This is a genomic window from Streptomyces sp. NPDC127197 (assembly GCF_042672405.1).
Taxonomy (GTDB): domain Bacteria; phylum Actinomycetota; class Actinomycetes; order Streptomycetales; family Streptomycetaceae; genus Streptomyces; species Streptomyces flavusporus.
The window spans coordinates 1-56302 of the sequence record NZ_JBHXVG010000029.1 but is presented as its reverse complement, the minus strand read 5'-3'; the positions used below and the strand labels follow the sequence as shown (position 1 = coordinate 56302).

Genomic DNA, 56302 nt, shown 5'->3' with positions numbered 1-56302 from the left:
CACCCCGGCCCGGCGCGGTGGCCGAGAGCAGGACGTCATACCCGAGCCGTTCCGCCTCGCCGTAGATGCCCTCCAGCAGGTCCGCGTGGAACGTGTGGTGGGCGGTGAACATCACGCCGAGCGTGCGGCTGCGGCCGCGGGCCAGCAGCCGGGCTGCGTTGTCGGGGCGATAGCCGATCTCGTTGGCGACGCGCAGCACGCGCTCGCGGGTCTCCTGACTGGCCCCCGGCTGATCGCGGAAGACGATCGAGACCAGCGCCCGCGAGACACCCGCCTTCTCGGCGACGTCCGCCATCGTGGGCCGCTGCTTGCCCGATACATCCACTGCTGATCCCACCCTCCGACGCCGACCACCTTACGGGCGGCCGTGAAATCTCCTGGCAACAACCTGTTGACATGACATTTGGACTGGAGTCATCGTACTCGCCTAGAGCGCGCTAGTAGAGCGCGACAGTCGATCAAAGCTCCCCGGAGTCTCCGGTGCGAAGGGAAATCCGCGATGCCGTTCGAAGTGCTGACCATGGGCCGTGTCGGAGTGGATGTGTATCCGCTCCAGACGGGTGTGGGGCTGGTCGAAGTCACCTCGTTCGGCAAGTACCTGGGCGGCAGCCCGACCAACGTCGCCGTCGCCGCCGCCCGGTACGGGCGCTCCTCGGCCGTGATCACCAAGACGGGCCGCGACCCGTTCGGTGACTTCGTCCGTACGGCGCTTGAGGGCTACGGCGTCGACAGCCGTTTCGTCGGTACGTCGGACATCGCGCCGACCCCGGTGACGTTCTGCGAGATCTTCCCGCCGGACGACTTCCCGCTGTACTTCTACCGCCTGCCCAAGGCTCCCGACCTGGACATACGCCCGGAGGAACTGGACCTCCGAGCCGTCCGTGACGCGAGGATCCTCTGGGTCACCGGCACGGGGCTCAGCGAGGAGCCGAGCCGCAGCGCGACCCTTGCGGCCCTCGCCCACCGCGCGACGTCGGGCACGACCGTCTTCGACCTCGACTGGCGGCCGATGTTCTGGCAGGACCCGGCCGAGGCCCGTACGCACTACGCCGAGGCGCTGCGGCACACCACCGTCGCCGTGGGCAACCTCGCCGAGTGCGAGGTGGCCACCGGGGAGCGGGAGCCGTACGCCGCCGCGAAGGCGCTGCTCGCGGCCGGGGTGCAGCTGGCGGTGGTGAAGCAGGGGCCGATGGGCGTGCTGGCCGTGGACCGCGACGGCTCGATTGCCGAGGTCCCGCCGGTGCCGGTGGACGTCGTCAACGGCCTCGGTGCCGGCGACGCCTTCGGCGGCGCGCTCTGTCACGGCCTGCTGTCCGGCTGGGACACCCGCCGGACGGTGACGTTCGCCAACGCCGCCGGCGCCATCGTCGCGAGCCGGCTGGCCTGCTCCGACGCGATGCCGACCGAGGCCGAGGTGGAGGCGCAGCTCCGCGCAGCCACTCCCGTCGAACGAGAGGTGTGAGGACGTGCTGTCCGACAAGGTGAGCCGGATCGTGGATGCCCGGGTCAACGACCCCGGCGCCATCACGGCGGCGGCCGCCCGGCGCGTGAAGGCCACGTCGCTGCTCGGCGAGCACGGCAAGGCGATGATCGTCGCCGCCGACCACCCGGCGCGTGGCGCCAACGCGGTGGGCGGCGATCCGTCCGCCATGGCCGACCGTTTCGAGCTGCTGGACCGCATGTGCGTCGCCCTCGAGCGGCCGGGTGTGACCGGCGTCCTCGCGACCGCCGACATCCTGGAGGACCTGCTCCTGCTCGGCGTCCTCGACGGCAAGAGCGTCTTCGGCTCCATGAACCGGGCCGGCCTCGCGGGCTCGGTCTTCGAGATCGACGACCGCTTCACCGGCTACGACGCCGAGACGATCGCCGCGATGGGCTTCGACGGCGGCAAGATGCTCACCCGTATCGCCCTGGACGACGCGGCGACGCCCTCCGTCCTGGAGAACACCGCCCGTGCCGTGGACGAGCTGAATGACCGTCATCTCGTGGCGATGGTCGAGCCGTTCATCTCCCGCTGGCAGGACGGGAAGATCCGTAACGACCTCTCCCCCGACGCCGTCACCAAGTCGATCACGATCGCCTCGGGCCTGGGCCGCCGTACCGCCTACACCTGGCTGAAGCTGCCGGTCGTCGACGACATGGAGCGCGTGCTCGCCTCCTCCACGCTGCCCGCGCTGCTGCTGGGCGGCGAGGTCAGGGATCCCGACGCTGCCTTCTCCTCCTGGGGCAAGGCCCTCAAGCTGCCCACCGCGCAAGGCCTGGTCGTCGGCCGCTCCCTGCTCTACCCCTCGGACGGCGACGTCGCCGGTGCCGTGGACCGGGCGGTGAGCCTGCTGTGACGTACCCGAGCAAATACCACCTGCCCAAGGGGACTTCGGCCGACGGCCCCTACGACCTCCTGGTCACGCCCGAGTCGGCGGGCTGGGGATACTCCGGCCTCAGGATCCTGACCCTGGGCCCGGGGGAGGCGCACACCCTGTCCACCGGGGAGTCCGAGTTCCTGGTCCTGCCGCTGACGGGCTCGTGCACCGTCACCACGGGCGGCGAGGCCTTCGAACTCGACGGCCGGACGGGCGTGTTCGCTTCGGTCACCGACTTCGCGTACCTGCCGCGCGCGTCGGAGGCCCTGATCAGCAGCGCATCCGGTGGGAGGTTCGCGCTGTCCTCCGCCCGTACCGAGCGCGGCGGACTGCCCGCCCGGTACGGGCGCAAGGAGGATGTCCCGGTCGAACTGCGCGGCGCCGGAGCCTGCTCGCGGCAGGTCAACAACTACTGCCTGCCCGGCACCTTCGACGCCGAGCAGCTGCTGGTGTGCGAGGTCCTCACACCCGGCGGCAACTGGTCCTCCTACCCCCGCACAAGCACGACGAGGCCCGTCCCGGTGAGGAGTCCGAGCTGGAGGAGATCTACTACTTCCAGGTCGCGGACGAGAACGGCTTCGGCTACCAGCGGGTGTACGGCACCGGGGAACGGCCCATCGACGTGCTCGCCGAGATCCGCTCCGGCGACACGGTCCTGATCCCGCACGGCTGGCACGGCCCGTCGATCGCCGCGCCCGGCTACGACCTCTACTACCTCAACGTCATGGCGGGCCCGGGCCAGGACCGCGCCTGGCTGATCTGCGACGACCCGGCACACGGGTGGGTGCGTACGACGTGGGAGTCCCAGGACGTCGACGACCGGCTGCCTTTCGGAGAGGACCGATGAACACCGTACGACTGACCACCGCCCAGGCCCTCGTCCGCTTCCTGGCGAACCAGTACAGCGAGCGCGACGGCCAGGAGCAGCGGCTGATCCCCGGCGTCTGGGGCATCTTCGGGCACGGCAACGTGGCCGGCCTCGGCCAGGCCCTCCTCCAGGCCGCCGTCACTCAGGAGGCGGACCTGCCCTACTACTTGGCCCGCAACGAACAGGGCATGGTGCACGCGTCGGTGGCCTACGCGAAGATGCGTGACCGGCTGGCCACCTTCGCCTGCACCGCGTCGACGGGACCCGGCTCGACCAACATGATCACGGGTGCGGCACTCGCCACCACCAACCGGATCCCGGTCCTGCTGCTGCCGTCCGACATGTTCGCCACCCGCGCCGCCGACCCCGTGCTGCAGCAGCTGGAGGACACCCGCGGCGGGGACGTCACCGTCAACGACGCCTTCCGCGCCGTATCGAAGTACTTCGACCGCATCGCACGCCCCGAACAGCTGATCCCGGCCGCACTCGCGGCGATGCGGGTGCTGACCGACCCGGTGGAGACCGGCGCCGTCACCCTTGCGCTCCCGCAGGACGTGCAGGCCGAGGCGTACGACTGGCCGGTCGCCTTCTTCCGGCGCCGGGTCTGGCACGTGGGCCGCCCCGTGCCGGAGCCGGCCGCCGTCGAACGGGCCGCCGCACTGCTCCGTAACGCGACGAAGCCACTGATCGTGGCGGGCGGTGGCGTCGTGTACTCCGGTGCCGAGACCCAGCTGCGGGCCTTCGCCGAGGCCACCGGCATCCCGGTCGCGGACACGCACGCCGGCAAAGGCGCAGTGCCGTGGGACCACCCCTGCGCGGTCGGCGGCATCGGCTCCACCGGCTCGTGTGCGGCGAACGAACTGGCGAAGGAGGCCGACGTCGTCCTCGGCATCGGCACCCGGTACTCCGACTTCACCACCGCCAGCCACACCGTCTTCGCCAACCCCGACGTCACCTTCGTCAACCTCAACGTCGCCCGCCTGGACGCCGTCAAGCACTCCGCCGAACCGCTGGTGGCCGACGCGCGGCTCGGCCTCCAAGCCCTCGCCGGAGCGCTGACGGACTGGGAGGTCGACCCCGCGTACCGCGAGCACACGCGCCAACTGATCTCCCGCACCCGGGAGATCGAGGACCGCTGCTTCACCGTCGGTCACGGCTCTCTGCCTGCCCAGACCGAGATCCTCGGCGCGCTCAACGACGTCCTCGACGACCGTGCCGTCGTCATCAACGCGGCCGGCTCCATGCCGGGCGACCTCCAGCAGCTGTGGCGGGCGCGGGATCCGAAGGCCTATCACGTCGAGTACGCGTATTCCTGCATGGGCTACGAGGTCGCCGCCGGCGTGGGCGCGAAGATGGCCGACCCGTCGCGCGAGGTCGTCGTCCTCGTCGGCGACGGCTCTTATCTGATGATGGCTCAGGAGATCGTGACCATGGTCTCCGAGGGCCTGAAGGTCGTCATCGTCCTCGTCCAGAACCACGGCTTCGCCTCCATCGGCGCACTGTCAGAGGCGCTCGGCTCGCAGCGCTTCGGCACCAAGTACCGCTATCGCGACGGCGATTCCGGCCTCCTCGACGGCGACGTCCTTCCCGTCGACCTGGCGGCGAATGCATCGAGCCTCGGCGCGGACGTCCTGCACGCCACGTCGGTGGAGGAGTTCCGTACGGCGATGGAGAAGGCCAAGGCCGCCCAGCGCACCACCGTCGTCCACGTCGAGACCGACCTGTACGGGCCCAACCCACCCGCACACGGCTGGTGGGACGTCCCCGTCAGCCAGACCTCCGCCCTCGACACCACCCGCACCGCATACGAGACGTACGCCGCCCACAAGCGCACCCAGCGGCACTACCTGTAAGGAACCCCTCATCGTGAAGACCATCCAGCACTGGATCGACGGGTCGACCGTCCCCGGTACGGACACCGCCCCGGTGTTCAACCCCGCCACCGGCCAGGAACAGGCCCGCGTCGTCCTCGGCGGCACGGCGGACGTCGACACGGCAGTCACCGCCGCCGCGAAGGCCTTCGAGACCTGGTCGGAGTCCTCCCTCACCCAGCGCACCCAGGTCATGTTCGCCTTCCGGCAACTCCTCGTCGAGCACGAGGAGGAGCTCGGCCGGATCATCTCCGCCGAGCACGGCAAGACCGTCGACGACGCCCGCGGCGAGATCACACGCGGCCGGGAAGTCGTCGAGTTCGCCTGCGGCCTCGGTGACGTGCTGAAGGGATCCTTCTCCGACCAGGTCTCCCGCGGCGTCGACGTGCACAACTTCCGCCAACCCCTCGGCGTCGTCGCCGGCATCACGCCGTTCAACTTCCCCGCCATGGTGCCCCTGTGGATGCACCCCATCGCCATCGCCACCGGCAACACGTTCATCCTCAAGCCCAGCGAACGCGACCCCTCCGCCGCCAACTTCGTCGCCGAGCTCTACCAGAAGGCCGGCCTGCCCGACGGCGTCTTCAACGTCGTCCACGGCGGCAAGCCCGCCGTCGACGCCATCCTCATCCACCCCGGCATCCAGGCCGTCTCCTTCGTCGGCTCCACCCCGATCGCCAAGTACGTCCACCAGCAGGCCACCGCGCACGGCAAGCGCGTCCAGGCCCTCGGCGGCGCCAAGAACCACGCCGTCGTCCTCCCGGACGCCGACCTGGAGTTCGCCGCCAACCACATCACCGCCGGCGCCTACGGCTCCGCAGGCGAGCGCTGCATGGCCGTCTCCGTCGCTGTCGCGGTCGGTGACGCGGCCGACGGGCTGGTCGAGGTGCTGGCACGCAAGGCCCGCGAAGTGAAGGTCGGCCCCGGCGACGCCCCTGGCACGGAGATGGGGCCGCTGGTCACCAAGGCCGCCCAGGAACGCGTCGAGAACGCGGTCGGCACCGCTGCCACGCAGGGCGCCACCGTTGTCGTCGACGGCCGCGGACTGAAGATCGACGGCCACGAGGACGGCTTCTTCACCGGCCCCTCCCTCCTGGACCACGTCACCACCGAGATGGACGCCTACAAGGAAGAACTGTTCGGCCCCGTCCTCGCCATCGTCCGCGTCGACACCCTCGACGAGGCCGTCGACCTCATCAACGCCAACCCCTACGGCAACGGAACCGCCCTGTTCACCGCCTCCGGCGAGGCCGCACGCCGCTTCCAGCGCAACGTCAGGGTCGGCATGATCGGCGTCAACGTGCCGGTGCCCGTGCCGATGTCCTACTACTCCTTCGGCGGCTGGAAGGACTCCCTCATCGGCGACTCCCCCATCCACGGCCCCGAAGGCATCCGCTTCTACACCCGCCCCAAGGTCGTCACCACCCGCTGGCCCCAGCCCAAGCAGCAGGTGACCGCAGGCTTCACCTTCCCCACCTCCAGCTGAAACCTCCCTCTCCCCGAAGGACACACACCATGGCAACGGCGCCATCCCCGCTCCGCACCACCGTGGGCAACCTGTGCCTCGGCTCCGCCCCCGACTCCTGGGGGATCTGGTTCCCCGAGGACGAGCACCAGGTCCCGTACACCCGCTTCCTCGACGAACTGGCCGAGGCCGGTTACCAGTGGCTCGAACTGGGGCCGTACGGCTATCTCCCCACCGAACCGCAGCGCCTGAAGGAAGAGCTGGACGCCCGCGGGCTGAAGGTCTCCGGCGGCACCGCGTTCGGTGCACTGCACCGCCCGGAAGCCTGGGACGACATGCTCGCCCACGTCCGGCAGGTCGCCGCGCTGACCGCCGCCGCGGGCGCGCACCACCTGGTCCTCATCCCGCCGATGTACCGGGACGAGAAGACCGGCGCGTTCACCGAGCCGCCCGAGCTGACGGCCGAGCAGTGGGCGGGCTTCGGCCGGGCCGCCGACCGGCTCGGCAAGCTGCTGCTCGACGAGTACGACGTGCGGCTCGTCGTCCACCCGCACGCCGACAGCCACATCCAGACCCAGCCGGAGATCGAGCGGCTGCTGAACGAGTCCGACAGCCGCTACACGAACCTGTGCCTGGACACCGGGCACGTTGCGTACGGTGGCGGCGACAACCTCGACCTGATCCGTCGCTTCGGCGAGCGCGTGGGCTACGTCCACATCAAGCAGATGGACCCGGCCGTCCTCGCCCAGGTCGCCGCCGAGAACCTCTCCTTCGGCGAAGCCGTCAAGCGCGGCGTGTGCGTGTCGCCCCCGGCCGGTGTGCCGAACCCGGCCGACGTGGTGGCCGAACTCGCAGAGCTCGACGCCGAGTTGTTCGTGATCGTCGAGCAGGACCTGTACCCGTGCGCTCCCGACGTACCGCTGCCCATCGCCGTACGCACCCGTGAGCACCTGGCCGGCTGCGGCCTCACCGGAACCCGACGCCCGACCATCAACCGGTAAGGGGGCTGCCATGGACGTCAGGGACGACGCGGTCACGGCACCTGCAGCAGTGGCGGACGACGCTCCGCCGGCGGTCTCCCGGAGACTGCGGCTCATCACTGTCATCGCCACCTTCGGCGGACTCCTCTTCGGCTACGACACCGGCGTCATCAACGGCGCCCTGCCGTACATGACCGACGACCTCGGCCTGACCGCGGTCACCGAGGGCATGGTCACCAGCTCGCTGCTGCTGGGCGCCGCCCTCGGGGCCGTCGTGGGCGGCCGGATGTCGGACCAGCGCGGCAGGCGCCGCACCATCCTCGCCCTTGCGGTGCTGTTCTTCGTCGGCGCCCTCGGATGCACCCTCGCGCCTTCGACGGAAATCATGATCGTCGCACGCTTCGTGCTCGGCCTCGCGGTCGGCGGCGCCTCGGTGACCGTGCCCGTGTACCTCGCGGAGGTCTCCCCCGCCGAGCGGCGCGGCGCGCTGGTCACCCGTAACGAACTCATGATCGTCAGCGGGCAGTTGCTGGCCTTCACGTCCAACGCGATCATCGCTCGGGTCGGCGGCGAGTCCGGCGGTGTCTGGCGCTGGATGCTGGTGGTCGCGACGCTGCCGGCCGTCGTGCTCTGGTTCGGCATGCTGGTCATGCCGGAGAGCCCCCGCTGGCTGGCCTCCAAGAGCCGCTTCGGCGAGGCCTTCGAGGTGCTCAAGCAGGTCAGGTCCGAGGCGCGGGCGCAGGCCGAGCTGAGCGAGGTGTCCGCGCTCGCCGTCAAGGACGAGCGGGAGAAGCTCGGCGGCTGGAAGGACATGAGGGCCGTGCCCTGGGTGCGCAGGCTGATGTTCGTCGGCTTCGGCATCGCGATCGTGCAGCAGATCACCGGCGTCAACACGATCATGTACTACGGCACCCAGATCCTCACCGACGCCGGCTTCGCCTCGGACAGCGCCCTGACCGCCAACATCGCCAACGGTGTGATCTCGGTGCTGGCCACCTTCGTCGGGATCTGGCTGCTGAGCCGCGTCAACCGTCGCCCGATGCTGATGGCCGGTCAGATCGGGACCACCAGCGCCCTGTTGCTCATCGGCATCTTCTCCCTCACTCTCCCCGAGGGCACGGGCCGTGCGTACGCCGTGCTCGCCATGACCGTCACCTTCCTCGCCTTCCAGCAGGGCGCGATCTCGCCGGTGACCTGGCTGATGCTGTCGGAGATCTTCCCGATGCGGATGCGTGGCTTCGGCATGGGCGTCGCGGCCGTGGTGCTGTGGCTGACCAACTTCGTGATCGGCCTGGTCTTCCCGTCGCTGGTCTCCGGGATCGGGATCTCCAACACGTTCTTCCTCTTCGTCGTGGCGGGGCTCTTCTCCCTCACCTTCGTGAAGCTCTACGTCCCCGAGACCAAGGGCCGCAGCCTCGAGAACCTCGAAGCGGAACTCCGGGCCCGTTTCTCCTGAACTCCCCTCAAGGAACTCTCCTCATGACTGTACGTGTAGGTGTCATCGGCACCGGAATGATCGGCCAGGACCACATACGGCGGCTCACCGACGTCATCACGGGGGCTCGCGTCACCGCGGTGACGGACCTCGACGCCGCCCGCGCGGCCGAGGTCGCCGCCCGCATCGGCGCCCCCGCCGTGCCGACCGGCACCGATCTGATCAACTCCCCCGAGGTGGACGCCGTCCTCGTCACCTCCTGGGGTCCCACCCACGCCGAGCACGTCCTGAACGCCATCGCGGCCGGCAAGCCGGTGTTCTGCGAGAAGCCGCTCGCGACGACCGCCGAGGACTGTCTGCGCATCGTCGAGGCCGAGCGGGCGCACGGGCGCCGTCTGGTCCAGGTCGGGTTCATGCGCCGCTTCGACGCGGGGTATCGCCAGATGAAGGAGGTGCTGGCCGCCGGCTCCGTGGGCACGCCGCTGATCGTGCACTGCGCCCACCGCAACCCGACCGTGCCGGACTCCTACACCTCCGCGATGGCCGCCCAGGACACGGCGGTCCACGAGATCGACGTACTGCGCTGGCTGCTCGACGACGAGATCGTCTCCGCCCAGGTGATCACCCCGCGCGCCACGAGCAAGCGGTTCGCGCACCTGAAGGACCCGCAGATCATGCTCTTCGAGACCGCGAACGGCGTCCGCATCGACCTCGAGGTCTTCGTCAACTGCCAGTACGGCTACGACATCCAGTGCGAGACGGTGGGCGAGGACGGCCTGGTCCGCCTGCCCGACCCGGCAGCCGTCGGCATCCGTACCACCGGGCGGCACAGCACCGCCGTACTCCAGGACTGGAAGGGCCGTTTCGTGGACGCCTTCGACACGGAGTTCCGCGAGTGGATCGCCTCGGTCGAGGCCGGCACCGAGCCCACGGGCCCGTCGGCCTGGGACGGCTACGCCGCCACCGTCATCACCGACGCAGCCGTGCGCTCCCTGGAGACGGACGGCCAGGTCGTCACCGTCGACATGAAGCCCCGGCCCGCGCTCTACGGAGGCACGGCATGAAGATCGCCCTCGACCCGTACATGTTCCGCGCACTTCCCATGGACGACATGGTGCGCACGGTCGCCGAACTCGGCTACCAGTACATCGAGTTGTCACCGCGCGACGACTTCATGCCGTTCTTCCTGCACCCCCGGGCGGACGACGCACGCGTCGCGCAGCTGAAGAACTCCCTGCGCACGCACGGCGTGCAACTCTCCTCAGTACTCCCCCTGTACAAGTGGTCCTCGCCGGACGAGACCGAGCGGCAGGCCGCCGTCCGTTACTGGAAGCGGATGATCGAGATCACGGTCGAGCTCGAATGCCCGCTGATGAACTCGGAGTTCAACGGCCGCCCCGAGCGCGCCGCCGAGAGCGAGGCGGCGTTCTGGCGCTCGATGGAGGAGCTGCTGCCGGTCTTCGAGCGGGAGGGCATCGCCCTCAACCTGGAGGCGCACCCGGACGACTTCTGCGAGGAGAACTCCCCCGCGGTCGACCTGGTCCGTGCCATCAACAAACCGTGGGTGAACTACCTCTACTGCGCCCCGCACTCCTTCCACCTGTCCGGGGCAGACCCGAAGGCGGACATCGCGGCGATGATGCGCTACGCGGGCGACAAGCTCCAGCACGTGCACATCGCGGACTCCTTCAACCACAAGGGATCCTCGGGACTGCGCTACATCCTCAACCCGCCGGGCACCACCGCCCGCATCCACCAGCACCTCGACATCGGTCAGGGCGAGGTGGACTGGGACGCCTTCTTCGGCACCCTGCGCGAACTGGACTTCGACGGCGTCGCCACGGCCTGTGTCTTCGCCTGGGAGGAACGGGCCCGCGAATCCTCGGCGTTCATGCTGGACCGCATCCGCAAGGAACTCGTGGCATGAGCCGCTGCGCTCAACGCCACCGCTGACCTTCGCAAATCGACGCCGTGCACCGGCTCCACGACGGGAGCCGGTGCACGGCGTCCCTGCTGCACAGGCACGGATTGCAGCGCGCCCGGTGATCAACCGCCGCACCGAAGCACACGAGGGCGCTCGTCTGCATATATCTGCGCCCTCGGTGCGCTGGCGCTCGCCATATCCGGTGAACAGCGCCCCTGTCATATGGCCGTGCCGTCGTGCGCCCCGTAGCACTTAGGGACACGAACCACCCACCTACGGAAGCAAGGCGCCAACGAGAACACAGACAACCTTTGGTCTGCCGGGCACCGAGGCCCGACACCACGCAGGAGGTTTGTTCATGGCACTGGCACAGTGGACGAACGCGATGGAATGGCTGGCCGCAGCCGCACAGGACCCCCGGGCCTGCAAGAAGGACTGGCAGCACGGCAGTACCGGAGTCCACCTTCTGGCCGCCGGACGCTTCTGGGACGTACTGATCGTCCCCGCATGCCTCGGGCTGCGCGCCGCCGACTGCCTCGACGGCATTCCTCGCCTCGTCCCCGGCCCTGTTCTCCTGGACGAAAGGCGACAGCAAGTCGGTTTCTTCCTGCCACCCGATCCCGTGTCCACCTGGGTCGGCCAGGGCACGCGGTACGTCGCAAGAGGCGGATGGATCGCCGCCCCTGCCCCGCACTGCCGCTGGGGAGACCTGCGCTGGCTTCGCCCGCCCGATGGCAGCGGCACCCTGACTGCGCCCGAGGCCATGGAAATCGTCCTGTTCCGAGCCATGGACGAGGTGGTCCGCTCCCACGGCGTCCGGCATCACAGGCACGAACTCCCCCACCGGAGCGCCGGCACGCAGGCCGTTCCTGTTGACTACCGCTGGGGGATGGCCAGTTCGCGGCCGCGGTAGAAGCCTTCCCGCTCCCCGACGACGTAGGGGGCCATGGCTTCTCGCCGCTGCTTCTCCGGCTCGGAGGCCCGCCAGGCGTCGCATGCCTCCTTGGAGTCCCAGAACGACACCCCGGTGATCTCCTGTCCGTCCTCGGACCAGTACGCGAAGGCGCGGCGCAACCCCTGCGGGGAGGAGGGCGGGCGCCATGCCCGCTCGAACTCCTCCAGGGTGCCCGGCCGGACGCGGCGCGTCGTCACCCAGACGAAGTGCTCCTCCATCGCAGCCTCCTCCACATGACCGGTTCGGCTCACCGGCCCCTCTCGAACCACCGTAGGCGCAAAGCAGCACGCGTGCCTGCGGACGTTTCCGGTCGTGAGGCCGGTGGAGGACCATGAAAAGAGAAACGGTGCGCGAATGGCGAGGTGCGCTATGAGTGGACGAATCAAGGGCAAGACGCTGGTTGCCAGGGATGAGGGTGACAGCACCAACGGTGTCGTCATCAAGCTTTACGGCGAGGAGACCGACGGGGCCATCTCGATCATAGAGCAGCCGTTCGAGCCCGGGCTTCTTCTCCCGCCGCACGTTCACGAGAACGATGTCTGGCTCTACGTGCTCGAAGGGGAAATGCATGTCCGGGTCGACGACGAGGTCGTCAGGGCGACAGACGGGTGCTGGGTGCTGAAGCCTCGCCGAATCCCCCACACCATGTGGAACGCGGGGCACGAGCCGGCGCGCATCATCGAACTGTATACGCCAGGTGGGTTCGAGCTTTTCTTCATCGACTTCGAAGAACGGTTGCGGCAGGGGCCGGTCGGGCTCGACGAACTGAATCGCCTCGGCGAGCCGCACGGAATCCGTTTCTTCGACGACTGGATTCCCGACCTCAAAGCCACTTACAACCTGCGAGTCGTCGGCGAATAGCTCGAACCCTTGACGGCACGGACGATCGCCGAGTGCATTCCGTCCGCGACCTGATGCGTCGACGTGATCTCCACGTCGGTGAACCCTGCGTCCTCGAGCCCCTGCCGGTACTCGGCGAAGGACAGGGCGCCCGCGATGCAGCCGACGTATGCGCCGCGCTCAGCGCGCTGGTCCGGGGTGAGGTGATCCTCGGCCACGACGTCCGTCACGCCGACGCGTCCGCCGAGGCCCAGAACGCGGAACATCTCGGCGAAGACGGCGGGCTTGTCCACCGACAGGTTGATCACGCAGTTGGAGATGACGACGTCGATGCTGTTCGCGGGCAGCGGCACGGACTCGATGGTGCCCTTCAGGAACTCCACGTTCGTCGCGCCGGCCTTCTGCGCGTTCGCCCGGGCGAGGGCGAGCATCTCGTCGGTCATGTCCAGCCCGTACGCCCTGCCGCGCGGCCCGACCCGGCGCGCGGACAGCAGCACGTCGATGCCGCCGCCGGAGCCGAGGTCCAGCACGCGTTCTCCCTCGCGCAGTTCCGCCACCGCGAGCGGGTTGCCGCAGCCCAGGGAGGCCGCGACGGCCTCGGCCGGGAGTCCGTCGCGGTCCTCGGCTCCGTAGAGGCCGGCCCCGAAGCCCTCGTCGATCTCGACCGCCTGCGGACCGCAGCAGTCGCCGCCGCTCTGCGGCCCGCACGACGCGGCACCGCCCTCGAGCACCTTCACGGCGGCAGCGGCATAGCCCACGCGGACGGCTTCCCGTACCTCTTCGGGCGTCTGCTCGGTCATGGCAGCACTCCCCACTGGATCGACATCCATAAAAACAAGACTGCACCTTGAATCGACAGACGTCAACATAGAGATACATCGAATCAAGTCGGCCAGGCGGCGGATCGCACCGGCCACCTCCCCCGGTCCACGTCGGCCATGTCCCGACCGGACGGCACGAGTTGAAACAGCCGGATCAACTCCTCGGCTTGCGGCCCGGCCGACGCGACCCTAGGTTCAGGTCGTCGGACTATTCCGACAAAGCGGACATAACACCTATGTCGGCTTTCCCTCAGTGGCACCCGCAAGGAGAATTCATGTCGGTGATGACCGGTACTCAACCCCTCCAGCAGTTCGGCGCACAGCTCGGCGGTCAGCAGCTGGGCGGTCAGCAGATCGCCCAGGTGGTCCAGCAGTCCATCCAGCAGGCGTGTCAGCAGACGGCCCAGCAGGTCGCGCAGCAGGTGCAGCAGACGTTCCAGCAGATCCAGCAGATCCAGCAGCAGATGCAGCAGCGGCCTGACCTGGCCCAGCAGGCGCATCCGTACCTGGCTCTCGCGCTGCACCGCGCGCTGCACTCGGGCATCCGCCACGCCGTGGAGCAGTCCGTACAGCAGGCACTGCCCACCGCGATCGTGACCCTGCTCCAGCAGAGCCAGCAGGGTCAGCCGGGCCAGCAGGGCATGCAGGGCCAGCCGGGCCAGCAGGGCATGCAGGGCCAGCCGGGCCAGCAGTGGGGCGGTGGGTTCGGCCAGCAGTACCCGCAGTACCAGCAGCAGCCCGGCTTCGGCTTCGGCCAGATGGGTCAGCCGTTCGGTATGAGCTGACACCTGGGCAGCGCACGCGGTGTGCCCGGACTGGTTCCGGGCACACCGCGTCACCGTGGAAGCGGTCACGTGGAAGCGGGCGCTGCCCCAACGGCCGGATCAGGAGCACGAGTTACGACGTAAGCGTGGTGAAGGTGGACGTGATGGTCAAGGAAAGGCCCGGAAACAGCGGGGCGAGCGGGCCGGGGGGTGGTGCGGGGGCTGCTGGAGAAGGACCGGAGGGCAAGCAGACGGAGCCGGCCGGGAAAGGCGCGCAGCCCCTCCCCGTACAGCCGCGCCAGGAGCGGTACCTGGTGACACCGCTGCCGCAGCAACTGCTCCCCCCGGGAGTGCCCGAACTCAGTATGGACGCGGTGTGTGACCAGTTGGAGCGCATGCCCGACGTCAAGGTGACCCGCAGACTCCGGCCGTCGGAGAAGCTGCGATCGGCCGGTCTGCCCCCCGCCTGCCCGGAGATCGCGGTCGTCGAGGCACCCGGGGCTCAGCTGCCGGCGATGCGGACGCTGCACGTACACATCGAGCCGGACCTGCCACTGTCCGCAGCCGTACCCGCCGCCGCGCCGGCCGTGGGGATCGCGCTGCGTGATCCAGGACTGGTCATGCCGCTGGAACAACCGGTGGAGATCTCGCTGCGCGTCTGCGGCCCGGACGGAGAACCGCTGGCCGGCGCGGGCGTGTTCCTGATCGGGTCGTCATGGCCCGGCCAGGGTGTCACCGGGTCCGACGGTACGGTCACCGTCACGCTGCCCACGGAGACGGTGCAGTCCGTCCAGGCGCTGTACGTCCGGCCCGTGGGCGGCTACACCGACCGCTGGATCAGTCGTCCGGACCTGTCGGTGACCGGAGAGAACCTGGTCACCCTCACGCCGCTGGCCAAGGTGTATCCGGGGCTGGAGGACAGGCAGCAGTACGGCTGGGGCCAGCAGGCCATGCGGCTGGACCGGCTGCCTCCCACGTTCCGCGCTTTCGGGATCAAGGTGGGGGTCATCGGGTCGGGTGTCGCCGCCGAGCATCCCGATCTGAAGCAGCGGGTGCGCTCCGGGATCGACCTCGTCCGCGGAACCGAGGAGGGCTGGGCCCACGACACGGCGGGCACCGGTACCCATGCGGCCGGCGTCATCGCCGGGGCGGACACCGGTAAGGGGATCATCGGTACCGCGGTCGATGCCGAGATCGAGGTCTGTCAGGTGCTGCCCGGCGGCTGCTTCAGCGACCTGATCGCCGCCCTCGACCACTGCATCGAACGCGAGGTCGACATCGCGCACGTCGCCGTGGCAACGCCGTACGCGTCGGCGCTCGTCTCACGCAAACTGGCCGACGCAGGCGCGGTGGGCATCGCCTGCGTCGCCCCGGCGGGCGACTCGGGCGGACCGGTATGCTTCCCCGGCTCACTGCCCACCGTGTTCACCGTGGGTGCGCTCGGAGCCTTCGGGACCTTCCCGCCGGACACCTCCCAAGCCACCCATGTGGGCCCCCAGTTGACGCCGGACGGGTTGTTCGCCGCGCCGTTCAGCTGCCACGGACCCGGGGTCGACGCGGCCGCCCCCGGTGTGGCCGTCCTGTCGTGCTCGCCGCAGGGCGGGTACACGGCCCTCGACGGCACCGGCACGGCCTCGGCCCACGTCGTCGGTCTCGCCGCCCTCGTTCTCGCCCACCACGAGGACTTCCACGGCCAACTGCTGCCCCGCGGACCCGGCCGCGTACGGCACCTGTTCGAGATCATCGCCGCCAGCTGCCGCCCGCTGGCCGCCCCGGGCACCCTGGATGCATCCCGCCTCGGACACGGCCTGCCCGACGCGCTCACCGCCCTCGGCCTGGCCCCCGGAGTGCAACTCGCTCCGGCCCTGTCCCCTTACGTCCCCACCCTGGCCGGTTAGGCCCATCCCACAACAAGATCACCTGCAATCACCCGCCCGGCCGTGCAGCTCGAAAATGCCGCACGGTCGGGCGTGGCGCTGGGATCAGGCTGAACGACGTCCGTTCTCCAAGTGGGAGACGAACCAGTGCCGAGCCGCAGTGACTACCTCCTCAAGGGTCCCGGGCTCATGGAACAGATGGCTTGCGCCGCGCACGACACGGATCTCGCTGGGCGCGCTGAGCATTCCGGCCGCTTCCTGGTTGAGCCGCAGATCGGTCTCGTCCTCGCCGCCGACGATGAACAGCACCGAGGCCCGGACGCGCTGCAGCGCCTCGTACGGCAGGTCCGGACGCCCGCCTCGGGTGACCACGGCCAGGACTCGTTGTGGCCGCTCGGCAGCTGCCAGCAGAGCCGCCGCCGCGGCCGTGTCGGCACCGAACAGACCGACCGGGACGTCGACGGTCTCCGGCCGCTGCTCCAGCCAGTCGATGGCAGCCACCAGCCGCCGGGCCAGGAACTGGACGTCGAAGCGATGCCGGGCCGAGCGCGCGTCCTCCCGTTTCTCCAGTTCGGTGAGGAGATCGAGGAGGAGCGTGCCCATGCCTGCCCGGTGAAACGCGTCGGCGAGCGCACGGTCGCGTGTACTGCCCCGGGAGCTGCTGCCGCCCTCGGCGATGACCACCACCGACCGCACCGGGCCGGGGACGACCAGATCGCCTGCGAGCGGCGCCTCGCCTGCGGGCACCAACACCAAGTCGGAGATCATCCGCTGCCTCCCAACGTGATGCTCGTTGGGCTCCTGTGATGCCCGGGTACCCGAGGACGGAATCGGTACGCGCATGACCGGCCCGCCTCGACAGGCGATCTTGACGTGGGTCCCGCAGGATGGTGCCGGTTGCCCAGCCGTGGGGCGCTGAGGGCAGCCGCTTCCCGTGTGCGGCGGACTGCCGCCCCTTCCTCACTCAGGAGCCCGGCATGGCAGTGGTAATGGAGGAACTTGTACCGGCGCTGGAGGATACGCGCCAGGCGCATGCCGCAGTACTGGACCGGTTCCGGGCGGATGTGACCGTCACGCCGCCGGGCCCGCACCGGGAGATGCTCGAACGCCAGAGCGTCGAGGTCCACTACAGCCTCCAGCGCATTCAACGCCAGGTACGCGATCTGCAGCCCAGGGGGTTGATGGGCACCGCGGTCGGTCTGACCCGGTCCGTCTCCCGGGGCGCGGTGCGCGCGGCGATGCTGCCGCTGACGATCGGGTCGGCGGTCGTGCGGGGGTTGCTGCCCGGCGGGGGCCCGGCCGATGCGCGGCGGCTGTTGAGGAATGCGGAGGACGAGTACGCGGTCGCGGCGCGGGCGCTCGCGGCGTGCCGGGCCGGGGAGGTCCTCGCCGAACAGGTGGCCGCCCAGTCCACTGCCGAGCTGCTCGGCTCGCTGCGCCGCCAGGACGAGGAGCTGCTGCAGGAACTGGAGGCAAGCCTCGCCGAGCACGCCCGCGCCGTGGCGGCGTCCACCAACGGCTCGGGCCCGAGCGAGAACCGCATCACCGCTCTGGCCGACACGGCTGCCCATACGATGCGGACCGCTTTCGACCGGGCGCTGTACGTCGCCCAGCACCGTGGCCGACGGCCCTGGGGTGCGGGGAGGGAGATGGCCGAGCCCAGCCCCATTGCCGAAGAAGTCCTGGGATCGGTCAAGCGGGAGGAGGACCTGCCGATTCCCGGGTTCAGCCAGCTCAGCACCGAGCAGATCCAGCAGCGACTGGGCACACTCTCCCAGCTGGATCTGACGGTGATCGAGGGCTACGAGCGCACCCATGCCCACCGCAAGGGCGTCCTCGAAGCCATCGAGCGGCTGCGCGTGGAGGAGCCGTAGGCCGGCTGCGTCAGGCAGGACTCGCCGGCTGTTCGTCCGGGACGGGACGGCGGGCCGTGCACAGCAGCGGGGCCCAGCCGGCGATGTCCGTGAAGCAACCGGCGCCGGCCGGGACGGTGTCCAAGACGATGCGGTCGGGGCGCAGGAGCACGGCGTCCGCCCGGCCGTCGCGCAGCCACGCGGCGAGCGTGCCGTCGTCGCCGAGGCTGTCCGTGGTGACGGCCCGTGCGCCGATGCCCTCCGCCACGGCCCGCACCGAGGGCGGAAGGGGCGCGCCGGCCAGGACGGCGAGGGAGTCCCCGAGTGCGTCGTCGAGGCGGGTCCGCCGGCCGTCGGCGGTCACCCAGGGCTGGGGGCAGAAGGTGCCCGCCAGGTCACGGCCGCCCGGTCGGACACGCCGTCGTACGAGGGGCCCTCGGCCGGCGCGCGGGCTGAGGCGGTGGCCGGCCGCCGCGGGCAGAGCGGGCACACGGCAGGCCGCGGCCAGCAGGCTTCGGCGGATCGCGGCGGCACCGCCCTGGCCACCGGTCATGGCCCAGCCCGTGGCGACCGCGAGCCGGATGACATGCCGGGCGTGCGGCTTGCGTTCGCTCTCGTAGGTGTCCAACAGCCGTTCGTCCGCACCGTCCTGGAGTACTCGCGCGAGTTTCCAGGTGAGGTTGTACGCGTCCCGCATGCCCGTGCACAGTCCCTGCCCGATGAAGGGCGGGGTCAGGTGAGCCGCGTCGCCGAGCAGGAAGACCCGGCCACTGCGCCAGCGGTCGGCGATGCGCGCCCGGAAGGTGTACTGCGCCTGCCGGATGAGCTGGAAGTCGTCGCCGTAGGAGAGGCCCACCCAGGGGGCGACCAGTTCACGAAGCCGCTCGTGGTCGAGCTCCTCGCCGTCGCGCAGCCGGAACTCCCAGCGGTAGCGGTCCTCGCCGATCCGCATGAAGGTGGCCGGACGGTGCGGATCGCAGACCTGGTCGACGCCTTCCCAGGACCGGACGCGGGCGCGGGTGCGGACGTCGATGACCGTCCAGGACTCCTCGAAGCGCAGGTCCTCCCATACGGCGCCGATGGCCTCGCGGGTGAGGCTGCCCGCGCCGTCGCAGCCGAGGACCGCGTCGGCCCGCAGAAGGTGCTCACCTTCGTCGTCCCGGTACGTCACGCGGACCGGCCCGTCGGCGTCCTGCTCCACGGCGGTCACCTCGATCCCGCCGCGCACCTCGCACTCCGGACGCCGGGCCAGCGCGTCACGCAGCAGTCGCTCCAGCTCGGGCTGGTCGAACATGCTGGTCTGCGGAAAGCCGTGATGCCCGTGCGAGCGCCGCGGGAACTCGGCGATCAGCCGGTGCCGTGCGTCGAGCAGCCGCAGACCGTTCGCGGGGCGGGCGAGCGCGGCGAACTCCTCGTGGACACCGGCGGCCTGGAGGATGCGGCGGACCTCGTCGTCGGTGGCGACGGCCCGCGGCAGGGGGTAGACGTCCCGGTGGCGTTCGAGCACGACGCTGCGGACGCCGCGCCGGGCGAGCAGGAGGGCGGCGGTCACGCCCACGGGCCCGGCTCCGACGATCACGACGGGTACGTGCGGTGCCGGCCGGGGCGCGGTGTCGTCCCGTGCTCCGGCCTGGTCGGCGGTCATACGCGGCTCACCCCCGTCGTCACTCGGCGTCCGCGACGGGCGTGCGCTGCTCGCCGAGGTCGATCCGCCCGTCCGGGGTGGCGATCGTGGCGGTGATCAGGTCACCCGCGTGGAGGTAGTGCGGGTTGCGGGCCTGGCTCCTGAAGAACGCCTTCCACTTCAGCTCGGGTGGCAGCAGCGCGCCGATCTTCTCCACCGGCTTGGGCGGGGCCTTCAGAGCCGTGCCGCCGGGGGTGCCGGTGAGCAGCAGGTCGCCGGGGTCGAGGGTCTGGAAGCGGGCGAGCAGCGTCAGCGCCTGTGCCGGGCAGACGATCATGTCGGCCAGGGTGCGGTCCTGGCGCAGCTCGCCGTTGACCGACAACTTCAGCCGCAGGTCGAGGAGATGGACGAAGTCCTCGGCCTCCAGCAGCGCGAGGTACGGACCGGTGGGTGTGAAGGTCGGGTAGGACTTGCTCTCGTAGAACTGCCCCTTGGTCAGCTGCACATCCCGCGCGCTGACGTCGTTGGTGAGGACGAGACCGGCGACGTACGAGGGCAGGTCCTGCTCGGTCACGACGGTGCCGACGGGCAGGGAGGCGCCCATGACCAGGCCGAGTTCGATCTCGTAGTCGAGGAACTGCACGTGCGGCGGCCGGACGACGGCCTCCGCCGGGCCGCTGACCGAGCCGGACGCCTTGCGGAAGAAGGTGGGCGGGATCTCCCCGGTGAAGCCCGAATCGCGGGCGTGGCTACGGTAGTTGACCATCTGGGCGACCACCCGGCAGGGCGTGGTGACCGGGGAAAGCGCCACCAGGTCGGCGACGGGTGTGCCGGGATCGTCGGATGCGGCGGCCTCGCGTACGGCGGTACGGTCGGCGAGCAGCTCGGCGGTGGTCAGTGCCTTCGTGTCGATACGGACGGCGCGCGCATCGCCCGCCACCCACCAACCGTCGGCCGTGCGCAGGACGTTGGTGCTCATGAGGTCATCGCTTTCAGCAGGGCCAGCAGTCGGGCGGGGTCGAGTTCGTTGTCACCGCGCAGGGCCCGGGCGACCTCGCGGAGTCTGGCGGGAGACGGATCGGTGCCCAGGAAGTCACGGGTGGCGGGCGGGCCCCACTGGGCGAGTCCGCCGGCCGACATGGGTGCCCAGCCGGGTTCGACGTCGCAGGAGAACAGGTCGCCGTCGGCGAAGTGCTCCAGCATGAAGCGGTCGGGGTCGCGCCAGTAGTCGAAGAGCTGACTGCCCTGGATATGCCGGCCGATGCCCCAACTACGCTTGTAACCACGCTCGTTGAGGTATTCGCCGCCGGCGGCGATCGCATCCAGGTCGGTGACCTGGTAGGCGGAGTGGACATAACCCCTCCCCGGCCCCAGGTGCATCGCCAGCGTGTGATGGTCGACCGCCACGCTCCCCCGGTCGCAGCGGAGGAACGCCATCGTCGGCCCGCGCTCGCGCTGCCCGTCCAGGAACAGGAAGTCGCTGACGATCATGCCGAGCATGTCGAGGTACCAGTTCAGGGCCCGCGCGAACACCGGGGTTTCCAGCACCACATGACCGAGCCGCTGGATGCGCGACGGCTCCCGGGGCGGACGCTGTGTGACGTTCGTACGGCGGTGCTCGATGCCGAAGTTGAGGGTGAGCGGCCGCTGTTCGGGGAGCGCCGGCAGCTCCTCGCCGCACGACACGATCCGCACCGGGAATCCGGAGGGATCCAGCAGGTCCACGACCTGTCCCCCACCCGGCACGTCGGCGTCCCGCACGGCGGAGCCGGTGGCGCGGGTCAGTCGGTCCAGGTCGGCCCGCTCGGCCGCACGGAAGGCCGGGCCGATGAAACGGGAGGTGTGGCCGCGCCGGATGACCATGCAGGGCGAGCCGGCGAAAGTGCCGCGCAGCCACAGCTCCCCCTGGGTGCGTGCGGCGACCCCGAAGCCGAAGTCACGGGCGAACACCTCCGCCCGGTCCAGGTCGGGCTTCTCGAACTCCAGCCAGGCCAGGTCAGCCACCTTGATCACCGGATTGCGGGACCGGCCGGGGTGTTCGCCGCGCAGGGCGCCCTGCTCACTGTGGAGGTCCTGATGTGCGGTCGTGACATGAGACCTGGCCACGGGGGTCAGAGACATGGCGCCCTCCAAGCAACAGTGCCAAGATGAGGAAATCATCAACTGTGCTCAGACCGTCGTCAATAGCCGTCACGCATGAATCTGATGATCTCATCAGTAATGCGATGGTCATCGGGATGGTTGTTAGACTCGCCTCATGCCGACATCAGCGCCGCCCCGCAACCGCTTCGAACGACGCCGCGCCGAGACGCGCAACGCGCTCATCCGGGCAGCCCGGCAGATCCTGGCCGAGACCGGGGACACCAGCGTCAGCATCCAGGCCATCGCCGATCGGGCCGACGTGGGCTTCGGCTCCTTCTACAACCACTTCCAGTCGAAGACGGAGCTGTTCGACGCGGCGGTCGCGGATGCGCTGGAGGAGTTCGGCCAGGCCATCGACAAGAGCCTCGAGGGAGTAGAGGATCCGGCCGAGCTCGTCGCGGGCGGCTTCCGCCTCACGGCCCGCATGGTCGACTCCCACCCCGAGCTCATGCGCATCCTGCGCCACCGCGGACTCACCCACATCCACTCCGACCGCGGCCTCGCCCCCCGCGCGCGACGCGACCTGGAGCGCGGCATCACCTCCGGTCGCTTCCTGCCCGTCGACCCGGCCGTCGCCGTGTCCGCCACCGGCGGGGCACTGCTGTCCCTGGTGGAACTGCGGTTCTCCCGCCCCGACCTCGACGGCGAGGAAGCCGCCACGAGCCTGGCCGAGATGGCGTTGAGGATGCTGGGGGTGCCCCTGGACGAGGCGCACGAAGTCACCCGGCGCCCCCTGCCGGCCCCTGCAGACGCACACACGACGCCGTAGTCACCGACAGGCGACATGAGGACCGCCCAGGGCGCAAGGAGGGAAGACCCCCTGCGCACCGGGCGGTTCGATGCTGGTCGACATCCGGTGGTGCGAGGCCGGCCGGGCTGTCGTGTCAGCCGTTGGAGAAGCGGCCTGCCTGGGCGAGGATCTGCTCCGGGTCATCCAACGGCGGGTAGATCCACAGGGCGTTGATGTTCTGCTTGAGAGTCTTCGCTTCCTGCCCGGTCAGCGCGACCTTGCGGTCCCAGCCCTCCGTGAAGACGGCGCCGGCAGGGCCGAGATCCAGGCAGGTGACGTAGGGGTCAGGGGTGAAGGGCAGCAGGGGCTTACCCAGAAGTTCGGCTGCCACGTTGTGACCGGCGAACTTCCCCATCGGCTGGGCATGCTGGCAGGACTGTGTCGTGGTGTGCCCGTCTTCTGCGGGGGCGAGTGCGGTGTCGCCGGCTGCGTATACGTCAGGCACTCCGATCACCTGGAGGTGTGCGTCCACGCTCAGCCGTCCCAGCCGGTCGCGTTCGCCCGGGATGTGGGCCGTGAGGGGGCTGGCGGCCATTCCGGCCGTCCATACGACGGTTGCCGCGGGAATCACTTCGCCGTCCGAGAGGGTGACGTCCTGGCTGGTCGCGGATGTCACGGTGAGTCCCAGGCGTCGATCGATCTTCAGCTCGTCGATCGCATCGTTGATGGTCGGGCGCGGACCCGGGCCGAGTTCCGGGCCGACGACGTCGGCACGGTCGACGAGAACGACCCGGACGTCTTCGACTGCGCCCTGGCGGTCGGCGATCGCCCGGAGGCGTTGCCCCAGCGCGGTGACGATCTCCAGGCCGGTGAAGCCGGCACCGACCACGACGGCGGTGTAGCGGCCCTGGGAGGGGGGCTGCTCGGGCAGTCGTCGCAGGTGGTTGTCGAGTGCGGCCGCCGCGGGGAGCGTGTCCACGTCGAAGACTTCCTGCGAGCCGGGGAAGTCGGGGCGCACGAGCTGGCTGCCGGCGGCCAGCACCAACTTGTCGTAGACCAGGTCCAGTTCCTCACCGGTGCGCCCGACGGCACGTACGGTGTGCGCCTCGGTGTCGATTCCCGTGACGGTCGCCGTTATACGGCGTACGCCGATCGGACCGAGGACGCGGTCCAGCGCGACCCGCATGCCTTCCGGGGCGTCCTCGTACAGGCGGGGGCGGATGACCAGGTCGTCGCCGCCACTGACGAGTGTCACCCGTAGTTCGTCGCCGGCGCTGCCTGCCTCACGTGCGGCGCGAACCACTCCTGCCGCGCTCCACACGCCGGCGAAGCCGCCACCGATGATCAGGACGTCCTTCATGAACTTCTCCGTTTTCGAAGCCGAAGTGATGAGCCGGTGCTCCGTGAGCAGGGGCTGCCCTGCTGCGGTGGCCTCCCGCGGGGCCCGCACCGCTAATTCTGGACATTACATATCCTGGATATTAAGTGTCAAGATTTCTTGGCGGTGTCGCCCCGGGCAGGACGGGGCGGGAGCCACACCGGGACCGGTTACCCGGCCCGATCCTGGACATGTAATGTCCGTAATATGCGAATGGCTAAAGGTGTCGAGTGGGCTCTGCACACACTGCTCAACCTGGACATGATCGGCGGCGGCCCGGTAGGGAGCGGCCAGCTTGCCGAGGCTCACGGCCTCTCGGCCTCCTACCTCAACAAGCAACTGCAGCTGCTCGCCCGGGCCGGGCTCGTGGTCTCCGTGCCCGGGCCGCGCGGAGGTTTTCGACTGGCCAGGCCCCTTGAGGCCATCACCCTTCTGGATGTGGTGGAGGCCATCGAGGGGGGCACGCAGCTCTTTCAGTGCACAGAGATCCGTTGCTGCGGCAAGATCGGCGAGCTGTCACCGCCGCCGACGGGTACATGTGCTGTCAACGCGGCCATGCGCCGGGCGGAACAGGCATGGCGCCAGGCACTGGACGGCCAGAGTCTTGCCGACATCAGGGCGGAGTTGGACCGTACCCCGATGGTGCGGCAGACAGTGCGCTCGGCGCTGACCTGAGTACGCACAACGCCCCGGGCCGGAAGATCCTCTTTGAACGAACAGGACAAGCACCAGTGGACAGAGCCGAGTTGGCGGCCTTCCTCAGAGCACGGCGTGAGGCCCTGCAGCCAGAGGACGTCGGGCTGCCACGCGGGCGGCGCCGACGGACCGGCGGGCTGCGCAGGGAGGAAGTCGCGGCGCTGTGCGACATGTCGGTCGACTACTACACCAGGATCGAACAACCACGAGGGCCCAATCCCTCGGAGCAGATGCTTGCCGCCATAGCCCGCGGTCTGCATCTGTCTCTCGAGGAACGGGATCACCTGTTTCAGCTCGCCGGCCACGCCGTTCCCCGAAGGGTCCGACGGGGCGATCACATCAACCCGGGGATGATGCGCATCCTCGACCGGCTCGAAGACACCCCCGCGCAGGTGGTCAACCACCTGGGCGAGACCCTGAAACAGACGCGCATGGCGGTCGCACTGCTGGGTGACCAGACCGCTTTCACCGGACGGGCCCGCAGTCTGCACTATCGGTGGTTCACCGATCCCGCCGCCCGGCTGATGGTTCCCGAGCGCGACCACCCCGTACAGAGCCGCCTGCTGGTAGCGGATCTCTACGGCGCGTATGTGCGGGACGGCAGTGACTCGCGCACCGCCGACCTCGTCGATGCACTGCAGGCGGCCAGCCCCGATTTCGCCGCGCTCTGGCGTGAGCACCCGGTACTCGGACCGTACTGCGTACCCAAACGCTTCCAGCACCCGAAGCTCGGGGCCCTGGAGTTGCACTGCCAGACGCTGATCGACCCCGACCAGTCACAACGGCTTCTGGTGTTCACTGCGGTACCGGGCACGGAGAGCCACGCAAGCCTCCAGCTCCTGTCCGCCCTCGGTAGCTAGTTACTTCCCCTCGTTGCTTTCTGTCACATGTTCACCGACGCCGTCGGCGATGGCTGCGGACAGCAGGGCAGGCAGCAGTCCGGGGAAGCGCGCCTCGAGGCTTTCGCTGCGCAGGGTCACGAAGCAACGGGTGCCTTCCTGGCGAGTCTCCGTGACACCCGCCTCACGCAGCACCTTGAGGTGATGGCTCAGGGTGGACTTGGCCACAGGGGCACGCAACTGCCCCCACCCGCGTTCGGCGCCGTCGGACAACACTCGGACGATGCCCAGCCGCGTCGGGTCACTGAGTGCGCCAAGCAGGCGCGGCAAGGTGATCTCGCTCTGGGAAGGTGGTGACGACGGGGCCGGCATGGCGACCAGGTTACCCATTGTTCGGCACCTTACGAACGTCGGGCTCTTGGAGGGGAACGAGCTGCGCCGCAGGTGAGACACACGTCACACCGGACTTCCTGTCACATTCCGCCCGGCCATCCCGGTCAGTTGTGTGTATCCGCAACATGGCTAGGAGATCACTGTGGAATCGCGTCTCAACTACTTCGGTAACCCCCTCGCCGCGAAGATCCTGAAGCACATCAACTCGGCCGGCAAGGTGGCGTCGGACTCGACCCTGCCGGCCGCGATACAGGAGCTGGTGAAGATCCGCGCCAGCCAGATCAACGGCTGCGGCTTCTGCACCGACATGCACACCAAAGACGCCGCTGCGGCGGGAGAAACCCCGCAGCGCCTCAATCTGATCGCGGCCTGGCGTGAGGCCACGGTCTTCTCGGAGGCCGAGCGCGCTGCACTGGAACTGGCCGAGCAGGGCACCCGCATCGCCGACGCAGCCGGCGGTGTCACGGATGCGGTCTGGGCAAACGCTGTCAAGCACTTCGACGAGGAGCAGCTGGTCGCCCTGATCTCCCTCATCGCCATCATCAACGCCTACAACCGCATCAACGTCATCAACCAGCAGCCTGCCGGGGACTACCAGCCCGGCCAGTTCGGCTGATCGGCGCCCGCCCCAGCCGGACACGTACGGTCCGTCTCCACGCCGCCCCGACCTACGGCGGGAGACGGACTACCGGTGTCAACCGGTCCCACCAGCTCCCGTAACACCTTTCACAACGTTTCACACGATGCCACACGCAGACACCTGATACCTTGTTCTACGTCCTACGAACGTCGAACAAGGGAAAGCAATGCCCAGCTCTACACCCCTGCACTTCGCAGACCGTGTCGCAATCGTCACAGGAGCGGGATCGGGCATCGGTCGTGCCACTGCGATCGCCCTGGCCGAATCGGGTGCACGCGTCCTCGGCGTGGGTCGCCGGAAGGAGGCCCTGGAGGAGACTGCTCGCGCGCACTCCAACATCGCGGTCCTGCCGCTCGACATCTGCGAGGAAGGCGCTGCGGACACGGTCGTTGCCACCGCCGTGGAATGGTGGGGCCGGCTCGACCTGCTCGTGAACAACGCCGGCATCACTGCCGTGATGCCTCTGGCAGAGACGGACCGAGCAGTGATTGCCGGCCTGTTCGACCTCAACGTGACGGCGCCGAGCATGCTCGCCCATGCGGCCCTGCCGCACCTGCGCGACTCATCGGGCTCCATCGTCAACGTCTCGAGCACCTACGGTCATCGCCCCTTGGCCGGAGCAGCCCACTACGCCGCCACCAAGAGCGCCTTGGAGCAACTGACGCGGAGCTGGGCGCTGGAGCTCGCGTCGGAAGGGGTGCGGGTGAACGCGATCGCCCCCGGCCCCACCGAGACGGATGTCCTGGCCGCGGCGGGCCTGCCCCAGGACGCCATCGACGAGCTGCGCGCCAATGAACGTGACCGTATCCCGACGGGCCGTCTCGGCGACCCGAAGGACGTCGCGGACTGGATCCTGCGCATCGCCGATCCCCTGGGCGCACACATCACCGGTCAAGTGCTGACGATCGACGGGGGACTCGAACTCGCCTGAGCTGCTGGGCAGCCGCGGCGGTCCGGTCGCACGCGGACCGAGAGAGGCGGCCCGTTCGGGCCGCTCCTGTCACCGGCGCGACCCGCCCTCTCTGCGTCGCTCAGTCCACGGGCCGCGGGGCACGCAGGTGGGCCCGCTGGGCCAGTTCCTCCTCGTCGACCAGCGTGAGCATCGGCTGGTCCGGCGCACACAGCATGGTCACGATGAACCGGCAGCGCACATCCGTTCGGGCGTTGCCGTCCTGATAGTGGATCACGTCGCCGCCCGGCTCCCAGAACGTCTCACCGGCCTTGACCACGCGTTCCGGCTCGCCCTCCAGCTCAAAGCGCACCTCGCCCTCGAGTACGTACCCGAACGCCGGGCCCGAGTGGCGGTGCGGAGGAGTGCCAGGGTCACCAGGGGGCCACTCGACCAGGATGGTCATGCCCGAGGCACCCTCGGGGATATGGGGCGGCTTGGCCTCCTGCAGCATCGTCACCGCGGTCTTCCACGCCCCGTAACCCGGCTTGTCGTTGCTCTCGCCCGCTGAGTCCTTGCTTGACACTGTGTTGCACCTCCGTAGTTGTTGCCCCGACAGGCAGGCAGATGACCGTGAGCCGCCGGTGGCGATGGTGGTGTACCAACACCTCTCACTCGACGGTAACAGCGTCCGTGCACTTCAGACGGCTCACGCGGCTGCCCCGAAGTGAAGACCGAGTACGCCGTGCTTCTGTGACAGATGTCGCAGGTCTGGGAGCTCGCTCGAGGTGGGCGCTTCGTCACACTTTCCGCTCAGTGTCACAACAGCGGTGCCAGGTCTGTCTCATGTAGTGCACGGGGCTGATTTCGCTCGCCTCTTCCCGACGGCCGCCAAAGGCACCGTCTGCCCTCTTCTCCCCACGTCCTGACAGGAAGGCCGCAATGAGTGATCCGACCCGGCCCACAGAGTCCTCCTCGACGAGTGAGCTCGACCAGCTTCCCGACCGTGACGCCGAGGAAACGAGGGAATGGCAGGCATCACTCGACGGTGTCATCAGGCATGCCGGTCCTGAACGCGCCGTGTACTTGCTGCGGCGCGTGCACGAGTACGCGGCCAGGTCAGGAGTGGCCCTCCCGGGGCTTCTGTCCTCGGACTACATCAACACGATCCCGGCGTCGTCCCAGCCGGTCTTCCCGGGCGACGTCGCCATGGAGTCCCGTATCACCGCGCTGAACAGGTGGAACGCGGCCGCGATGGTGACCCGCGGTTCCCGCCTGGGTCTCGGCGGTCATATCTCGACCTACGCTTCGGCGGCATGGCTCTATGAGATCGGCTTCAACCACTTCTTCAAGGGCAAGGACGGGGACGGTTCCGGGGATCAGCTGTACCTGCAGGGGCATGCCTCGCCCGGCATCTACGCGCGGGTGTTCCTGGAGGGGCGACTGCGCGAGGAGCAGTTGGACGGCTTCCGGCGGGAGGCCGACGGTCACGGCCTGCCGTCCTACCCGCACCCCCGGCGTCTGCCGTGGCTGTGGGAGTTTCCGACCGTCTCGATGGGGCTCGGTCCTCTTGCCGCCATATACCAGGCCAGGTTCAACCGCTATCTGCACAACAGGGGCATCAAGGACACGTCCGGATCGCACGTATGGGCCTTCCTGGGAGACGGGGAAGTGGACGAGCCCGAATCGACGGCTGCGCTGGAACTTGCCGCCCGTGAGCGCCTCGACAACCTCACCTTCGTCGTCAACTGCAATCTGCAGCGGCTGGACGGTCCGGTGCGGTCGAATTCCAAGATCGTGCAGGAGCTCGAGGCGCGGTTCCGCGGCGCGGGCTGGCATGTGGTGAAGACTCTCTGGGGCGAGGCCTGGGACCCGGTGCTGCAGCAGGACACCGACGGCTCCCTCGTCCGCCGCCTCGGCGAGGTGCCCGATGCCCAGCTCCAGACGTACGCCGCCCGGGACGCCGCCTACATACGCAAGCATTTCTTCACCGGCGATGCGCTGTCCGGCCTTGCCGCAGGTCTGAGCGACGCGCAGCTCACCGACCTGTTCGAGAACTCCCGGGGCGGACACGAACCGCTCAAGGTCTACGCCGCCTACAGGGCCGCGGTCGAGCACCTGGGCGGGCCCACCGTCGTCCTCGCCCAGACGGTGAAGGGTCACACGCTGGGCCCGGACTTCGAGTCCCGCAACGCCAACCATCAGATGAAGAAGCTGACCATGGACCAGTTCCGTCAGATGCGCGACGCGCTGGAACTGCCCATCCCGGACAGCGCGCTGAGCGGGGACGTGGTGCCGTTCTGGCACCCGGGTGAAGACTCTGAAGAGGTGCAGTACCTGCGTGACCGCCGCTCGGCTCTGGCCGGCCCCGTCCCCGTACGGAGGGTGGTGGCCAAGCCGCTGCAGCAGCCGCCGTCCGGCCCCTTCGAAGCCCTCCGGAAGGGCTTCGGCAAACAGGAGGTGGCCACCACCATGGCGCTGGTCCGGCTGGTCAAGGACCTGATGCGCGTCGAGGAGACGGGGCGGCGCTGGGTGCCCATCATCCCCGATGAGGCACGTACATTCGGTATGGAATCCCTGTTCCCGACCGCCGGGATCTACTCGCCGGACGGTCAGACCTACGAGCCGGTCGATGTCGATCAGCTACTCCACTACAGGGAGGCCAAGGACGGCCAGCTCATCGACGAGGGCATCACCGAAGCCGGGTCACTGGCCGAGTTCACCGCTGCGGCGACGTCGTACGCCACACACGGCGAACCCATGATCCCCTTCTACATCTTTTATGCCATGTTCGGGTTCCAGCGCACGGGCGACCAGTTCTGGGCCCTGGCCGACCAGTTGGGCCGCGGTTTCGTCGTCGGGGCGACGGCCGGCCGTACGACGATGACCGGCGAGGGACTGCAGCACGCCGACGGGCACTCCCACCTGCTGGCGTCCACGAATCCGGCCGCTGTCAGCTACGACCCGGCCTTCGCGTACGAGATCGCGGTGATCGTCAGGGAAGGCCTGCGCCGGATGTACGGCGACCAGCCCGAGGACATCTTCTATTACCTGACGGTCTACAACGAACCCAAACAACAGCCGGCCATGCCCGGCGGGCCGTCGGTCGAGGAAGGGATCCTGCGGGGCATCTACCGGTTCCGGCAGGCGGAGTCCAGCGACGCAGGACCACGGATCCAGTTGCTGGCCTCCGGCACGGCCATCCACTGGGCGCTGGAAGCCCAGGAGCTTCTCATGTCCCAATGGGGTGTCCAGGCTGACGTCTGGTCAGTGACGTCCTGGACGGAGCTGCGCCGCGATGCCTTGAATGCCGACAGGGCGCGGCTGCGGGGTGAGGAGTGTGTCCCGTATGTGACCCGCGCGCTGTCGGGAGCCGAAGGGCCGGTCCTGGCGGTCAGCGACTGGATGCGGCAGGTGCCCGATCAGATCAGCCAGTGGGTCGAGCAGGACTACTCGTCGCTGGGAACGGACGGCTTCGGACTGTCCGACACCCGAGATGCCGTACGTCGCTATTTCCGAGTGGACGCCGAGTCGATCGTGGTTGCCGCCCTGGACCAGTTGGCGCGGGCCGGCGCAGTCCACCCGGCGACGGTTGTCCAAGCGCGCGATCGCTACGGCTGGCAGGGGTGAGCACGCCAGGCGTCCCGAGCGGATGTGCCCGCTCGGAGCAGAGGCGGGGCAGCCCGCACCTGACGACGCGCGCCCTGCTGTGACCGCTTGTAGCATGGATGTCCTCCAGAACTGGAGGACATCCATGCGCGCCAGGGACGATGCAGACGCCCTCGACGAGGCAACGAGGGAGTTCATGGCAGCGCGTCCCCAGCTCTTCGGCATCGCGTACCGGCTGCTCGGCAGTGCAGTGGAAGCCGAGGACGTCGTCCAGGAGGCGTGGTTGCGGTGGCAGAACACCGACCGCGTCGACATCCGCGAACCGGTAGCGTTCCTGGCCACGGTCACCGCTCGGCTGGCGATCAACTTCGCCCAGTCCGCCCGGATGCGGCGTGAGTCGTACATCGGGCCCTGGCTTCCCGAGCCGGTCGACACCAGCATGGATCCGCAGGTGGGCGCGGAGCGGGCCGAGGCAGTCGACCTGGCGGTTCTCCTGCTCCTGGAGAAGCTGAACCCCGTGGAACGGGCTGCTTACGTTCTCAGGGAAGCCTTCGACTACCCGTACCAGCAGATCGCGGACATCCTGGAGACCAGCAAAGCCAATACACGCCAGTTGGTGAGCCGCGCCCGGAAGCATCTGTCAGCGGAATGCCGGGAGCCGGTCAGCCCGGACGCTCACCGGCGACTGCTGGAGGTGTTCCTCGCCGCGGCGCAGACCGGGAGTCTGTCGGCGCTGGAGGATGTTCTCACGACGTTCGCCGGGTCGAGGCCAACGGCAGGCCGACCGTCGTTTTCTCCGGCGAGGGGAAAGTCGGTGGCTCTGCTGTCCGTGGATGTGTCGGCACGAGGCATCGAACGCATCATGTGGTTAGTGAATCCGGTCGAACTGGCTCCTTACGTGGCTTCACCGAACAACTGACGCACGCCCGAGCCGCCGCCGGGGATGTCACAGGATGAGGGGCCACGCGGTCTGAGGGGTGTCCCTCCCCCTTCATTCGCGGCATGCGACATCCGAGATGAGGAACCCTGTGAATACTTTCGTGATCGTCGGTGGCGGTCTGGCCGCGGGCAAGGCGGCCGAGGCACTGCGGGAGCACGGCCACAGCGGCCCGCTCATCATCATCGGCGACGAGCGTGAGAAGCCGTACATTCGGCCGCCGCTGTCCAAGGGTTACCTGCTGGGCAAGGAGGAGCGCGATTCGATCTTCGTGCATCCCGATGACTGGTACCGGGAGCACGATGTCGACCTGCTGCTGGACACGCGTGCGCGCGCGGTCGACCGGCGGGCACGGACGGTGGAACTCGACGACGGCCGTCAGGTCCCCTACACCAAGCTGCTCCTGGCCACTGGCTCGACACCACGTCGTCTGTCCGTCCCGGGAGCGGACCTCGACAACGTTCTGTATCTGCGTCGTGTGGGAGACAGCGAACGACTCAAGTCCGCCTTCACGGCGGGGGCGAAGATCGTCGTGATCGGTGCCGGATGGATCGGTCTGGAAACCGCCGCGGCCGCTCGGACGGCCGGCGCCGAGGTAACGGTGCTCGAGCACTCGGAGCTTCCCCTGCTGAAGGTGCTGGGGCGTGAAGCGGCTGAAGTGTTCGCTGCCCTCCACACTGATCACGGCGTCAGTCTGCTGCCCCATGTGCAGGTGGAGTCCCTCACCGGAACAGACGGCCGTGTGGACGGGGTGCTGCTCACTGACGGCAGGCACCTGGCCGCGGACGCCGTGGTCGTGGGCGTCGGCATCACCCCCAATGTCCAACTCGCCCAGGAGGCAGGCCTGGACGTGCAGAACGGCATCGTCACCGACGAGCATCTGCAGACTTCAGGAGCCGACATCTACGCCGCAGGCGACGTCGCCAACGCCTACCACCCGCTGCTCGGCCGCCACCTCCGGGTCGAACACTGGGCCAATGCCCTGCATCAGCCGGATGTGGCGGCGCTCAGCATGCTCGGCAAGGACGCTGTCTACGACCGGCTGCCGTACTTCTACACGGACCAGTACGACCTCGGAATGGAGTACACGGGTTACACGGAACCAGGCGGCTACGACCGCGTCGTCTTCCGCGGTGATCCGTCCGAGCGACGCTTCATCGCGTTCTGGATGGCGGGGAGCCGCGTACTGGCGGGCATGAGTGTCAACGTGTGGGACGTCATGGCCCCGATCCGGTCCCTCATCACCTCCGGGTCGGACATCGACGACGCACTCCTCTCCGACCCGAACGTGCCCCTGGACCGCATCCTGCCGTGACGCCCCGGCGCGGGCGGGAGTGGGCACGCAAGGTGTCACAGATCCCGGGGCGGCCTGGTCGTAGTGAATGACAACCCAGGCGATCGGAGCAGACAGTGGCCATCAGCGAACAACGTCTTTCCACCATGGTGCTGGTGATCGGCACCGGTGGTGCCGGGCTGCGGGCGGCGATCGAACTGGCTGAGGCCGGTGTCGACGTCCTTGCGGTCGGCAAGCGTCCCAAGGAGGACGCCCATACGGCGCTTGCTGCCGGAGGAATCAACGCGGCCCTGGCCACCATGGATCCCGAGGACAGCTGGCAGCAGCACGCAGCCGACACTCTCAAGGAGAGTTATCTGCTCGCCGACCCCCGCACCGCCCAGATCGTCACTCAGGGCGCCGCCCGAGGCATCGACGACCTGGAACGCTACGGGATGGCCTTCGCCAGGGAAGAGGACGGCCGGATCTCCCAGCGCTTCTTCGGCGCACACAAGTTCCGGCGGACCGCCTTCGCCGGCGACTACACCGGTCTGGAGATCCAGCGCACGCTCATCAGGCGCGCGGAGCAGCTCAAAGTCCCCGTGCTCGACGGCGTGTACATCACCCGGCTCCTGGTGCATGACGGCGCCGTCTTCGGTGCCTACGGCTTCGACCTCACGAACGGAAAGCGTTACCTGATCCACGCCGACGCCGTCATTCTTGCCGCGGGCGGCCACACCCGCATCTGGCGGCGCACGTCCTCCCGGCGTGACGAGAACACGGGTGACTCCTTCCGCCTTGCCGTGGAGGCCGGAGCCCGTCTGCGTGACCCCGAGCTGGTGCAGTTCCATCCTTCGGGGATCATCGAGCCGGAGAACGCGGCCGGCACCCTGGTCAGCGAGGCCGCCCGGGGTGAAGGCGGGATCCTGCGCAACGCGCTCGGGGAACGGTTCATGGCCCGCTACGACCCTGAGCGGATGGAGCTGTCCACCCGCGACCGCGTGGCCCTGGCCTCCTACACGGAGATCAAGGAAGGGCGGGGAACCCCGAAGGGAGGCGTGTGGCTCGACGTCTCGCACCTGCCGCGGCAGACGATCATGACGCGGCTGCCCCGTGTCTACCAGACTCTGCTGGACCTGCAGATGCTGGACATCACCCGCGAACCGATCGAGATCGCGCCGACTGCCCACTACTCGATGGGCGGGGTGTGGGTGCGTCCCGAGGACCACAGCACTGACGTGCGTGGCCTCTACGCCATCGGTGAGGCGTCGAGCGGGCTGCACGGCGCCAACCGCCTCGGTGGGAACAGTCTCATCGAGCTGCTGGTCTTCGGCCGCATCACAGGCCAGGCGGCCGCCGCCTACTCGCAGTCCCTGACCGCGCATCCGCGGTCGGCGTCGGCCATCGCGCAGGCCCGCGCGGAGATCGACGATCTTCTCGCAGCCGACGGACCGGAGAACGTCCGCGCCCTGCAGCGCGCCATCCGCAACACCATGACCGAGCATGCGGGAGTCGTACGCGACGAAGAGGGCCTGCGCGCCGGGCTGGCGGAACTCAAGGTGATCGAGAAGAGGATGGAGGACGTGGGCATCCACCCGGACATCGCCGGCTATCAGGACCTCGCGCACGCCTTCGATCTCAAGTCCGCCGCCCTGGCAGCCCGGGCCACCCTCGAAGCAGCACTGGAACGTCGCGAGACGCGTGGCTGTCACAACCGAAGCGACTACCCGGACCTGGATCCCGCTCTGCAGGTCAATCTCGTGTGGTCCCCGGAGACGGGAATCACCCGCGAGAGCATTCCGGCCATCCCGGACGAGATTTCCTCTCTGATGCAGGAGGTCTCCACGGATGGAAAGCTTGTCGAATGACCTCGGGCACTCCACGAGGGGAAATCTTCCCGATTCATGCGAGCCCCTGTCACAAGTAGCGCCGCAGTCCGGTCTCTTCTAGTGCAGACAGATTGAAAACCTCCGAGAGGAATCCATTATGAAGGTCGTAGTGATCGGTGGAACCGGGCTCATCGGCTCGAAGCTGGTCGGAAAGCTCAATGAGCACGGGCACGAGGCGGTCGCGGCCGCACCCAACACCGGCGTCAACACTCTGACGGGCGAGGGTCTGGCCGAGGTCCTGAAGGGCGCGTCGGTCGTGGTCGACGTGTCCAACTCCCCCTCGTGGGAGGAAGAGGCCGTCATGAACTTCTTCCGCACCTCCACGGCCAACCTCCTCAAGGCGGAGGCCGAGGCCGGCGTGACGCACCACGTGGCGCTGTCCGTGGTCGGCACCGACCGTCTCCTTGAGAGCGGGTACTTCCGGGCCAAGCAGGCCCAGGAAGACCTGATCAAGGAGTCCGGCATGCCCTACTCCATCGTCCACGCCACCCAGTTCTTCGAGTTCGTCAGGGGGATCGCGGACATGTCGACCGAGGGCGACACCGTGCGTCTGTCCTCTGCCAAGATCCAGCCCATCTACTCCGACGACGTGGCCGCGGCCGTCGGCCGCACTGCGGTCGGCACGCCCGTCAACGGCGTGGTGGAGGTCGCGGGCCCCGACGTGTTCCAGCTCGACGAGCTGATCCGCACGGCACTCGCCGCCAAGAACGACCCCCGCACGGTCGTCACGGACCCGCACGCCCCGTACTCCGGTGCCCCGTTGCAGGAGACCACGCTCCTGCCGGGTCCGGACGCGCACATCGCCGAGACCAAGTTCGCCGACTGGCTCGCGCAGCAGCAGTAAGTCCTGCCGGGGCCCCTGCACTCCGGCCGCAGGTTCACTCCCCCGCATACACGGCCACTGCGTCGGCATTCCTTGCCGCAGTGTGCCGGAATTCACCCCTGTCTGAGATCCATGCACCAAGGAACCGGCTCGCCATGTTCATCCGCAAGGAAACCACTGTTTCGGAGGCCGCGCCCTATGAAGGGCTGACCGGTGTCTATTCCATTGACCCGGTCCACAGCACGATCGGATTCTCCGTCCGGCACGCCATGATCACCAACGTGCGAGGGAAATTCACCGCCTTCGAAGGGCTCCTCAAGCTCGATGGAGCCCATCCCACGCGGTCCAAGGCCTACCTCAGTGTCCAGACCGGCAGTGTGGACACGGGTTTTGCTGAGCGGGACGCACATGTCACCGGCCCCGACTTCCTCGACTCAGCGACGTTCCCTCTGATGAGCTTCCACTCCACCGGAATCCTCGATGCCGGTGACGACCGGTTCCGCATGGCGGGATACCTCCGGATCAAGGACGTGGAGCTGCCCGTTCACATCGACCTCGAGTTCGGTGGAGCGAGCCAGGACTCCTACGGCCAGAACCGCATCGGCTTCGAGGGTACGGCCACCCTGCAGCGCTCCGACTGGGGACTTGACTGGAACACGGCCCTGACCACAGGTGGGGTCCTGATCAGCGACAAGGTGAAGCTGATGCTCGACATCTCCGCTGTACAGCTGGGCACACAATGACCCGAGCCACTGAGAACCGAACCGACATCGCGGCCACTGTCGTGTCGCTGGCCGCTGAAGCCACCGAGCTGCAGACCCGCGTCAACGAGCTGCACCAGGAACTCGTGAACCTCAACGAACGGATGAGAGCCATCTCCAACGTTCTGCAGCAGCTCTCCCCCAGGTGAGGCGCGCTCACCGGAGGTCGGTGGCAGGTGACCACGAACGGGCGGGGCGGCATCTTTGCCGCCCCGCCCTTTGGGGTGCGCCGGTGTGCGCGGCTCGGACTTCGACCGTCACGCCGCCGTTGTGACCGTGTCCGTGGTCCGACGGGCCTGACGCCGCCTCAGCGCGCGGCGTTCGCTGTCCGTCATGCCGCCCCAGATGCCTTCCACCTGCCCCACCTGTATGGCCCAGTCGAGGCACTGCTCCACCACAGGGCAACGGCGACTTCTCTGGGGGCCAGACCGGTGTGGTGTGACGTTGTGTAGGGGCAGTAAGTTGATCTTCTGAGAGTCGTTCTCGGGGGGGGGTGTGGCTCTGTGGCGGGTTGTTGCATCGACCTTCGGATCATGGAGTTGCATTGCGGGCATTTCCTGTGGACTTGCCGTCGGGAGTTCGGTACTGGACGGTCGTCGACGACGACTTCGAGGTGGTGTGGGTCGCCGATCAGTGGCTGCGGTTCCTGCGGTTCGGTCGGAGCCGGGCCGAGCTGACGACGAAGGCGTACGCCGAGGGCGTGTCGCTGTATCTGCTGTGGTGCCGGATCACGGGGCGACAATGGCCGCAGGCGGCCCGGGACATGGGCCTGTTCATGGTCTGGCTGAAGTACACGCCGTCGACGCCGGACGGTGAACCAGCCTCGGTGGTGCTGGGGCCCGGGGCCGAGCCGGCCCGGAGGGAACGGCGGATCAACGGGGTGCTGACCGCGGTTCGTGGGCTGCTGTCGTACGCCGTGTCGGTGGGCGAGGCGCCCCGCTCGGTGCTCGGGCAGATATACGAGCTGGCCGACAGCCGGGACCTGCCGCTGGAGGCCCAGGGCGAGGACTCCGGCCTGTCCTACCGGCTGCGGGTCGTCCACCGGGTGCAGGAGCCGGAGGCGGAGGTGGACCGGGCCACCGACGACGAGCTGGTGGCGATGTTCCTGGAGTGCCGCAACGCCCGGGACCGGCTGATCGTGCTGCTGCTCGGCCGGGTCGGGCTGCGCCGTGGCCAGGCGGCCGGCCTGCACCGCAGCGACTGTCACCTGCTGCCTGATTCACGGGTTCTGGGCTGCGACTACGAGGGCGCCCACGTTCACGTCCGGCGCCGCGACAACAGCAACCGGGCGTGGTCGAAGTCGAAGGAGGCGTGGACGCAGCCGCTGGACTTCCTGGTGGTCCAGGCGTTCGACCAGTACATCGACGAGCGCCACGAGATCCTCGGGGCGGGCGGCAGTGACTTCCTGCTGGTGAACCTGTTCCGCGAGCCGCTGGGGGCGCCGATGTCGCCGGACGCGCTGGGTGAACTGTTCGAGCGCCTGGGCCAGCGCGCGAAGCTGTCGCGGAAGGTCGGCCCGCACATGGCCCGCCGAGCTTTCGGCAGCAACGTCTCGGATGCCGGCGGGTCGTTGGACGAGGTGCAGGCCCTGCTCGGTCAGACACACCCGGAGTCACCCAGGCCCTACCTGATTCCTGACCGGGCACGATTGCGCGAAGCGATCGAGCGCGTTCCCTCCCCGAGGACCCTGCACGGGACGGGGGAGAAGTGATCGTGACGCCGTCGCCGCTGGCCCAGGAGCTGAAGGACCTGCGGACCACGGAGATCATCGCCGCGCTGGACGCCGACTTCCTGAACCTGGTGAGCTGGGACTGGGACGTGCGGGTCGTCCGCTATCCCAAGAGCCACCCCGTGCTGGGCATGCCGGACTGCGAGATCCCCGGCTGCACGAAGGGCACCCCGCTCGGCGAACCGATCTGCATCGGCTGCAGGAACCGGTGGCGGCAGTCCGGGATGGCCTTCGAGGACTTCGCCACCGCCCCGAGGCCAGGCACGTATCACCGCTCCGACGGACAGACGCTCTGCCGGGTCTCGGAATGCCAGCGGCCGCCCCGACTGGTGACGCACGGGCTCTGCACGACCCACGGGAGCCGGTGGCTGACATCGTCCGAGCTGACCGTGGAGGACTTTCTGCGGAACTCCCCGCAGAAAGGGCTGCCCGGGTTCGGCCCCTGCCAGGTTGCCGCCTGTTACAGGCTGCGCGGTTCGAAGCGGACCATCTACTGCGAGGTCCACCGCGGACGGCTCAACCGCGAACGGCGCCTGGGCACCTTCTGCGGCGACGAAGAGCGGTGGCGCCTGACGACGCCGGCGGTGGCCGTCAACCGCGAGGCCAGCCTGCGTGGGCTGCCCGACCGGCTGGTCGCCGAGCTCCTCTACTGCCTGCAGGTCCGCACCGCCCGGGAGGTGAAGAGCCGCGACCACCGGATCCGGCACATCAGCGACCAACTGCGTCTCCTCCAGGTCCCCAGCCTGGAGACACTCGAAGAGGCCGACCTGGTCCGCGCGGGGCTGGTCGACGATCTCCGAATGATCATCAGGGAGCGCAGACCTCCCTGCGCAGGCTGGGGGCGACTCCGGAGACCGAACGCCTCAAGGACATCTGGGACCTGTTCGTCTTCGGTCACCACGGCACCCTCAACTTCAGCCGGATCCATCAGCGGCCCCTCCGCGAGGCGGTCAAGGTCTGGGCCTACGACGAACTCCCGCGGCGACGCGGTCGGAACGTCGCGTCCTCCATGCAGAACATGATCCGCGGCATGGAACAGCTCTCGGAGAGCCTGCGTCTGCAACGAGACGACGAAGGACATCAACTCCGGCTCCTGAGCCGCACGGACATGGTCAGTTTCTGCAATCGGATCGCGTTCCTCGCTGAGACCGGCGTCTTCGGGGCTCACCACCGGGTCAATGTGATCCGCTACGTCCGGAACATCGTGAACCGGATCCGCGTCATGGGCCTCACCGGCCCCGGCCAGGTGCTGGAGGGCCTGCCGACCGAATTTGCACTGTCCACGCAAGACATCCCCGACGAGCCCGAGGACACCGAGGCCGGACGGGATCTGCCGGACGAGGTGATGCGGGAACTCTGCGACAACCTCGACCTGCTGGAGAAGATCAGCAACCGCGAGTTCCGCGTCGCGACCGAGCTGCTCATCGACACCGGGCGGCGGCCCGACGAGATCAGCACATTGCCGTTCGAGTGCCTGGAGAAGGATCCGGACGGCACCCTCGTCCTGCTCTACGACAACTCCAAGAACTACCGGCTGGGCCGTCGCCTGCCGATCGCGAAGGCGACCGCCGCTGTGATCACGGACCAGCAGGAACGGGTACGTGAACGGTTCCCCAACACCCCGGCCAGCAAGCTCAAGCTGCTGCCGAGCCCGGTCTCCAATCCCCAGGGGACGAAGCCGATCGGCTCGATCGGCGACGCTCACCGAGCATGGGTCGATGCCCTGCCCGACATCATGATGCCGGTCGTGGTGGAGGCCGACGGGCAACTGGTGACGAAGATGCTGCCGTTCGACAAAGCCAAGATCTTCCCTTACGCCTACCGGCACTCCTTCGCCCAGCGGCACGCGGACGCCAACGTCCCCCCGGACGTGCTCATGGATTTGATGGACCATCGCGAAATCTCCACAACTCAGGGCTACTACCGGGTCAGCCAGGAACGACGGCGCGAGGCCGTCGACCGGGTCACCGCCCTGCAGTTCGACCGTCGAGGCAACCGCGTCTGGCGCAAAGCACAGGCAATGCTGGATTCGGAACACGTGCGGCGGGCCATCGGAGAAGTCGCTACGGCCTACGGCATCTGCCTGGAACCGCACAACGTCGCAGCTGGCGGGCAGAGCTGCCCGCTTCGCTTCCGCTGCGTCGGCTGCGACCACTTCCGCACCGACGTCTCCTACCTCCCCGACCTGGAGCGCTACCTCTCTGATCTGCTCCGCAGCCGCGAGCGGCTAATGTCGGCGTTCGAGGCCGACGACTGGGCCCGCAGCGAGGCCATACCCTCCGAAGAGGAGATCCGCCGCGTCCGCCGCCTGATCAACCGTGTCAAGGCGGACCTCGACGACCTGTCAGAAGAAGAACGCACCCAGATCGACGAAGCCGTCGCCGTGGTCCGCCGCGGCCGCGTGGTGATGCTGGGCATGCCCCGTGTCGGCCAGCCACTTCCCGATGTCAGGCCCTGGAGGCTGCCGTGATCCCCGCCATGCGCGACGGCCGACAGGCCGACACCGAGCGACGCCGCCAGCGGGTGACCACAGCGGTCAAGAACGCCGCGAAGAACGGCACCGCGATCAGCGTCTCGGCCATCGCCCGGCAAGCCGGAGTCGACCGCAGCTTCCTCTACCGTCACCGCGACCTGCTCGAAATCGTCCACGCCGCCGAACTCGAACCCGCAGCCCAGGACCCGGCCGGCGGATCGCCGGTGAGCCGGGCCTCGCTCCAGGCCGACCTCGCCAACGCCCAGGCCCGCAACACCCGCCTGGCCGCCCGCGTCCAGCAGCTCGAGAAGCGACTGTCGCAGGCGATGGGCGCTCAAGCCTGGCAGGAGTCAGGGCTCGGATCCCCAGCGGACATCGACGAACTCCAGCGAAAGATCACCAGGCTGGAGCAGAGCAACATCGAACTGACCTCCGCGTTGGAGGAGACCCGGTCCGATCTCGATGCCGCGAGGGAGGCCAACCGGGACCTGACCCGAGCCCTGAACCAACGAAGCTGAACTGCTTCAGAACTATCAACCGGCCCGTCCAGCTCAGGCGGAACTGGACGGGCCGAGGGCCCTCACAGAGAGGTCACCGCTGACCATGCGGCTTGCGCCAAGTCATGATCTCGGTTGCCGGAAGACGCTCCGCGAAGCGACTGTCCGGTGACGCTTCCCGCAGCACCTCGCGCAGGTCCCGCTCGAAGTCCTCCAGCCTGGCGCCGAACAGGTGAGGAGCAGAGTCAGAACGGGAGAACACCCACGCCACGATGTCGTCCGCGCTGCGGTTGACCACTTGCCCAGCCGGCACGACATGGCGCTCAAAGTTCTCGAACCCGGCTCGCGCCAGGACGAGATCCTCCCGGTCTGGAGTGCCATCGGCGGAGTGCGGCGCAGCGCCGGACAGTGATCCCTGACCTGCGCGGCGCACCGGGCCCAGGTATTGGCTCATCACGTCCCTGATCCGCTCGTACGGTGGCGCGACCAGCGGCGGTGGCAGTGGCTCGGCTGGCGCGTGCTTGTGGTCACTCACGTGCACGAACGCGCCCCCCGGTTCCAGCATTTCCAGCACGGCGGCGGCGACATGATCTCGATCCGTCCAGTGGAAGGACTGGGCGAACAGCACCACCCGGAACTCCCCCAGCCCGGCTGGCAGATCCTCGGCGCGGGCAGCAACCCAACGGGCGTTGGTCACTCCTCGATGCTTGGCCGATCGCCCGGCCTCGGCCAGCATGTCCTCGTCTGGGTCAACGCCGACCACTTCGGTGAAGAACTGCGCCATGGCGAGCGTCACGATGCCCGGCCCGCAGCCAGCGTCGAGGAGTCGCCCCTGGCCATCCAGGCCGAGGGCGGTGGCCAGTGTTTGGGCGAAGCCCGGCGCATACGGCAGCCGGCCTCGCTCGTAGTAGGCCGCGCTTCCCTTGAACAGGGTGCTGTCCCACTGCCGAGCTTGAGGCATCGCTCGATCACCTCGCTGCAGCGGGCTTCATCACAGCCCGGTCGAGCGACCCAGCAGGCAACGAGATCCACTGGCACATGCGCGGCCGCACCTCCACCAGCGCTCATGGGCGTCGTGCTGCGCGACCCTGAGACCCTCAGCGACCGCCAGGGACCGCTCCGCGTCTCTGGGGCCCTGCGCTGAGGAACTCAAGCCGGCCGCCTCTGCGCTGCCCCCGAGGCACGGCGGAGGCGGCCCACCCTCCACGGCCGTCATCCTCGATGACATACGTCGGGCCTCGGTTCAGATGGCGCAGCGCATTGGCAAAGCTCTCCGAGGGGACCTGCAGGAGAAGGGCTGGCAGTCGACGGTCTGCTGATGGACTGTCTGCTCTTCAGTCCAGGTCGGCGATGACCAGGACGGTCACGTCGGCGTCGAAGCGGTCGTCACCGTTCTTGTCTCGAAGCTGCACGTCGACGCGAACTATGACGCCGCGCGGCTCGCCCGACATCTTGATCGCGGAGGCGTGCACCCGGAGCCGTTGCAGGTGGTGGTCAGCACTACGGTAAAGAACGTCAATATCTTGCAACGCCGCGTTGACAATGCGGACCGGTCCGGGAAAGAAAATGTTGGCTTCGTCGCGCCTGGCTGGGTTCTCACCGCTGACGTCCACGAAGCTGAACGATTGCTGTCGAAACTCGAGAGTCATGGCTGGCTCACCTCCCCGCAGGGTGCCGGAACACTCGACGATCCCCGCTGACGCCCTGGCCCCGACCCGGCGGTTTGTGTAGTGGTCCAGGGCTCGAGCGCCCTGCCGCTCAGCAGCTAAATCAGCTGGAGCGCTGCCACAGCATGAACATTTTCCCGCTGTTCTCACGAGTTAGCAAAAGCACCCCCAACACCGCCGTGGTCACCTCATCAGCCTGGTCGGGAGTGGCATACCCGATCCGAGCGTGTCGACGGCGTCGCGGTCTTCCTGACCCTGTCGACGCAACTGAAGAGGCGGATCCCGCAGGCTCACGGGCTGACCCAATCTGCCAGACCGAGCGAGCCAGCCGCACCAGGATTAGCGCCACAGGTGTTGCGCGCGGTATTGTCCTCCGCACCGTCTCTGAGCTGCGCAAACCGGCCCTGATCCGCTTCGCGCCACACCGTCACCCCCAGAGAAGGCGGCACACGGCCTTCGCTTCGTCGATCTGCTCAAGCGTCGGACCGGTGTTTCCTATGGGGAAGAACAGATCGGGGTCTTCGTGCAGGCATGCTGCCCGTTCACGCCAATACATGTCAATCATGGTCTTTCTCGCCTGTACAAGGAGTTGTCGAGCCTGTCAGCTGAGACCGGGTAACCGGCGTACGTGTGACACGCAGCCGAGTTCCGCGTAGCGCTGAAGGGGACCATGTTGTGGATGTCGCCTACTGGATCCTGAGCAGCAGCGGTGAGGAGCGGCCTGTGAGGATCGGTCAGGTGGCGGAGCGCTCGTCGGGTCGGCGGCGGCGCAGCGCGGTCTGCTGGATGGCGGGTGTGTTGTAGGCCGTGTCGAGGGTCCCGATGTCGGTGCCGGGCGGCACGATCGCGTCGATCTGGTCGAGGATTTCGTCGGTCAGGGTGGTCTCGGCGCCGGCGAGGAGGTCGTCGAGGTGGTCCATGGTGCGCGGTCCGATGATCGCGGAGGTGACGCCGGGGTGGGAGATCGCGAAGGCCATCGCCAGGTGTGTCAGCGACATCCCGGCCTTCTGGGCGAGGGGGATGAGCTGTTCGACGGCGTCGAGCCGGCGCTCGTCGCTCATGTGCTGGAAACCGAAGCGGGCCCGGTGGCTGTCGGCCTGCCGGCCCTTGCGGTAGCGGCCGGTGAGCAGACCCCCGGCGAGAGGGCTCCAGACCATGGCGCCCATGCCGTACCGCTCGCAGACAGGCAGCACCTCGCGCTCGATGCTGCGGTTGAGGATCGAGTACGGCGGCTGCTCGGTGCGGAACCGCACCAGGCCCCGCCGCTCGGCGACCCACTGTGCCTCGACGATGTCCGAGGCGGGAAAGGTCGAGCTGCCGATGGCCCGGACCTTGCCCGCGCGCACGAGGTCGGTGAGGGCTGAGAGGGTCTCTTCCACATCGGTGTCCGGTGCGGGCCGGTGGATCTGGAACAGATCGACGTGGTCGGTGCCCAGGCGGCGCAGGGAGTCCTCCAGCGCGCGGACCAGCCAGCGCCGCGAGTTGCCCTGCTGGTTGGGGTCGTCCCCCATCGGGAGGTGGGCCTTGGTGGCCAGCACGACATTGTCCCGGCGGCCCTTGAGGGCTTTTCCGACGATCTCCTCGGACTCGCCGCGTGAGTAGGCGTCGGCGGTGTCGACGAAGTTGATGCCCGCGTCCAGCGCCTTGTGGATGATGCGTACGGAGCCGTCGTGGTCGGGGTTGCCGATGGCGCCGAACATCATCGCGCCCAGGCAGTACGGGCTGACCTTGATGCCGGTTCGGCCCAGCGTGCGGTACCTCATTGGTTCTCCTCGTGCGTTGGCCGGTGCGCTGCAGCGCGATACGCTTACGTAAGCGGAACAGCGTTCCGCTCCGCTCCGACGATACGGAACGCTGTTCCGGTTAGCAAGAGGAGTACACCGTGAGCGACGGCCCGGCGGACGGGGGGCGGCCCCGCCAGCGCATGCGCGCCGACGCGCAGCGCAGCATCGACACACTGCTCACCGCGGCTGCCGAGGTGTTCACCACCTCCGGCGTGGACGCCCCCGTGCGACAGATCACCGCCAAGGCGGGCGTGGGAGCAGGCACCCTCTACCGGCACTTCCCGCAGCGCTCGGACCTCATCGCCGCGGTCTTCCGTCACGAAGTCGACGCCTGCGCCGACGCCGCTGCCTCCCTTGCGGCCCAGCACGAGCCGGTCGACGCGCTCGCCCGGTGGCTGCAGCGTTTCGCGGCCTTCATCGCCACGAAGCGCGGCCTCAGCGCCGCTCTGCACTCGGGAGACCCGGCCTACGACAGCCTGCCCTGCTACTTCCAGCAGCGCTTCGTGCCTGTCCTCGGCGCGCTCCTCGACACCGCGGCGAAAGCCGGCCAGATCCGCTCCGACATCGATCCCGAGGACCTGCTGCGCGCCGTGGGCAACCTGACCCTGCCCGCCCAGGAGGACGACAACGGCCACACGCAGCGCATGATCGCCCTGCTCGTCGACGGACTCCGCTACGGCACCCACGGGTCCGTGTGAGCAACGGCTCCGGCACCTCCGCGAACAGTGGCAATAATGCCCCGGGCGGCACGGTGACCTGTCTACATGACGAACGGGGCACTGCATATGATGTCGGTGGGGGACTCATTCCCGCGTTCAGTCTGAGCGGCACCGCACGTGAGCCGGGGCGCGGCACGAGGGGTTGAGATGAGAGGAACACATGGTCTCTGTAACTCACGCGGCGCACAACATTGAGGTCACCGCTGAGAGCCTGCAGGAGGAACTGGCCCTCCTGCAGGTCCAGAAGCAGGCGCTGGAAAGGGAGCTGGCTGCGGTCGTGGCGCATCTCGGCTCGGTACAGCGGGCCCTCAGCGCCCTCGAGACCCTGATGCTCGACCGGGCTGCTGCAGCCCCGACGGGTACGGCGGACGCTGCAGCTGCGCAACGGGGCCAGGCTGCGACGCCCGGCGAACCGCAGACCGACCGTGCCTCCGCCGAGTCCGCAGACGCCACACCGAAGTCCGCGCCCCGGCCTCGGAAGCCGGAGAGCGGCAAGGAGGCGGAACGTCCTGTCGCCGCCGGCACCGCCACGGTCGGGCAGAAGAAGTACGGCAAGCTCACCGAACAGATCATGGAGTACTTCGCCAACGTCGGTGATGTCGACGTCCGGGCCCGTGATGTTGCCGCGGCTCTCGGTCGTGACTCCGACAGCGGAAGCATCAACGGCGTCCGCAGCACCCTCGACCGTCTTGTCGGTGCCTCCCGTATCGAGCGGACCGGCCGAGGCCTGTACCGCGCCAAGCGTTCCTAGGCGCCTGGCCGACGCGGCGGCGCAGCAGCACGCTGTGTCCGGTGTCCGTAAGCCGGGCGATGAATGCTCCCGGGCGCCACCCATCGGGGGATTGCGTGGCGCCCGGTCGCTGCACCTGCGGGCTCTAGTCGCAGGTGTTGCGTTCCGGACACCTATCACGGGGTTGTATCCATGGCACCCAGGAACGCTGTGATCAGCATATCAAAGCTTTGCCACTGTGTGACACGCACTCCCTCCGAGGTCTGTGAGGGCGCCCGACGGCCGCCGTGCACCCGACGGGCCGCTGGTGGAGACGGTGGAGGACAAACTCGAACTCGTGGCCGCCGGCGACGCTGTCGCCATCACACCCGCCGGTGCCATGGCCACCTACAACCGCCCGGACGTGACCACGATCCCCCTCGAAGGACTCGAGCCGGCGCACGTCGTCCTCGCCACCCGCGCCGACGACCGCAGCCGCCTGGTCACCGCCTTCCGCACCGCCGCCCAGGCTCACCTCAGCGGCCCCACGGACGCGGGCGGGCTCCCCTCCCACGGCTGATCGAGAACCACCCTTCGGTGAATTCACCAGCAGTGGTTGTTCACCGCTGCGGAGGGGGTGCCTGAACAATCCGCGCCGCGTTGAACTGGGCCCACGGTGCCGGCATCCGCACCGCGAAGACGTCGGGATCACAGCACGGAGAGAGGTCCTTGGATGTTCAGGAGAGGGAGCGTCGCCGTCGTGGCCGCCGGGCTGGTACTGACCGTCGGCGGCTGCGGCGGCGGCACGGACGAGAAGGCCGACGCGTCGGCCCGGGCGTCGGCCGAGCCGACGCCGACCCGGCCGCCGTCCAAGGAACTGGTGAAGTGGGTCGGCGAGATGTGCGTGCAGACGAGCGCGCTCAAGGACCTCCGGGCGGAGAGCGCGGCGGATCTGAAGCAGATCCGGAACCCGGACGAGGTCGGTTCGGACGCCCAGTTCTTCGCCGTCAGCTACCTCTCCCGGACACCGCTGGCGGTGGACGACGTGGAGAGCGCCCTGACGGAGCTCGACCCGTCGGGCGTTCCCGCGGCCGACCGGCTGCGCAACGCCTTGCTGAAGAAGGTGAAGGGCGTCGCGGACCACCTCGACGAGGTGTCGCCGATCAATGCCGTCGACGACGCCGAGGGCATCGTCGCGGACGTCGACAAGCGCGTCCGGTCCCTCACCCCGCCCCAGCCGGATCTGCTCGCGCTGACGAAGAAGGATCCACAGCTCGCGGCCGCGTACAAGCGCGCCGAGCAGTGCGCCCCGGGCTGGAATCCCGACGAGGAGGCGGCCTACCCCTCGCCCGACCCCACCGGCCCGCTGCCCAAGGCGGCGGACGGCAAGAACACCGACGCCTGCTCGGACGGCGAATGCGAGGTCCTGGTGACCTCGCCGGGGTGGATCACGGCGAACGGAGTGGACGTGCATGTCACCCCGGGGGACGACTCCGTCACCTTCGAGACACCGAGCGCCGTGATGCGGCTCGGTGGCCAGGGCGGTGTGGCCAGGTGGGGCGACGATCTGAAGGCCACCGTCGTCGCGCAGAACAAGGACGGTGCCGTGCTGAAGTTCACCATCCCTTGAGCGCCCCTAACACACCTCCCGGTACCCGAGTCGCGGCAGGTGCTCCTCCCATTCGGCGCGAGTGAGGACGCCGCCGGTGCGGGCGCAGACGTAGTCCGTCGCGCGGTCCGCGTGCAGGGTCCACACCCGGGCCGTCAGGTCGTAGCCGACGGAGGTGAGGGCGTCGCCTTCCGGGCTGAACGCGACCGAGGTGACGGTATCGACATGGCCGGTGAGTTGCCGGCCGTAGGGCTCGGCACGGGCCGGGTCGGCCACGTCCCACAGGCGGACCGTGTGGTCGCCGCTGCCGGTCGCCAGCGTCTTCCCGTCCGGGGCGAAGGCCACGGACCTGACGGGCCCGCGGTGCCCGGCCAGTTCCTCCCCCAACGGCCGTGAACGGTCCGCCTGTTGTACGTCCCACAGCCGCACCGTACGGTCGTCGCTGCCCGTCGCCAGCGTCTTCCCGTCCGGGGTGAAGGCCACCGCGTTGACCGGTTCGTCGTGCCCGGTGAGGGCGGCGCCCGCGGGCCGCGCCCGCGCCTCGTCGCCCACGTGCCACAGCCGGGCCGTGGCGTCCTCGCCGCCGGTGGCCAGGGTGCGGCCGTCCCGTGCGAAGGCCACGGACGTGACGGCGTCGGCGTGGCCGTGCAGCGGTGCGCCGAGCAGCCGTACGTGGTCCGGCCGGCGTACGTCCCACAGCCGCGCCGTGTCGTCCTCGCCGCCGGTGGCCAGCGTGCGGCCGTCCGGGGCGAAGGCGACGGCGAGGGCGCCGCCGTCGTGCGCGTCCAGCGGTGTGCCGAGCGGGGCGGGACGTTCGGGCGCGGAGACGTCCCACAGGCGTACGGTGCCGTCCTGCGAGCCGCTGGCCACCGTACGGCCGTCCGGCGCGAAGGCGACGGCCAGCACCTCGTCCTCGTGGCCGGTGAGTGTGCGCAGGAGGCGGCGCGGGTTGCCCGGATCGGCCATGTTCCACAGGCGGATCAGTGCGTCGTCGGTACTGGCGGCGGCGAGCAGACGGCCGTCGGGGCTGTAGGCGACGGCGGTCAGCGGGTTGGTGAAGTCGGTGAGGACGGTCGGCGGCCGGTGCCAGAGGCGGACGCTGCCGTCGGCACCGGTGCTGGCGAGGGTACGGCCGTCGCGGCTGAAGGCCACATCCCACACCGCCTCCGTGTGGCCGGTCAGCGGCTCCCCCAGCTGCTGCGGGTAGGCCGGGTTGGCCACGTTCCACAGGATCGGCGCGTCGTCCTCTCCCGCGCTCGCCAGGGTCTCGCCGTCCGGACTGAACGCCACCGACATGACGGGCGCGGTGTGCTCGGTCAGCGGTTCACCCAGCGGCTCGAGGCGGCCCGGGCCGGACACGTCCCACAGCCGTACGGTCTCGTCGAAGCCGGCCGTGGCCAGGGTCTCTCCGTCCGGGGAGAAGGCCAACGCCCAGACGGAGGCGGTGTGTTCGCGCAGCGGCTTGCCGAGCGGTGCGATGCCGTCGTCGGCGCTGAGCCGCCACATCCGTACGGTCCCGTCGAAGCCGGCCGTGGCGAGGGTGTCCCCGTCCGGGGCGAAGGCGACGGCGCGGACGCTGCCGGCCTCCGACTCGTCGGCCTCGGCGGGCTCGCCGAGCGGCGCGGGGCGGGCCGGGTCGCTCAGGTCCCACAGCCGTACGGTCCCGTCGTCGCCGGCGGTGGCCAGCGTCCGGCCGTCGGGGGCGAACGCGACGGAGACGACGTTCTCCTCGTCGTGGCTGACCAGCGGCCGGCCGACGGGGCGGGGCCGCTCCCGGTCGCGTACGTCCCACAGGTGGATGCCGCCGCCTTTCCCGGTGGCCACCAGCAGGTCGCCGTCCTGGGGAGCGAAGGCGACCGCGCCGACCGGTCCCGTACGGAGGCGCAGCGGTTCGCCCAGCGGCCTGCCCGTGTCGGTGTCCCACAGCCGGACCGTGCCGTCGTGGCCGCCGCTGGCGAGGGTGCGGCCGTCGGGCGCGTACGCCACGGCGCTGCCGACACCGTCGTGGCCGGGCAGCCGGGTGGCCAGCACCCGGCCCGCGTCCGAGGCCAGCCGGGTCCGCAGGTCCGGGGTGGAGCGCATGCGGTGCGCGGCGACGTCGAGCCGGGCGGCCAGCCCGGCGTCGGTCTCGCGGACACGGTCGGCCTCGGCGGTGAGGCGGCCGAAGACGGCCTCGTCCCGCTCGGCCTGCGCGGTGGCGCGCGCCTGGAGGGCGACGACGGCGGTGCCGGTGGCGAGCAGCACGAGCGCGGCGAGTACGGCCACGACCGTACGGCGCAGTCGCGCGGCGCGGCGCCGGCGCCGGATCGAGGCGGTGAGGAACTGCCGTTCCAGCGGGGTGAGTTCCTCGCTGCGGTGGTTCTCCCGTGCGGCGTCCTGCGGGAAGGCGTCGCGGGCGGCGTGCAGACGGGAGCCGGCGTAGAGCGCGGCGTTCTCCCGGCCGAGCGCCTCCCATGTGCGGGCCGCCTCGGAGAGCGAACGGTGGACGCGCAGCCGGTCGCGTTCGGCGTCGATCCAGGCGCGCAGGCGGGGCCAGGCGGTGATGAGGGCTTCGTGGGCGAGGTCGACGGTGCCGTCGTCGAAGGTGATGAGGCGGGCGCGGACCAGGCGTTCCAGTACCACGCGGGTGTCGGCGGGGCTGCCGAAGTCGAGTTCCGCGTGCTCGGTGGGGCGACGTGTGTCGGGTGTGCCGTCGCCGGGGGCGACAAGGCGGAGCAGAATACGGCGGGCCAACTCAGCCTGTGGCGCGGTGAGTTCATCATACACCTGCTCGGCCGTACGGACGACGGCGCCGTGCAGTTCGCCGGCCGCCTCATACGCACTCTCGGTCAGGACGCGGCCGCTGCGGTGGCGCCAGGTCTCCAGCAGGGCGTGCGACATCAGCGGCAGTCCGCCCGGTGCGTCCTCGACCTCGTCCAGGAGGCGGTCGGTCAGGGAGCGTTCGACGATCAGGCCGGCTGCGGCGGCCGGACGGACGATGGCCTCCCGCAGCTCCGCGCGGCTCATCGGCCCGGCGAGCAGCGTGGCGTCCTGCAACGCGGCGGTGAGGCCGGGGTGTTCGGCGCAGCGGCCGAGGAAGTCGGCCCGCACCGCGATGACGACGCGCAGCCGGCTGTCGGCGTCGGTGGCGGCGACGAGGCGGTCGATGAAGGTGTCCCGGTCGGCCGGGTCGGCGCCGAGGGTGTACAGCTCCTCGAACTGGTCGATGATCAGCCAGGTGTCGGCGTCGGTGCCGGGTACGGGCACGAGCCGGTCGGCGTGTGTGCGCAGCGGGTCCGCACCGGGCGTGAGGATGCGTACGGCCGCGGGAGGCACGTCCTCTTCCCCATCGTCCGGTGTGCGCAGACGGGGGATCAGCCCGGCCCGCAGCAGTGAGGACTTGCCGCTGCCGGAGGGGCCGAAGACGGCGGTGAAGCGGTGCTTGCGGTTCAGCTCGGTCAGCCGTTCCACGAGCTGGTCGCGGCCGAAGAACAGTTCGGCGTCGCCAGGTTCGAACCGGGTCAGGCCGCGGTACGGCGGCCGGGAGGTCTCGTCGTCGGCGGTCTCGGCGGCCAGCTCGGCCGACGCCTCGCGCCAGCGCCGCTCCCACTCGATCACGTCGCCGCCGCACGCCTTGACGTAGGCGAGCGTCACCGCGCGGGTGGGCAGCTGCTTCCCTGCCGCCGCCTGCGACAGGGTGGTCACCCCGTACCGCGCCCGCTGGGCCATCGCCCGGTACGTGGGTCTCCCCGCGGACTCGCGCAGCGCGCGCAGTTCGGCGGCGAACCGCGGCACCGGTCCGGCCTCCGGATCCAGCTCGCCCTCGGTGCGCCCCGGTCCTGTTGGTGCCGACACGTGCCCGCTCTCCCCTCGTCCACCTTGTCGCCGACACGCCATTACCCAGCGGGTCCACTCGGGCGCCCACGGTAGGGAGTCGCGGGGACGGCCGCAATCGAACTTCCGGGTATCGGCAGGCGTGACACGGGAGTTCACTCGATCCTCACGCTTCCTCCCTACCAGCTCGTTCGGTTCGCGGGTTGTTCGGTGCCGGGAGAGGACCTGCCGAACAACGGCGTACGGCGGTCGACTGGCTGAGGGACGTGGCCGGGACGGGCCACGGCGCGGTCGGAGCCCCGCGAGGGGAGGGCTCGGGCCGCCCCTTGTCCGCAAGGCACGACAGCTGAAGGGAAGTCATGTACGGACGACTTCGCGCCCGGCACCTCGCCGTGGGGTTCGGCGCGGCGGCACTCGCGGCGACGCTTACGGCGACCGCGGTGAGCGCCGCCCCCGCCGCTCCGACGACCGCCGCCGAACGGTACGGCTGGGGCACCCCGCTGCCCGAGTGGTCGGACGAGTTCGACTACGGCTCCGAGGCCGACCCCGCCATACCCGACCGCGACAAGTGGCGCCTGGCGGGCGGCGGCCCCGGCAAGTGCTGGCCCGGCCACAGCGACAACGGCCGCCGCTGCGACGTCAACACCCGGGTCGTCGGCGACGTACTGCGCATGACCGGCGAGGCGAACGGCGACACCGGCTGGCTCGCCTCGCCGTACGGCCGGCAGTACGGCCGGTGGGAGGCCCGCGTACGCTCCCGGGCCACCGCCCCCGACAACGGGCGGCAGTACCACCCGCTGCTGATCCTGTGGCCGGACTCGAACGAGCACCCCGAGGACGGCGAGTACGACTACCTGGAGAACGGCGCCCCGGGCGAGAGCTGCGCCGAGGCGTTCCTGCACTACCCGCACCCGGAAGGCGTGCCCGTGCAGCAGGAGTTCGCGCAGAAGTGCGGCGTGGACCTGTCGCAGTGGCACAACGTCGCCATCGAGTGGACCCCGGACCATCTGCGCGGCTTCATCGACGGCGAGGAGTGGTTCCGCTTCGCCGACGGCGCGAACGCCGACCGCGACTGCATCCAGTGCGCCCCGTCCATGCACCAGACCATCCAGCTCGACAACTTCCACGGGGACGACCTGCAGAGCGCCGTCTACGAAGTGGACTGGGCCCGGGTCTACGACCTGCCTGACAACGAAAGCGTGAGGTGATCCGCCATGCAGAGCTCTCCGTATCAGCCCGGTCAGCCCGTTCCGCTCGAGCCGGCGCGCATGCCTGGCGCCCTCATCTTCGTTCTCGTGATCGTCACCGCGCACGCGCTGGGCACGGTCTTCGGCGGCTGGGCGATCATCGAGGAGAACCGGAGCAAGCAGGAGCACGGGCAGGAGCTGCTCATGCCGATGGGCATGGCCTGGTTCGTGGCGCTGTTCTGCTGGGCGCTGGCGGCGCTCATGGTCGTCTGCGTCGTACTGGCCCGGAAGCGCCGTACCTGGGTCCGTGTGGTGCTCATCGTGTGCCTGTCCTTCGTGGCGTTCGGGACGGTCCTCGGTTTCCTCGGCTCACTGGCCTCCGGGGCGCCCAGCCTCGCGGTGTTCGTGATCGCCGGCATCGATGTGGCGGCCCTGTGGATGGTGTGCGGCGAGACCAGCCGCCACTACTTCTCCGTACGCAGCCCGGCACCGGCACCCACTTCGCTTCAGGGGTGATGGCCCATGGACTCCCCGACGTACGGACACGACCCGTACCGGCAGCCCCCCGAGCCGCCGAAGCCGCCCGAGCCGCCCAGGGCCCCGAGGCCGTGCGACCCGGTGGCGGTGGCACTCGGCAACGCCTCGCTGCTCGGCATCGGTTATCTGCTGCTGGGCCGCTGGAAGCCGGCCGTATTCGCCGTGGTCGGCACGGGCTGGCTCCTCAACCTCACCGCATCGACCGCCGAGACCTGGTGCGAGATCCTGCTGCTCCTGTGGTGGGCGGCCGGCATCGCCCACGGCTGGTTCCTGGCACGCCGGCGCGCGGAGCATGTCGTACGACGCGGGCAGCGCGCGGGCGCACTCGCCGTCACGGTCGCGGTGCTGCTGACCGCCGTGCTGCTGCGCGTCGACGCGCACGGAATCGAGGACCGCGTGAACGAGGCCCGTGAGGGCGGCGACTGCGAGACGGCCGTGGCCGCGCAGGGTGAGGTGTGGTGGGGCCATCGCCTGGCGGGCGCACCGGTGGTCGAACCCGGCGACGCGGTGGTGGAGGCGTGCCACCGGCTGGAGCGGGCCGCGTCCAGGCTGGCCGCCGGACGCAGCGGGAGCATCGAGGACCTGGAGCGGGGCTTCGACATCCTCGCCGGCGTCCTGAACAAGCCCGGCAACGAGCAGACCGTCAGGACGGTCCTGGACACCTTCCTCGACGGCCTGCCCACCAAGGACTCCTGCGACACCGCCGACATCACCGAATGGCTCCGCGGCCGCGAGCCCACCCACGACGTACTGGACCGGTCCACCACCGCCGCGACACGCATGGAACCCGCCGCACTGGTGGGATGCGGCGACGACCTGATGGACGAGGACAACTGGCAGCAGGCGCGGGCGCACTACCAGCACCTCCTCGACGAGTACCCGGACGACGCACGCACGGACCAGGCACGCAGCGGTGTGAAGAAGGCCGACCTCGCCATCGAGCTGGGGAAGGTACGCGATCTGGTCGAGGACACGACCGGCGCGTCGACCGGCTACTGCGACACGCCCGCCAAGTACAGCGGTGCCCCGCCGTACCGCAAGGGGTTCAACCGCGCGATGTTCCTCGGCGACACCGAGTACACCGACCAGCTCCCCGGCGACTGGCGCACCGGCGACCCGACCAAGGCCGCGCTCGTGGTCTGCGCGGACACGGCGAAGAACGGAGCCGCCGTCGAGACGTGCTACTACGAGAACGACCTGTCCGAGTACCTCCCCCACGAAGTGACCTTCCACAAGGTCAAGGTCCCGCTGAAGGTCTACGAGCTGCGCACCGGAAAGCGCGTCGACCCGCGCGAGGTGCAGATCAGCGGCGGAAGCTGCCCGAGCGTCCTGCACTACGAGTACTACGGCACGTACGACTACGGGCCGGGCAGCGAAGAGTTCGTCTCCACCTCCAAGTCCGATGTGAGGGACGCCTTCTGGCCGGTCGTCAAACGGTGACCATGCAGGTGGGAGTACGTCGGCACCCCGTACGGGAGACTTGACGGGGGCTGCTCCCGTACGGGGTGGTCTTGGAGGCGGGGCGGCGGTCAGCCCAGCGTCGAGGTGTCGATCACGAAGCGGTAGCGGACATCCGAGCTCAGGACCCGCTCGTACGCCTCGTTGATCTTCTCGGCCGGGATGATCTCCACCTCGGCGCCGATGCCGTGCGCGCCGCAGAAGTCGAGCATCTCCTGCGTCTCGCGGATGCCGCCGATCAGGGAGCCGGCGAACGTTCGGCCCTGCATGAGCAGGGAGAACACGCTCAGCGACAGCAGCTCGGCGGGGGCACCCACGTTGACCATCGTGCCGCCCACGGCCAGCAGGCCCAGGTAGGCGTCCAGGTCCAGCTTGGCACTGACCGTGTTGACGATCAGATCGAAGGTGCCCGCCAACTGCTCGAAGGTGGCCGGGTCGCTGGTGGCATGTTAGTGGTCGGCGCCCAGACGCAGGCCGTCGTCCATCTTCTTCAGCGACTGCGACAGGATGGTGACCTCGGCGCCCATGGTGTGCGCGAGCTTCACGGCCATGTGGCCGAGGCCGCCCAGGCCGACGATCGCGACTTTCGGACCTGCTCGCCCACAACCCGAGCAGACTGCGCCTGCTCGCGGGACTCGATGACTGGCCGGCCAAGGACCGCAACGTCGCGCGCTACGTCTTCCTCCACCGTTCCTAAAGACTGAGCGGGTGAGGCCTGTTGCCAGAACTCATGCTCAGCCGAACGCCCCGAACGGTGTTGGGCGTTCTGGTCCACCGCGTTCGCACCGCGTCCGGCGCGCACGGAACCTGTCCGTGGTCCGGGGAGGCGGGGGCGGTTTCCCTCACGCCCCGGGATGCCCGGTCGGGCCTGGACGGTCCGATGCCCCACACGATCGCTCCGGTCGTGCGGGGGCGGTGCCGTCCGTCGCCGGATCGGGTGCCCCAGGGCGCGCCTGCCGACCGCCACGGCGGCCGCGTCGTGGCGAGTGATCTTCCTGGTCTTGCTCGTGAGGGGCTTCTGCCAGTGCCGGGCGCCCCACTTGGAGGTGTAGGCCGGGTCGACGGCGACGAGGGTGATGCCGAGTCCGGCGGCCATCGACAGCAGCCGGGCCCGCAGCCGGGCGACGGGCATGCCGGAGATCAGCGTGCGGAACCGCTTGCGGCGGCCGTGCTTCTCCCGGGTTTTCTCCGCCTGGAAGTCCAAGTCTTCGATCGCGACCGCGAGGCCGTGGCGCTTGGCCCAGTGCAGCAGGCGGATCAGCGCGTGCCGTACCTGGGCGTCGCGGTGCTGGGCGGTGCCGGACAGGTCGTAGGAGAAGCGTCGGGGATTACCGACGGGGTTGCCGTGTTCGTCGAGGCGCCAGGCGGCCAGGTGGTCGGCGTTGGTGTGGTGGATTCAGGGGGTCGTTGCAACACGCGGTGAGTTGATCAAGTCGCGAGCAGTTTATGCAGACGCTCGGCTGGGGTTTCCCAGTCGAGCGTTT

The 56302-nt window shown here is 69.2% G+C and carries 49 protein-coding genes and 6 pseudogenes (1 of these 55 cut by a window edge); 37 read left to right on the top strand and 18 right to left on the bottom strand.

The window, feature by feature from the left end:
- Positions 1-295, bottom strand: partial view of a LacI family DNA-binding transcriptional regulator gene (locus ACFVJQ_RS33635; RefSeq protein ID WP_385789431.1) — the start only. 710 nt of this gene lie to the left of the window's left edge; only the first 295 of its 1005 coding nucleotides appear in the window; it begins with the start codon at positions 293-295; its stop codon lies beyond the left edge, outside the window.
- A 204-nt stretch (positions 296-499) separates the two neighbouring features.
- On the opposite strand from ACFVJQ_RS33635, the gene iolC reads away from it, so the two are divergent.
- The 10 genes and pseudogenes from iolC (at position 500) to ACFVJQ_RS33585 (ending at position 11816) form a co-directional block, all read left to right on the top strand.
- A complete protein-coding gene (iolC, locus tag ACFVJQ_RS33630) occupies positions 500-1462 on the top strand; it encodes a 5-dehydro-2-deoxygluconokinase (RefSeq protein WP_385789382.1) in 963 nt (320 codons plus the stop codon).
- A gap of 4 nt (positions 1463-1466) precedes the next feature.
- Positions 1467-2339, top strand: a complete 873-nt coding sequence (locus ACFVJQ_RS33625) for an aldolase (protein ID WP_385514242.1) — start codon at positions 1467-1469, stop codon at positions 2337-2339.
- A pseudogene (gene iolB / locus ACFVJQ_RS33620) lies at positions 2336-3207 on the top strand (5-deoxy-glucuronate isomerase). Before ACFVJQ_RS33625 ends, iolB begins: the two are co-directional and overlap by 4 nt.
- Positions 3204-5081, top strand: coding sequence for a 3D-(3,5/4)-trihydroxycyclohexane-1,2-dione acylhydrolase (decyclizing) (gene iolD, locus ACFVJQ_RS33615; RefSeq protein ID WP_385789380.1), 1878 nt, complete (start codon positions 3204-3206; stop codon positions 5079-5081). Before iolB ends, iolD begins: the two are co-directional and overlap by 4 nt.
- A gap of 13 nt (positions 5082-5094) precedes the next feature.
- On the top strand, positions 5095-6585 hold the full coding sequence (locus tag ACFVJQ_RS33610; RefSeq protein ID WP_385789378.1) for a CoA-acylating methylmalonate-semialdehyde dehydrogenase: 1491 nt from the start codon (positions 5095-5097) through the stop codon (positions 6583-6585).
- Positions 6586-6614: 29 nt separating this feature from the next.
- Complete coding sequence (locus tag ACFVJQ_RS33605; protein WP_385514246.1) at positions 6615-7565, top strand: TIM barrel protein; 951 nt, start codon at positions 6615-6617, stop codon at positions 7563-7565.
- A 10-nt stretch (positions 7566-7575) separates the two neighbouring features.
- On the top strand, positions 7576-9000 hold the full coding sequence (locus tag ACFVJQ_RS33600; RefSeq protein ID WP_385789376.1) for a sugar porter family MFS transporter: 1425 nt from the start codon (positions 7576-7578) through the stop codon (positions 8998-9000).
- Between the two features lie 23 nt (positions 9001-9023).
- Positions 9024-10043 carry a Gfo/Idh/MocA family oxidoreductase gene (locus ACFVJQ_RS33595; protein WP_385514248.1) on the top strand — a complete coding sequence of 340 codons (1020 nt, stop codon included), beginning with the start codon at positions 9024-9026 and terminating at the stop codon, positions 10041-10043.
- On the top strand, positions 10040-10906 hold the full coding sequence (locus tag ACFVJQ_RS33590) for a sugar phosphate isomerase/epimerase family protein (RefSeq protein ID WP_385789374.1): 867 nt from the start codon (positions 10040-10042) through the stop codon (positions 10904-10906). The genes ACFVJQ_RS33595 and ACFVJQ_RS33590 overlap by 4 nt, the downstream gene beginning before the upstream one ends.
- Positions 10907-11261: 355 nt before the next feature.
- The gene (locus ACFVJQ_RS33585) at positions 11262-11816 is read left to right on the top strand and encodes a hypothetical protein (protein WP_385517454.1); all 555 of its coding nucleotides are present in this window, start codon (positions 11262-11264) and stop codon (positions 11814-11816) included.
- Here ACFVJQ_RS33585 and ACFVJQ_RS33580 read toward each other — a convergent pair.
- The gene (locus ACFVJQ_RS33580; RefSeq protein WP_129803006.1) at positions 11780-12076 is read right to left on the bottom strand and encodes an antibiotic biosynthesis monooxygenase; all 297 of its coding nucleotides are present in this window, start codon (positions 12074-12076) and stop codon (positions 11780-11782) included. The two genes, ACFVJQ_RS33585 and ACFVJQ_RS33580, sit on opposite strands and share 37 nt — an antisense overlap.
- Positions 12077-12227: 151 nt before the next feature.
- Here ACFVJQ_RS33580 and ACFVJQ_RS33575 point away from each other — a divergent pair, with 151 nt between their 5' ends.
- Positions 12228-12719 carry a cupin domain-containing protein gene (locus tag ACFVJQ_RS33575; protein WP_385789372.1) on the top strand — a complete coding sequence of 164 codons (492 nt, stop codon included), beginning with the start codon at positions 12228-12230 and terminating at the stop codon, positions 12717-12719.
- Here the strand turns inward: ACFVJQ_RS33575 and arsM are convergent.
- The gene (gene arsM / locus ACFVJQ_RS33570; RefSeq protein WP_385789370.1) at positions 12692-13498 is read right to left on the bottom strand and encodes an arsenite methyltransferase; all 807 of its coding nucleotides are present in this window, start codon (positions 13496-13498) and stop codon (positions 12692-12694) included. The two genes, ACFVJQ_RS33575 and arsM, sit on opposite strands and share 28 nt — an antisense overlap.
- A gap of 296 nt (positions 13499-13794) precedes the next feature.
- Here arsM and ACFVJQ_RS33565 point away from each other — a divergent pair, with 296 nt between their 5' ends.
- Both ACFVJQ_RS33565 and ACFVJQ_RS33560 read left to right on the top strand, forming a co-directional pair.
- Positions 13795-14304, top strand: coding sequence for a hypothetical protein (locus ACFVJQ_RS33565; protein WP_385789368.1), 510 nt, complete (start codon positions 13795-13797; stop codon positions 14302-14304).
- Positions 14305-14429: 125 nt separating this feature from the next.
- Positions 14430-16181, top strand: coding sequence for a S8 family serine peptidase (locus ACFVJQ_RS33560; protein ID WP_385789366.1), 1752 nt, complete (start codon positions 14430-14432; stop codon positions 16179-16181).
- Between the two features lie 84 nt (positions 16182-16265).
- Here the strand turns inward: ACFVJQ_RS33560 and ACFVJQ_RS33555 are convergent, their stop codons facing one another.
- Positions 16266-16928, bottom strand: a complete 663-nt coding sequence (locus tag ACFVJQ_RS33555; RefSeq protein WP_385517461.1) for a dienelactone hydrolase family protein — start codon at positions 16926-16928, stop codon at positions 16266-16268.
- A 209-nt stretch (positions 16929-17137) separates the two neighbouring features.
- On the opposite strand from ACFVJQ_RS33555, the gene ACFVJQ_RS33550 reads away from it, so the two are divergent.
- On the top strand, positions 17138-18034 hold the full coding sequence (locus ACFVJQ_RS33550; protein WP_385789364.1) for a hypothetical protein: 897 nt from the start codon (positions 17138-17140) through the stop codon (positions 18032-18034).
- A 10-nt stretch (positions 18035-18044) separates the two neighbouring features.
- Here the strand turns inward: ACFVJQ_RS33550 and ACFVJQ_RS33545 are convergent, their stop codons facing one another.
- The 3 genes from ACFVJQ_RS33545 to ACFVJQ_RS33535 are packed head-to-tail and all read right to left on the bottom strand — an operon-like array spanning position 18045 to position 21758.
- Positions 18045-19658 carry a bifunctional 3-(3-hydroxy-phenyl)propionate/3-hydroxycinnamic acid hydroxylase gene (locus tag ACFVJQ_RS33545; RefSeq protein WP_385517465.1) on the bottom strand — a complete coding sequence of 538 codons (1614 nt, stop codon included), beginning with the start codon at positions 19656-19658 and terminating at the stop codon, positions 18045-18047.
- A 19-nt stretch (positions 19659-19677) separates the two neighbouring features.
- Positions 19678-20616 (bottom strand): fumarylacetoacetate hydrolase family protein, encoded by a 939-nt coding sequence (locus ACFVJQ_RS33540; RefSeq protein WP_385517467.1) that lies wholly within the window; start codon positions 20614-20616, stop codon positions 19678-19680.
- Positions 20613-21758: a VOC family protein gene (locus ACFVJQ_RS33535; protein WP_385789361.1), complete on the bottom strand. Its 1146-nt coding sequence runs from the start codon at positions 21756-21758 to the stop codon at positions 20613-20615. Before ACFVJQ_RS33535 ends, ACFVJQ_RS33540 begins: the two co-directional genes overlap by 4 nt.
- A 136-nt stretch (positions 21759-21894) precedes the next feature.
- Between ACFVJQ_RS33535 and ACFVJQ_RS33530 the strand changes: the two genes are divergently transcribed.
- Positions 21895-22548: a TetR/AcrR family transcriptional regulator gene (locus ACFVJQ_RS33530; RefSeq protein ID WP_385789359.1), complete on the top strand. Its 654-nt coding sequence runs from the start codon at positions 21895-21897 to the stop codon at positions 22546-22548.
- Positions 22549-22663: 115 nt separating this feature from the next.
- On the opposite strand, the gene ACFVJQ_RS33525 is transcribed toward ACFVJQ_RS33530, so the two are convergent.
- A complete protein-coding gene (locus tag ACFVJQ_RS33525) occupies positions 22664-23869 on the bottom strand; it encodes an NAD(P)/FAD-dependent oxidoreductase (protein WP_385789357.1) in 1206 nt (401 codons plus the stop codon).
- 225 nt (positions 23870-24094) lie between these two features.
- Here ACFVJQ_RS33525 and ACFVJQ_RS33520 point away from each other — a divergent pair, with 225 nt between their 5' ends.
- Positions 24095-24562 carry an RrF2 family transcriptional regulator gene (locus tag ACFVJQ_RS33520; protein WP_385789355.1) on the top strand — a complete coding sequence of 156 codons (468 nt, stop codon included), beginning with the start codon at positions 24095-24097 and terminating at the stop codon, positions 24560-24562.
- Between the two features lie 56 nt (positions 24563-24618).
- Complete coding sequence (locus ACFVJQ_RS33515; protein ID WP_385789353.1) at positions 24619-25443, top strand: helix-turn-helix transcriptional regulator; 825 nt, start codon at positions 24619-24621, stop codon at positions 25441-25443.
- On the opposite strand, the gene ACFVJQ_RS33510 is transcribed toward ACFVJQ_RS33515, so the two are convergent.
- Positions 25444-25812, bottom strand: coding sequence for an ArsR/SmtB family transcription factor (locus ACFVJQ_RS33510; protein WP_385789351.1), 369 nt, complete (start codon positions 25810-25812; stop codon positions 25444-25446).
- A gap of 145 nt (positions 25813-25957) precedes the next feature.
- Between ACFVJQ_RS33510 and ACFVJQ_RS33505 the strand changes: the two genes are divergently transcribed.
- Together ACFVJQ_RS33505 and ACFVJQ_RS33500 are read left to right on the top strand one after the other, a co-directional pair.
- Positions 25958-26431, top strand: coding sequence for a carboxymuconolactone decarboxylase family protein (locus tag ACFVJQ_RS33505; protein WP_385789349.1), 474 nt, complete (start codon positions 25958-25960; stop codon positions 26429-26431).
- Positions 26432-26621: 190 nt separating this feature from the next.
- Positions 26622-27386 carry an SDR family NAD(P)-dependent oxidoreductase gene (locus ACFVJQ_RS33500; protein WP_385517479.1) on the top strand — a complete coding sequence of 255 codons (765 nt, stop codon included), beginning with the start codon at positions 26622-26624 and terminating at the stop codon, positions 27384-27386.
- 100 nt (positions 27387-27486) lie between these two features.
- Here the strand turns inward: ACFVJQ_RS33500 and ACFVJQ_RS33495 are convergent, their stop codons facing one another.
- Positions 27487-27858 (bottom strand): cupin domain-containing protein, encoded by a 372-nt coding sequence (locus ACFVJQ_RS33495; RefSeq protein WP_385517489.1) that lies wholly within the window; start codon positions 27856-27858, stop codon positions 27487-27489.
- A gap of 428 nt (positions 27859-28286) precedes the next feature.
- Here ACFVJQ_RS33495 and aceE point away from each other — a divergent pair, with 428 nt between their 5' ends.
- The 7 genes from aceE to ACFVJQ_RS33460 all read left to right on the top strand — a co-directional run bounded on the left by aceE (position 28287) and on the right by ACFVJQ_RS33460 (position 36785).
- Entirely contained in the window at positions 28287-30974 is a 2688-nt protein-coding gene (aceE, locus tag ACFVJQ_RS33490) for a pyruvate dehydrogenase (acetyl-transferring), homodimeric type (RefSeq protein WP_385789347.1), read from the top strand.
- Positions 30975-31098: 124 nt separating this feature from the next.
- Positions 31099-31872, top strand: coding sequence for a sigma-70 family RNA polymerase sigma factor (locus ACFVJQ_RS33485; RefSeq protein ID WP_385517483.1), 774 nt, complete (start codon positions 31099-31101; stop codon positions 31870-31872).
- 97 nt (positions 31873-31969) lie between these two features.
- Positions 31970-33205, top strand: a complete 1236-nt coding sequence (locus tag ACFVJQ_RS33480) for an NAD(P)/FAD-dependent oxidoreductase (protein WP_385789345.1) — start codon at positions 31970-31972, stop codon at positions 33203-33205.
- A gap of 125 nt (positions 33206-33330) precedes the next feature.
- Positions 33331-35031 (top strand): L-aspartate oxidase, encoded by a 1701-nt coding sequence (locus ACFVJQ_RS33475; RefSeq protein ID WP_385517491.1) that lies wholly within the window; start codon positions 33331-33333, stop codon positions 35029-35031.
- A 118-nt stretch (positions 35032-35149) separates the two neighbouring features.
- Positions 35150-35896, top strand: coding sequence for an SDR family oxidoreductase (locus tag ACFVJQ_RS33470; RefSeq protein WP_385517487.1), 747 nt, complete (start codon positions 35150-35152; stop codon positions 35894-35896).
- A 134-nt stretch (positions 35897-36030) separates the two neighbouring features.
- Positions 36031-36618 carry a YceI family protein gene (locus ACFVJQ_RS33465; RefSeq protein WP_385517522.1) on the top strand — a complete coding sequence of 196 codons (588 nt, stop codon included), beginning with the start codon at positions 36031-36033 and terminating at the stop codon, positions 36616-36618.
- Positions 36615-36785 carry a hypothetical protein gene (locus ACFVJQ_RS33460; protein WP_385517493.1) on the top strand — a complete coding sequence of 57 codons (171 nt, stop codon included), beginning with the start codon at positions 36615-36617 and terminating at the stop codon, positions 36783-36785. Before ACFVJQ_RS33465 ends, ACFVJQ_RS33460 begins: the two co-directional genes overlap by 4 nt.
- Positions 36786-36893: 108 nt before the next feature.
- Here ACFVJQ_RS33460 and ACFVJQ_RS33455 read toward each other — a convergent pair.
- Positions 36894-37046, bottom strand: a pseudogene (locus ACFVJQ_RS33455) (WhiB family transcriptional regulator); the annotation flags it as partial.
- Positions 37047-37195: 149 nt separating this feature from the next.
- Here ACFVJQ_RS33455 and ACFVJQ_RS33450 point away from each other — a divergent pair.
- Genes ACFVJQ_RS33450 through ACFVJQ_RS33435 form a run of 4 tightly spaced genes read left to right on the top strand, consistent with a single transcriptional unit; the run spans position 37196 to position 41356 of the window.
- Positions 37196-38347, top strand: a complete 1152-nt coding sequence (locus ACFVJQ_RS33450; protein WP_385789428.1) for a tyrosine-type recombinase/integrase — start codon at positions 37196-37198, stop codon at positions 38345-38347.
- 2 nt (positions 38348-38349) lie between these two features.
- Entirely contained in the window at positions 38350-39387 is a 1038-nt protein-coding gene (locus ACFVJQ_RS33445) for a hypothetical protein (protein ID WP_385789342.1), read from the top strand.
- 8 nt (positions 39388-39395) lie between these two features.
- Positions 39396-40835, top strand: coding sequence for a hypothetical protein (locus ACFVJQ_RS33440; protein ID WP_385789340.1), 1440 nt, complete (start codon positions 39396-39398; stop codon positions 40833-40835).
- Positions 40832-41356, top strand: coding sequence for a DUF6262 family protein (locus ACFVJQ_RS33435; RefSeq protein ID WP_385789338.1), 525 nt, complete (start codon positions 40832-40834; stop codon positions 41354-41356). The genes ACFVJQ_RS33440 and ACFVJQ_RS33435 overlap by 4 nt, the downstream gene beginning before the upstream one ends.
- Positions 41357-41429: 73 nt before the next feature.
- On the opposite strand, the gene ACFVJQ_RS33430 is transcribed toward ACFVJQ_RS33435, so the two are convergent.
- The 4 genes and pseudogenes from ACFVJQ_RS33430 to ACFVJQ_RS33415 form a co-directional block, all read right to left on the bottom strand.
- Positions 41430-42296, bottom strand: a complete 867-nt coding sequence (locus ACFVJQ_RS33430; RefSeq protein ID WP_385789336.1) for a class I SAM-dependent methyltransferase — start codon at positions 42294-42296, stop codon at positions 41430-41432.
- A gap of 373 nt (positions 42297-42669) precedes the next feature.
- Positions 42670-42984, bottom strand: a complete 315-nt coding sequence (locus ACFVJQ_RS33425) for a hypothetical protein (protein WP_385517503.1) — start codon at positions 42982-42984, stop codon at positions 42670-42672.
- 460 nt (positions 42985-43444) lie between these two features.
- Positions 43445-43558, bottom strand: a pseudogene (locus ACFVJQ_RS33420) (WhiB family transcriptional regulator); the annotation flags it as partial.
- Between the two features lie 178 nt (positions 43559-43736).
- Positions 43737-44765, bottom strand: a complete 1029-nt coding sequence (locus ACFVJQ_RS33415; protein ID WP_385517505.1) for an aldo/keto reductase — start codon at positions 44763-44765, stop codon at positions 43737-43739.
- Positions 44766-44926: 161 nt separating this feature from the next.
- Here ACFVJQ_RS33415 and ACFVJQ_RS33410 point away from each other — a divergent pair, with 161 nt between their 5' ends.
- The 4 genes and pseudogenes from ACFVJQ_RS33410 (at position 44927) to ACFVJQ_RS33395 (ending at position 47844) form a co-directional block, all read left to right on the top strand.
- Positions 44927-45484, top strand: a complete 558-nt coding sequence (locus ACFVJQ_RS33410; RefSeq protein ID WP_385517526.1) for a TetR/AcrR family transcriptional regulator — start codon at positions 44927-44929, stop codon at positions 45482-45484.
- 181 nt (positions 45485-45665) lie between these two features.
- Positions 45666-46256, top strand: coding sequence for a hypothetical protein (locus ACFVJQ_RS33405; RefSeq protein ID WP_385517507.1), 591 nt, complete (start codon positions 45666-45668; stop codon positions 46254-46256).
- A gap of 253 nt (positions 46257-46509) precedes the next feature.
- Positions 46510-46794 (top strand): annotated as a pseudogene (locus tag ACFVJQ_RS33400) (LysR substrate-binding domain-containing protein); the annotation flags it as partial.
- 153 nt (positions 46795-46947) lie between these two features.
- Entirely contained in the window at positions 46948-47844 is an 897-nt protein-coding gene (locus tag ACFVJQ_RS33395; protein ID WP_385789333.1) for a hypothetical protein, read from the top strand.
- Between the two features lie 6 nt (positions 47845-47850).
- Here the strand turns inward: ACFVJQ_RS33395 and ACFVJQ_RS33390 are convergent, their stop codons facing one another.
- Entirely contained in the window at positions 47851-51657 is a 3807-nt protein-coding gene (locus tag ACFVJQ_RS33390; RefSeq protein ID WP_385789331.1) for a WD40 repeat domain-containing protein, read from the bottom strand.
- A gap of 338 nt (positions 51658-51995) precedes the next feature.
- Between ACFVJQ_RS33390 and ACFVJQ_RS33385 the strand changes: the two genes are divergently transcribed.
- Genes ACFVJQ_RS33385 through ACFVJQ_RS33375 form a run of 3 tightly spaced genes read left to right on the top strand, consistent with a single transcriptional unit; the run spans position 51996 to position 54800 of the window.
- Positions 51996-52844: a glycoside hydrolase family 16 protein gene (locus ACFVJQ_RS33385; RefSeq protein ID WP_385517513.1), complete on the top strand. Its 849-nt coding sequence runs from the start codon at positions 51996-51998 to the stop codon at positions 52842-52844.
- Positions 52845-52850: 6 nt separating this feature from the next.
- Positions 52851-53339 carry a hypothetical protein gene (locus ACFVJQ_RS33380; protein WP_385789329.1) on the top strand — a complete coding sequence of 163 codons (489 nt, stop codon included), beginning with the start codon at positions 52851-52853 and terminating at the stop codon, positions 53337-53339.
- A gap of 6 nt (positions 53340-53345) precedes the next feature.
- Positions 53346-54800 (top strand): tol-pal system YbgF family protein, encoded by a 1455-nt coding sequence (locus ACFVJQ_RS33375; protein WP_385789327.1) that lies wholly within the window; start codon positions 53346-53348, stop codon positions 54798-54800.
- A gap of 89 nt (positions 54801-54889) precedes the next feature.
- On the opposite strand, the pseudogene ACFVJQ_RS33370 reads toward ACFVJQ_RS33375, so the two are convergent.
- Together ACFVJQ_RS33370 and ACFVJQ_RS33365 are read right to left on the bottom strand one after the other, a co-directional pair.
- Positions 54890-55411 (bottom strand): annotated as a pseudogene (locus ACFVJQ_RS33370) (zinc-binding dehydrogenase); the annotation flags it as partial.
- Between the two features lie 101 nt (positions 55412-55512).
- Positions 55513-56205, bottom strand: a pseudogene (locus ACFVJQ_RS33365) (hypothetical protein); the annotation flags it as partial.
- Positions 56206-56302: the final 97 nt, after the last annotated feature.

Bases quoted from the DNA above. Each gene is read 5' to 3' on its own strand.
- iolC (WP_385789382.1), top strand. From the start codon at position 500: ATGCCGTTCGAAGTGCTGACCATGGGCCGTGTCGGAGTGGATGTGTAT.
- iolD (WP_385789380.1), top strand. From the start codon at position 3,204: ATGAACACCGTACGACTGACCACCGCCCAGGCCCTCGTCCGCTTCCTG.
- ACFVJQ_RS33605 (WP_385514246.1), top strand. From the start codon at position 6,615: ATGGCAACGGCGCCATCCCCGCTCCGCACCACCGTGGGCAACCTGTGC.
- ACFVJQ_RS33600 (WP_385789376.1), top strand. From the start codon at position 7,576: ATGGACGTCAGGGACGACGCGGTCACGGCACCTGCAGCAGTGGCGGAC.
- ACFVJQ_RS33595 (WP_385514248.1), top strand. From the start codon at position 9,024: ATGACTGTACGTGTAGGTGTCATCGGCACCGGAATGATCGGCCAGGAC.
- ACFVJQ_RS33590 (WP_385789374.1), top strand. From the start codon at position 10,040: ATGAAGATCGCCCTCGACCCGTACATGTTCCGCGCACTTCCCATGGAC.
- ACFVJQ_RS33585 (WP_385517454.1), top strand. From the start codon at position 11,262: ATGGCACTGGCACAGTGGACGAACGCGATGGAATGGCTGGCCGCAGCC.
- ACFVJQ_RS33580 (WP_129803006.1), bottom strand. From the start codon at position 12,076: ATGGAGGAGCACTTCGTCTGGGTGACGACGCGCCGCGTCCGGCCGGGC.
- ACFVJQ_RS33575 (WP_385789372.1), top strand. From the start codon at position 12,228: ATGAGTGGACGAATCAAGGGCAAGACGCTGGTTGCCAGGGATGAGGGT.
- arsM (WP_385789370.1), bottom strand. From the start codon at position 13,498: ATGACCGAGCAGACGCCCGAAGAGGTACGGGAAGCCGTCCGCGTGGGC.
- ACFVJQ_RS33565 (WP_385789368.1), top strand. From the start codon at position 13,795: ATGTCGGTGATGACCGGTACTCAACCCCTCCAGCAGTTCGGCGCACAG.
- ACFVJQ_RS33555 (WP_385517461.1), bottom strand. From the start codon at position 16,928: ATGATCTCCGACTTGGTGTTGGTGCCCGCAGGCGAGGCGCCGCTCGCA.
- ACFVJQ_RS33550 (WP_385789364.1), top strand. From the start codon at position 17,138: ATGGCAGTGGTAATGGAGGAACTTGTACCGGCGCTGGAGGATACGCGC.
- ACFVJQ_RS33545 (WP_385517465.1), bottom strand. From the start codon at position 19,658: ATGACCGCCGACCAGGCCGGAGCACGGGACGACACCGCGCCCCGGCCG.
- ACFVJQ_RS33540 (WP_385517467.1), bottom strand. From the start codon at position 20,616: ATGAGCACCAACGTCCTGCGCACGGCCGACGGTTGGTGGGTGGCGGGC.
- ACFVJQ_RS33535 (WP_385789361.1), bottom strand. From the start codon at position 21,758: ATGTCTCTGACCCCCGTGGCCAGGTCTCATGTCACGACCGCACATCAG.
- ACFVJQ_RS33530 (WP_385789359.1), top strand. From the start codon at position 21,895: ATGCCGACATCAGCGCCGCCCCGCAACCGCTTCGAACGACGCCGCGCC.
- ACFVJQ_RS33525 (WP_385789357.1), bottom strand. From the start codon at position 23,869: ATGAAGGACGTCCTGATCATCGGTGGCGGCTTCGCCGGCGTGTGGAGC.
- ACFVJQ_RS33520 (WP_385789355.1), top strand. From the start codon at position 24,095: ATGCGAATGGCTAAAGGTGTCGAGTGGGCTCTGCACACACTGCTCAAC.
- ACFVJQ_RS33510 (WP_385789351.1), bottom strand. From the start codon at position 25,812: ATGGGTAACCTGGTCGCCATGCCGGCCCCGTCGTCACCACCTTCCCAG.
- ACFVJQ_RS33500 (WP_385517479.1), top strand. From the start codon at position 26,622: ATGCCCAGCTCTACACCCCTGCACTTCGCAGACCGTGTCGCAATCGTC.
- ACFVJQ_RS33495 (WP_385517489.1), bottom strand. From the start codon at position 27,858: ATGCTGCAGGAGGCCAAGCCGCCCCATATCCCCGAGGGTGCCTCGGGC.
- aceE (WP_385789347.1), top strand. From the start codon at position 28,287: ATGAGTGATCCGACCCGGCCCACAGAGTCCTCCTCGACGAGTGAGCTC.
- ACFVJQ_RS33485 (WP_385517483.1), top strand. From the start codon at position 31,099: ATGCGCGCCAGGGACGATGCAGACGCCCTCGACGAGGCAACGAGGGAG.
- ACFVJQ_RS33480 (WP_385789345.1), top strand. From the start codon at position 31,970: ATGAGGAACCCTGTGAATACTTTCGTGATCGTCGGTGGCGGTCTGGCC.
- ACFVJQ_RS33475 (WP_385517491.1), top strand. From the start codon at position 33,331: ATGGTGCTGGTGATCGGCACCGGTGGTGCCGGGCTGCGGGCGGCGATC.
- ACFVJQ_RS33470 (WP_385517487.1), top strand. From the start codon at position 35,150: ATGAAGGTCGTAGTGATCGGTGGAACCGGGCTCATCGGCTCGAAGCTG.
- ACFVJQ_RS33465 (WP_385517522.1), top strand. From the start codon at position 36,031: ATGTTCATCCGCAAGGAAACCACTGTTTCGGAGGCCGCGCCCTATGAA.
- ACFVJQ_RS33460 (WP_385517493.1), top strand. From the start codon at position 36,615: ATGACCCGAGCCACTGAGAACCGAACCGACATCGCGGCCACTGTCGTG.
- ACFVJQ_RS33440 (WP_385789340.1), top strand. From the start codon at position 39,396: ATGGAACAGCTCTCGGAGAGCCTGCGTCTGCAACGAGACGACGAAGGA.
- ACFVJQ_RS33430 (WP_385789336.1), bottom strand. From the start codon at position 42,296: ATGCCTCAAGCTCGGCAGTGGGACAGCACCCTGTTCAAGGGAAGCGCG.
- ACFVJQ_RS33425 (WP_385517503.1), bottom strand. From the start codon at position 42,984: ATGACTCTCGAGTTTCGACAGCAATCGTTCAGCTTCGTGGACGTCAGC.
- ACFVJQ_RS33415 (WP_385517505.1), bottom strand. From the start codon at position 44,765: ATGAGGTACCGCACGCTGGGCCGAACCGGCATCAAGGTCAGCCCGTAC.
- ACFVJQ_RS33410 (WP_385517526.1), top strand. From the start codon at position 44,927: ATGCGCGCCGACGCGCAGCGCAGCATCGACACACTGCTCACCGCGGCT.
- ACFVJQ_RS33405 (WP_385517507.1), top strand. From the start codon at position 45,666: ATGGTCTCTGTAACTCACGCGGCGCACAACATTGAGGTCACCGCTGAG.
- ACFVJQ_RS33395 (WP_385789333.1), top strand. From the start codon at position 46,948: ATGTTCAGGAGAGGGAGCGTCGCCGTCGTGGCCGCCGGGCTGGTACTG.
- ACFVJQ_RS33385 (WP_385517513.1), top strand. From the start codon at position 51,996: ATGTACGGACGACTTCGCGCCCGGCACCTCGCCGTGGGGTTCGGCGCG.
- ACFVJQ_RS33380 (WP_385789329.1), top strand. From the start codon at position 52,851: ATGCAGAGCTCTCCGTATCAGCCCGGTCAGCCCGTTCCGCTCGAGCCG.
- ACFVJQ_RS33375 (WP_385789327.1), top strand. From the start codon at position 53,346: ATGGACTCCCCGACGTACGGACACGACCCGTACCGGCAGCCCCCCGAG.